49 protein-coding genes (2 of these 49 running past the window's edge) are annotated in these 57,671 nt (G+C 60.6%); 42 read left to right on the top strand and 7 right to left on the bottom strand.

Annotation, left to right across the window (positions count from 1 at the left end):
• The 11 genes from I6E51_RS13710 to I6E51_RS13660 all read left to right on the top strand — a co-directional run.
• Positions 1-46: the end of a hypothetical protein gene (locus I6E51_RS13710; RefSeq protein ID WP_197110665.1), read on the top strand. 404 nt of this gene lie to the left of the window's left edge; the window shows 46 of its 450 coding nt (coding positions 405-450); its start codon lies beyond the left edge, outside the window; the stop codon is at positions 44-46.
• A 119-nt stretch (positions 47-165) separates the two neighbouring features.
• Positions 166-990 carry a F0F1 ATP synthase subunit A gene (gene atpB, locus I6E51_RS13705; RefSeq protein ID WP_231600205.1) on the top strand — a complete coding sequence of 275 codons (825 nt, stop codon included), beginning with the start codon at positions 166-168 and terminating at the stop codon, positions 988-990.
• Positions 991-1,039: 49 nt separating this feature from the next.
• Complete coding sequence (gene atpE, locus I6E51_RS13700) at positions 1,040-1,273, top strand: ATP synthase F0 subunit C (protein ID WP_197110664.1); 234 nt, start codon at positions 1,040-1,042, stop codon at positions 1,271-1,273.
• A gap of 28 nt (positions 1,274-1,301) precedes the next feature.
• The gene (locus I6E51_RS13695) at positions 1,302-1,865 is read left to right on the top strand and encodes a F0F1 ATP synthase subunit B (protein ID WP_197110663.1); all 564 of its coding nucleotides are present in this window, start codon (positions 1,302-1,304) and stop codon (positions 1,863-1,865) included.
• A complete protein-coding gene (locus tag I6E51_RS13690; RefSeq protein WP_197108944.1) occupies positions 1,865-2,659 on the top strand; it encodes a F0F1 ATP synthase subunit delta in 795 nt (264 codons plus the stop codon). The genes I6E51_RS13695 and I6E51_RS13690 overlap by 1 nt, the downstream gene beginning before the upstream one ends.
• Positions 2,660-2,696: 37 nt before the next feature.
• A complete protein-coding gene (gene atpA, locus I6E51_RS13685; protein WP_197108943.1) occupies positions 2,697-4,334 on the top strand; it encodes a F0F1 ATP synthase subunit alpha in 1,638 nt (545 codons plus the stop codon).
• Between the two features lie 50 nt (positions 4,335-4,384).
• Positions 4,385-5,284 carry a F0F1 ATP synthase subunit gamma gene (locus I6E51_RS13680; protein WP_197108942.1) on the top strand — a complete coding sequence of 300 codons (900 nt, stop codon included), beginning with the start codon at positions 4,385-4,387 and terminating at the stop codon, positions 5,282-5,284.
• Between the two features lie 20 nt (positions 5,285-5,304).
• On the top strand, positions 5,305-6,888 hold the full coding sequence (atpD, locus tag I6E51_RS13675; protein WP_231600166.1) for a F0F1 ATP synthase subunit beta: 1,584 nt from the start codon (positions 5,305-5,307) through the stop codon (positions 6,886-6,888).
• 2 nt (positions 6,889-6,890) lie between these two features.
• On the top strand, positions 6,891-7,151 hold the full coding sequence (locus I6E51_RS13670) for a F0F1 ATP synthase subunit epsilon (RefSeq protein ID WP_197108941.1): 261 nt from the start codon (positions 6,891-6,893) through the stop codon (positions 7,149-7,151).
• Positions 7,152-7,160: 9 nt separating this feature from the next.
• Entirely contained in the window at positions 7,161-7,682 is a 522-nt protein-coding gene (locus tag I6E51_RS13665) for an ATP-binding protein (protein WP_197108940.1), read from the top strand.
• Positions 7,679-8,428, top strand: coding sequence for a YaaA family protein (locus I6E51_RS13660; RefSeq protein ID WP_197110662.1), 750 nt, complete (start codon positions 7,679-7,681; stop codon positions 8,426-8,428). The genes I6E51_RS13665 and I6E51_RS13660 overlap by 4 nt, the downstream gene beginning before the upstream one ends.
• Positions 8,429-8,445: 17 nt before the next feature.
• On the opposite strand, the gene I6E51_RS13655 is transcribed toward I6E51_RS13660, so the two are convergent.
• The 5 genes from I6E51_RS13655 to I6E51_RS13635 all read right to left on the bottom strand — a co-directional run bounded on the left by I6E51_RS13655 (position 8,446) and on the right by I6E51_RS13635 (position 12,643).
• On the bottom strand, positions 8,446-9,036 hold the full coding sequence (locus I6E51_RS13655) for a DNA-3-methyladenine glycosylase I (RefSeq protein WP_197110661.1): 591 nt from the start codon (positions 9,034-9,036) through the stop codon (positions 8,446-8,448).
• Positions 9,033-9,545, bottom strand: coding sequence for a methylated-DNA--[protein]-cysteine S-methyltransferase (locus I6E51_RS13650; RefSeq protein WP_197108938.1), 513 nt, complete (start codon positions 9,543-9,545; stop codon positions 9,033-9,035). The genes I6E51_RS13655 and I6E51_RS13650 overlap by 4 nt, the downstream gene beginning before the upstream one ends.
• Before the next feature lie 92 nt (positions 9,546-9,637).
• A complete protein-coding gene (locus I6E51_RS13645) occupies positions 9,638-10,690 on the bottom strand; it encodes a hypothetical protein (RefSeq protein WP_231600165.1) in 1,053 nt (350 codons plus the stop codon).
• Positions 10,691-10,744: 54 nt separating this feature from the next.
• Positions 10,745-12,127 (bottom strand): aspartate aminotransferase family protein, encoded by a 1,383-nt coding sequence (locus I6E51_RS13640; RefSeq protein ID WP_197109012.1) that lies wholly within the window; start codon positions 12,125-12,127, stop codon positions 10,745-10,747.
• A gap of 33 nt (positions 12,128-12,160) precedes the next feature.
• The gene (locus tag I6E51_RS13635) at positions 12,161-12,643 is read right to left on the bottom strand and encodes an Lrp/AsnC family transcriptional regulator (RefSeq protein WP_197110660.1); all 483 of its coding nucleotides are present in this window, start codon (positions 12,641-12,643) and stop codon (positions 12,161-12,163) included.
• A gap of 122 nt (positions 12,644-12,765) precedes the next feature.
• On the opposite strand from I6E51_RS13635, the gene I6E51_RS13630 reads away from it, so the two are divergent.
• From I6E51_RS13630 to I6E51_RS13580, 11 genes are all read left to right on the top strand, one after another.
• Positions 12,766-14,202 (top strand): aminobutyraldehyde dehydrogenase, encoded by a 1,437-nt coding sequence (locus tag I6E51_RS13630; RefSeq protein WP_197110659.1) that lies wholly within the window; start codon positions 12,766-12,768, stop codon positions 14,200-14,202.
• Positions 14,203-14,245: 43 nt separating this feature from the next.
• Positions 14,246-14,863 (top strand): FHA domain-containing protein, encoded by a 618-nt coding sequence (locus I6E51_RS14605; RefSeq protein ID WP_197110658.1) that lies wholly within the window; start codon positions 14,246-14,248, stop codon positions 14,861-14,863.
• Positions 14,864-14,882: 19 nt separating this feature from the next.
• Positions 14,883-15,677, top strand: coding sequence for a PP2C family serine/threonine-protein phosphatase (locus I6E51_RS13620; RefSeq protein WP_197110657.1), 795 nt, complete (start codon positions 14,883-14,885; stop codon positions 15,675-15,677).
• Between the two features lie 120 nt (positions 15,678-15,797).
• Positions 15,798-17,225: a serine/threonine-protein kinase gene (locus I6E51_RS13615; protein WP_197110656.1), complete on the top strand. Its 1,428-nt coding sequence runs from the start codon at positions 15,798-15,800 to the stop codon at positions 17,223-17,225.
• A gap of 57 nt (positions 17,226-17,282) precedes the next feature.
• Positions 17,283-23,147, top strand: coding sequence for an Ig-like domain-containing protein (locus I6E51_RS13610; RefSeq protein ID WP_197153692.1), 5,865 nt, complete (start codon positions 17,283-17,285; stop codon positions 23,145-23,147).
• Between the two features lie 9 nt (positions 23,148-23,156).
• Positions 23,157-24,128 carry a MoxR family ATPase gene (locus I6E51_RS13605; RefSeq protein WP_197108931.1) on the top strand — a complete coding sequence of 324 codons (972 nt, stop codon included), beginning with the start codon at positions 23,157-23,159 and terminating at the stop codon, positions 24,126-24,128.
• Positions 24,125-25,555 carry a DUF58 domain-containing protein gene (locus tag I6E51_RS13600; protein ID WP_307784009.1) on the top strand — a complete coding sequence of 477 codons (1,431 nt, stop codon included), beginning with the start codon at positions 24,125-24,127 and terminating at the stop codon, positions 25,553-25,555. The genes I6E51_RS13605 and I6E51_RS13600 overlap by 4 nt, the downstream gene beginning before the upstream one ends.
• A complete protein-coding gene (locus I6E51_RS13595; protein WP_197110654.1) occupies positions 25,552-27,843 on the top strand; it encodes a transglutaminase domain-containing protein in 2,292 nt (763 codons plus the stop codon). The genes I6E51_RS13600 and I6E51_RS13595 overlap by 4 nt, the downstream gene beginning before the upstream one ends.
• Positions 27,844-27,925: 82 nt before the next feature.
• On the top strand, positions 27,926-30,898 hold the full coding sequence (locus I6E51_RS13590; RefSeq protein ID WP_197110653.1) for an FHA domain-containing protein: 2,973 nt from the start codon (positions 27,926-27,928) through the stop codon (positions 30,896-30,898).
• A gap of 214 nt (positions 30,899-31,112) precedes the next feature.
• Positions 31,113-34,004, top strand: coding sequence for an FtsK/SpoIIIE domain-containing protein (locus I6E51_RS13585; protein WP_307784007.1), 2,892 nt, complete (start codon positions 31,113-31,115; stop codon positions 34,002-34,004).
• A gap of 219 nt (positions 34,005-34,223) precedes the next feature.
• Positions 34,224-35,429, top strand: a complete 1,206-nt coding sequence (locus I6E51_RS13580; protein ID WP_197108927.1) for a PotD/PotF family extracellular solute-binding protein — start codon at positions 34,224-34,226, stop codon at positions 35,427-35,429.
• Between the two features lie 21 nt (positions 35,430-35,450).
• Here the strand turns inward: I6E51_RS13580 and I6E51_RS13575 are convergent, their stop codons facing one another.
• On the bottom strand, positions 35,451-36,434 hold the full coding sequence (locus I6E51_RS13575; RefSeq protein WP_197110651.1) for an asparaginase: 984 nt from the start codon (positions 36,432-36,434) through the stop codon (positions 35,451-35,453).
• Between the two features lie 170 nt (positions 36,435-36,604).
• Between I6E51_RS13575 and I6E51_RS13570 the strand changes: the two genes are divergently transcribed.
• The 4 genes from I6E51_RS13570 (at position 36,605) to I6E51_RS13555 (ending at position 40,772) form a co-directional block, all read left to right on the top strand.
• Positions 36,605-37,087, top strand: coding sequence for an OsmC family protein (locus I6E51_RS13570; RefSeq protein ID WP_197108925.1), 483 nt, complete (start codon positions 36,605-36,607; stop codon positions 37,085-37,087).
• Positions 37,088-37,237: 150 nt separating this feature from the next.
• Positions 37,238-38,221 carry an FKBP-type peptidyl-prolyl cis-trans isomerase gene (locus I6E51_RS13565; protein WP_197110650.1) on the top strand — a complete coding sequence of 328 codons (984 nt, stop codon included), beginning with the start codon at positions 37,238-37,240 and terminating at the stop codon, positions 38,219-38,221.
• Positions 38,222-38,271: 50 nt separating this feature from the next.
• Positions 38,272-39,354: a 1-deoxy-D-xylulose-5-phosphate reductoisomerase gene (locus I6E51_RS13560; RefSeq protein WP_197110649.1), complete on the top strand. Its 1,083-nt coding sequence runs from the start codon at positions 38,272-38,274 to the stop codon at positions 39,352-39,354.
• A gap of 89 nt (positions 39,355-39,443) precedes the next feature.
• A complete protein-coding gene (locus I6E51_RS13555) occupies positions 39,444-40,772 on the top strand; it encodes an RIP metalloprotease (RefSeq protein ID WP_197110648.1) in 1,329 nt (442 codons plus the stop codon).
• A gap of 128 nt (positions 40,773-40,900) precedes the next feature.
• Here I6E51_RS13555 and I6E51_RS13550 read toward each other — a convergent pair whose 3' ends face one another.
• A complete protein-coding gene (locus I6E51_RS13550; protein ID WP_197108893.1) occupies positions 40,901-42,097 on the bottom strand; it encodes an acetyl-CoA C-acetyltransferase in 1,197 nt (398 codons plus the stop codon).
• 127 nt (positions 42,098-42,224) lie between these two features.
• On the opposite strand from I6E51_RS13550, the gene I6E51_RS13545 reads away from it, so the two are divergent.
• The 16 genes from I6E51_RS13545 to I6E51_RS13470 form a co-directional block, all read left to right on the top strand.
• On the top strand, positions 42,225-43,415 hold the full coding sequence (locus I6E51_RS13545) for a substrate-binding domain-containing protein (protein ID WP_197108892.1): 1,191 nt from the start codon (positions 42,225-42,227) through the stop codon (positions 43,413-43,415).
• Between the two features lie 14 nt (positions 43,416-43,429).
• Positions 43,430-44,185, top strand: coding sequence for an ABC transporter ATP-binding protein (locus I6E51_RS13540; RefSeq protein WP_197108891.1), 756 nt, complete (start codon positions 43,430-43,432; stop codon positions 44,183-44,185).
• On the top strand, positions 44,182-44,877 hold the full coding sequence (locus I6E51_RS13535; RefSeq protein WP_197110647.1) for an ABC transporter ATP-binding protein: 696 nt from the start codon (positions 44,182-44,184) through the stop codon (positions 44,875-44,877). The genes I6E51_RS13540 and I6E51_RS13535 overlap by 4 nt, the downstream gene beginning before the upstream one ends.
• A complete protein-coding gene (locus I6E51_RS13530) occupies positions 44,874-45,749 on the top strand; it encodes a branched-chain amino acid ABC transporter permease (protein ID WP_197108889.1) in 876 nt (291 codons plus the stop codon). The genes I6E51_RS13535 and I6E51_RS13530 overlap by 4 nt, the downstream gene beginning before the upstream one ends.
• The gene (locus I6E51_RS13525) at positions 45,746-46,825 is read left to right on the top strand and encodes a branched-chain amino acid ABC transporter permease (RefSeq protein ID WP_197108887.1); all 1,080 of its coding nucleotides are present in this window, start codon (positions 45,746-45,748) and stop codon (positions 46,823-46,825) included. Before I6E51_RS13530 ends, I6E51_RS13525 begins: the two co-directional genes overlap by 4 nt.
• Complete coding sequence (locus tag I6E51_RS13520; protein ID WP_197110646.1) at positions 46,822-48,384, top strand: class I adenylate-forming enzyme family protein; 1,563 nt, start codon at positions 46,822-46,824, stop codon at positions 48,382-48,384. The genes I6E51_RS13525 and I6E51_RS13520 overlap by 4 nt, the downstream gene beginning before the upstream one ends.
• On the top strand, positions 48,381-49,037 hold the full coding sequence (locus I6E51_RS13515; protein WP_197108884.1) for a TetR/AcrR family transcriptional regulator: 657 nt from the start codon (positions 48,381-48,383) through the stop codon (positions 49,035-49,037). The genes I6E51_RS13520 and I6E51_RS13515 overlap by 4 nt, the downstream gene beginning before the upstream one ends.
• Positions 49,034-49,780: a 3-hydroxybutyrate dehydrogenase gene (locus I6E51_RS13510; protein WP_197108882.1), complete on the top strand. Its 747-nt coding sequence runs from the start codon at positions 49,034-49,036 to the stop codon at positions 49,778-49,780. The genes I6E51_RS13515 and I6E51_RS13510 overlap by 4 nt, the downstream gene beginning before the upstream one ends.
• Complete coding sequence (locus tag I6E51_RS13505) at positions 49,777-50,685, top strand: alpha/beta fold hydrolase (RefSeq protein ID WP_197110645.1); 909 nt, start codon at positions 49,777-49,779, stop codon at positions 50,683-50,685. Before I6E51_RS13510 ends, I6E51_RS13505 begins: the two co-directional genes overlap by 4 nt.
• Positions 50,682-51,458 carry a CoA transferase subunit A gene (locus tag I6E51_RS13500; protein ID WP_197110644.1) on the top strand — a complete coding sequence of 259 codons (777 nt, stop codon included), beginning with the start codon at positions 50,682-50,684 and terminating at the stop codon, positions 51,456-51,458. Before I6E51_RS13505 ends, I6E51_RS13500 begins: the two co-directional genes overlap by 4 nt.
• The gene (locus tag I6E51_RS13495; RefSeq protein ID WP_197108877.1) at positions 51,458-52,099 is read left to right on the top strand and encodes a CoA transferase subunit B; all 642 of its coding nucleotides are present in this window, start codon (positions 51,458-51,460) and stop codon (positions 52,097-52,099) included. The genes I6E51_RS13500 and I6E51_RS13495 overlap by 1 nt, the downstream gene beginning before the upstream one ends.
• Before the next feature lie 45 nt (positions 52,100-52,144).
• On the top strand, positions 52,145-53,203 hold the full coding sequence (locus tag I6E51_RS13490; protein WP_197110643.1) for an alpha/beta fold hydrolase: 1,059 nt from the start codon (positions 52,145-52,147) through the stop codon (positions 53,201-53,203).
• A 40-nt stretch (positions 53,204-53,243) separates the two neighbouring features.
• Positions 53,244-54,392 (top strand): flavodoxin-dependent (E)-4-hydroxy-3-methylbut-2-enyl-diphosphate synthase, encoded by a 1,149-nt coding sequence (gene ispG, locus I6E51_RS13485; protein ID WP_197110642.1) that lies wholly within the window; start codon positions 53,244-53,246, stop codon positions 54,390-54,392.
• A gap of 18 nt (positions 54,393-54,410) precedes the next feature.
• The gene (locus tag I6E51_RS13480; protein ID WP_197110641.1) at positions 54,411-56,192 is read left to right on the top strand and encodes a proline--tRNA ligase; all 1,782 of its coding nucleotides are present in this window, start codon (positions 54,411-54,413) and stop codon (positions 56,190-56,192) included.
• Between the two features lie 75 nt (positions 56,193-56,267).
• Entirely contained in the window at positions 56,268-57,266 is a 999-nt protein-coding gene (gene nusA, locus I6E51_RS13475) for a transcription termination factor NusA (protein WP_197108871.1), read from the top strand.
• Positions 57,267-57,387: 121 nt separating this feature from the next.
• On the top strand, positions 57,388-57,671 hold the 5' portion of the coding sequence (locus tag I6E51_RS13470) for a YlxR family protein (RefSeq protein ID WP_197108869.1). The gene runs 7 nt beyond the window's last position; 284 of the gene's 291 nt are visible here — the first part of the coding sequence; the start codon lies at positions 57,388-57,390; the stop codon falls past the right edge of the window.

Here is a 57,671-nt window from a genome sequence, read left to right as displayed (position 1 = left end):
GCCCGGAGTGCAGTTGCCAGGTGAAGATACCTCGACGTCAAACTAATCTGGCGGATTCGCCCGCAGATTCGTCGTGAGCGTAATTCTCTTGATAGAGTTAGTTCTTGTTACAACCCCCCAATTTTCATCGCCGCGTAGTTACACGCCCCGATTCTGGAGACAGCGCTGTTATATAACGCTCTCGCGCTCTTAGCGCCCTTTGCCACCGATGACGGATCAGGCGATGGGGGCTTTCATGGCCCGTCGCTCATTGAATTTGTCCCGCCCGGGTTTCTATTCGTAGACACCCCCTTCGAAATCAACAGACTCATGTTGGTCCGCTTCATCGCGGTCGCCGTGCTGATTCTGTTGTTCTGGGTCGGCACCCGTCGCATGCGGATGATTCCGGGTCGCGGCCAAAGCATGCTCGAGATGGCTGTTGGTTTCGTTCAGTCCAACATCGCGGATGGCGCGCTGGGCAAGGAAGACGGCAAGCGGTTCATGCCGTTGCTCGCCACGATGTTCTTCATGGTGCTAGCGATGAACCTCACGGGTATTGTCCCTGGGCTCAACGTCGCCGGCACAGCCGTAATCGGTGTCCCACTCGTTCTCGCTCTTGTTGCCTACGTCGTTTTCATTTACGCCGGCATCAAGAAGCAGGGCATCACCTTCTTCAAGGCGTCGCTCTTCCCCGCCGGTGTGCCGTGGCCGCTCTACTTCATCGTTACTCCGATTGAGTTCGTTTCTACGTTCATCCTTCGTCCGGTAACTCTCGCACTGCGACTCCTGATGAACATGATCGCGGGTCACATGCTTCTCGTGCTGTGCTTCTCGGCAACGCACTTCTTCTTGTTCACTGCTGGTGGCCTCTTCGGCCTCTTCAGCATTGGAACCCTCGCCTTTGGCTTCATCTTCACAATCTTCGAACTCCTTGTTGCGGTACTTCAGGCTTATGTCTTTACATTCCTGACCGCCGTTTACATCCAGCTCGCGCTGGTCGAAGAGCACTAGACCGATCCTGGCACTCGCCTGGATTAGAAAATCACGGAAGGAAACACAAATGAACGTCGCAGAGCTGACTGGAAACATTGCACCCCTCGCATTCGGTGTTGCAACCATCGGACCCGCAATCGGTGTAGGCATCGTTGTGGGCAAGACCGTTGAGTCCGTTGCACGCCAACCAGAACTTCAGGGTCGCCTCACGGGCCTTATGTTCCTCGGTATTGCATTCACCGAGGCGCTCGCGTTCATCGCGATCGCAGTTGCATTCATCCCTTTCCCCGGTTCACTTTAATTTCTAACAACTGATTGAGGAGGCTGGGATGCTTAGCGCACTACTGGCTGCTGCAGAAGAAACTGAGGGTGATGTAATCAACCCGCTTCTTCCTGCGGACTACGACATTATTTGGTCAGCGGTTTGCTTCGCTATCATCTTGTTCTTCTTCTGGAAGAAGTTCCTTCCTGCACTGACGAAGACGCTTGATGCTCGCGCTGAGGCCATCGAAGGTGGCATCAAGAAGGCTGAGATCGCTCAGGCTGAAGCCGCTGAAGCACTTGAGCAGTACAAGACGCAACTCGCCGAGGGGCGTGCCGAGGCCGCGAAGATTCGCGAACAGGCACGACTTGAGGGCACCGAGATCGTCAACGAGCTCAAAGAGCAGGCAACGGTTGAGGCTGCTCGCATCACTGCGAACGCCCAAGCCACGATCGAAGCAGAGCGCCAAGCAGCTCTCGTCTCGCTCCGCAGCGAAGTTGGCTCAATGGCCATCGACCTCGCATCGGGCGTTATCGGGCAGAGCTTGACGGACGACAAGAAGTCCTCCGCACTCGTCGACCAGTTCCTGGCTGACCTTGAGGCTTCAGAGAAGGCGAAGGCGAAGAAGTAATGGGATCAGCTACGAGAGAAGCGCTTGTAGCAGCGAAGGATGCTCTGTCATCCGTCACTGTCAAGAACTCTCTGGCCACTGGCGCAGAGCTGTTTGAAGCAGGGCGTGTCGTGGGCGATTCCGCTCAACTGCGCTCCGCTTTGGCCGATCCTGCCGCCGCTGCGAAAGACAAGGCCGCCATTGTCGGTTCGGTTTTCTCGTCGCTGAGCGCGTCAGCGCGCACCGTACTTTCAGCCATCGTGAGTGTTCGTTGGTCGGATGCCGATGACCTGCTCGCAGGAATTGAAGAGATCGGCATTCGCGCAATTGCGAAGTCCGCTCCGGCGAAGCTCTCCATTGATGACGAACTGTTCGCCTTCGGCGACACCGTGTCATCTGATGCTGAGCTAGAACTCGCTGTCGGAAGCAAACTTGGTTCCGCTGCATCGAAGTCGTCATTGGTTCGCGAACTGCTCGCAGGCAAAGCCTCCGATCAGTCAATCGCCATCATCGACCAGCTCGTGCAGCAGCCGCGTGGCCGCCGTATCGGTGAACTCGTCGCCACGGCCGCCGACATCGTGGCCGACCAAGCGGGCGAGTCAGTCGCAACAATTACGACTGCCGCCCCGTTGAAGGCCGCACAGCTCGAACGTCTGCGCGCCGGCCTCACCAAGAACTACGGACGCGAGCTCAAACTCAACGTTCGTATCGACCCCTCGCTCATCGGTGGGGTACGCGTTCAGATCGGTGACGAAGTCATCGACGGCAGCGTTTCCACCAAGCTCAATGACCTCAGGATCCAACTCGCGGGCTAGCGAGTTAGCAGACCTTTCCACGGAATAGGAAAACACAATGGCAGAACTCAGCATTAGTCCGGACGACATCCGCGACGCGCTCAAGGACTTCGTCAAGGCTTACGAGCCTGGCAAGGCTGCGACGACCGAGACGGGCACCGTCGTAGACGCTGCCGACGGTATCGCACACGTTGACGGCCTCCCCGGCGTCATGGCCAACGAACTCATTCGCTTTGCCGATGGCACCCTGGGCCTCGCTCAGAACCTCGACGAAGACGAGATCGGTGTCGTCATCCTCGGTGAGTTCACCGGCATCGTCGAAGGCATGGAAGTTACTCGCACCGGCGAAGTACTTTCCGCTCCCGTCGGCGACGCGTTCCTCGGTCGTGTGGTTGACCCCCTGGGCGCCCCGATCGATGGTCTCGGCGAGATCAAGGCTGAGGGCCGTCGTGCACTCGAGCTTCAGGCTCCCGGCGTCATGGACCGCAAGAGCGTCCACGAGCCCATGCAGACCGGAATCAAGGCAATTGACGCCATGATCCCGATCGGCCGTGGCCAGCGCCAGCTCATCATTGGTGACCGCCAGACCGGTAAGACGGCCATTGCGATCGACACCATCATCAACCAGAAGCAAAACTGGGAGTCCGGCGACGAGAACAAGCAGGTTCGCTGCATCTACGTTGCTATCGGTCAAAAGGGTTCGACGATTGCTGCCGTCAAGGGCGCACTCGAAGAAGCCGGCGCCATGGAGTACACCACCATCGTGGCCGCTCCCGCATCCGACCCCGCAGGATTCAAGTACCTCGCTCCTTACACCGGTTCGGCCATCGGCCAGCACTGGATGTACGGCGGCAAGCACGTACTGATCATCTTCGATGACCTCTCCAAGCAGGCTGAGGCTTACCGTGCAGTATCGCTGCTCCTGCGTCGTCCGCCAGGGCGTGAGGCTTACCCCGGTGACGTGTTCTACCTGCACTCCCGTCTGCTCGAGCGTTGTGCCAAGCTCTCCGACGAGCTCGGTGCCGGATCGATGACGGGTCTGCCCATCATCGAGACCAAGGCAAACGACGTCGCGGCCTACATCCCGACCAACGTGATCTCGATCACCGACGGCCAGATCTTCCTCCAGTCCGACCTGTTCAACGCCAACCAGCGTCCAGCAGTCGACGTAGGAATCTCGGTTTCGCGTGTGGGTGGAGACGCTCAGGTCAAGTCGATCAAGAAGGTTTCGGGAACGCTGAAGCTCGAGCTCGCTCAGTACCGCTCGCTCGAAGCATTCGCGATGTTCGCATCCGACCTCGACCCCACCAGCCGTCGCCAGCTCGCTCGAGGCGCTCGCCTCACCGAGCTGCTTCGCCAGCCGCAGTACTCGCCGTTCCCCGTCGAGAAGCAGGTTGTATCGATCTGGGCCGGCACCAACGGCAAGCTCGATGAGGTTCCTGTCGAAGACATCCTGCGTTTTGAGAGCGAGCTGCACGATTACCTCGCCCGCAACACCAAGGTTCTCGACACCCTTCGCGAGAAGAACGCACTCGATGACCAGCTGATCGCTGACATGGATGCCGGAGTTGAAGCCTTCAAGCTTGGCTTCCAGACGGGTGAGGGCAAGTCCCTCAACTCCGTTGGTTCTGAGCAGTTCGAAGAGATCGCTGAAGAAGACATCGCTCAAGAGAAGATCGTCAAGCAGAAGCGCTGAGCTTCGCACCAGTGATCATCGACCAACACGACATAGAAAGTTAGAAAGCCATGGGAGCGCAACTTCGGGTCTACCGGCAGAAAATTAGTTCTGCCAAGACGACCAAGAAGATCACACGCGCGATGGAGCTGATCTCCGCGTCGCGCATTCAAAAGGCGAAGCAGAGAGTAGCTGCATCGGGTCCGTACTCACGTGCGGTCACGCGTGCCGTCTCGGCGGTGGCGACTTTCTCGAACGTCGATCACGTGCTGACAACTGAGCCCGAGACGATTGACCGCGCTGCGGTTGTTATCTTCTCGAGCGACCGCGGACTTGCGGGAGCGTTCAACACGAACGTTCTCCGCGAAGCTGGCGAACTCGCAGCTCGACTCGAAGCCGAGGGCAAAGAGGTCGTTTATTACCTGGTTGGACGTAAGTCCGCCGCGTACTTTGCCTTCCGCAAGCGCGATGCAGAGCAGATTTGGACTGGCGGCACGGACTCACCAGAGTTCGAGGTCGCCAAAGAAATCGGTGACGCCGTCGTCAGCAAATTCTTGCAGCCGGCAAGCGAAGGCGGAGTGGACGAAATCCACATCGTGTACAACCGCCTAGTGAGCATGCTTCTGCAGGTTCCTGAGGTTGTTCGTCTTCTCCCACTGGAGATCGTTGAAGGTGTTGAGGCACCCGAAGAGTCGGAGATCCTTCCGCTTTATGAGTTCGAACCAGAGGTAGACAAGGTGCTCGACGCCTTGCTTCCTGTGTATATCGAGAGCCGTATCTTCAACGCCATGCTCCAGTCTGCCGCTGCAAAGCATGCAGCAACGCAGAAGGCAATGAAGTCTGCAAGCGACAACGCAGACAAGCTCATCAACGACTACACGCGCTTGGCCAACAACGCGCGTCAGTCGGAGATCACCCAGCAGATTTCCGAGATCGTGGGCGGCGCGGACGCCCTCAGCTCGGCTAAGTAAGAACCATAGATAGGGAAGCCATGACTGAAAAAGCCCCGGCCAAGAAGGCCCCCGCTGCAAAGGCAGCAACCACAAAAGCAGCAGCGACGAAGGCGGCAGCCGTAAAGGCCCCCGCCAAGAAGACGCCTGCAAAGAAGGCAGCTGCCAAGACGGTTCCTGCTGCGAATGTTGCCGGTATCGGTCGCATCTCGCGCGTAATCGGCCCAGTTGTAGACGTCGAGTTCCCGCATGATTCGATCCCCGGAATCTACAACGCGCTCAAGACCAACGTCACCATCGGCGGCGAGACAACCGAGATCACTCTCGAAGTAGCTCAGCACCTCGGTGACGACGTAGTTCGCGCCATCGCGCTCAAGCCCACTGACGGACTTGTCCGTGGACAAGAGGTTCGTGACTCTGGCGAGCAGATCACTGTTCCTGTTGGTGATGTCACCAAGGGCAAGGTCTTCAACGTCACGGGTGACATCCTCAACGCAGATGAAGACGGCAAGGTCAACGGCGAGACCGTTGAAATTACCGAGCGCTGGCCCATCCACCGCAAGCCCCCGGCATTCGACCAGCTTGAGTCGAAGACGGAACTCTTCGAAACCGGTATCAAGGTCATCGACCTTCTCACGCCCTACGTGCTCGGTGGAAAGATTGGTCTCTTCGGTGGTGCCGGTGTCGGTAAGACCGTTCTGATCCAGGAAATGATCCAGCGCGTTGCCTCCGACCACGGTGGTGTTTCGGTATTCGCCGGTGTTGGTGAGCGTACCCGTGAAGGTAACGACCTCATCGTCGAGATGGAAGAAGCGGGAGTCTTCGACAAGACTGCTCTAGTCTTCGGCCAGATGGACGAGCCGCCAGGAACGCGTCTTCGCGTTGCGCTCTCGGCTCTCACTATGGCTGAGTACTTCCGTGACGTTCAGAAGCAAGACGTGTTGCTCTTCATCGACAACATCTTCCGCTTCACGCAGGCCGGTGGTGAAGTTTCGACGCTTCTCGGCCGCATGCCTTCTGCCGTTGGTTACCAGCCGAACCTCGCCGACGAGATGGGTATCCTTCAGGAGCGCATCACCTCGACGCGTGGTCACTCGATTACGTCGCTGCAGGCAATTTACGTGCCTGCCGATGACTACACCGACCCGGCTCCGGCAACCACCTTCGCCCACCTCGACGCCACGACTGAGCTCAGCCGTGAAATCGCATCGAAGGGTCTGTACCCCGCCGTTGACCCGCTCACCTCGACGAGTCGTATCCTCGACCCCCGTTACCTAGGTGCCGACCACTACCGTGTCGCGACCAACGTGAAGCAGATTCTGCAGAAGAACAAGGAACTCCAGGAGATCATCGCGATCCTCGGTGTTGACGAGCTCTCTGAAGAAGACAAGATCACCGTATCGCGCGCACGTCGCATCCAGCAGTTCCTCTCGCAGAACACCTACATGGCGAAGAAGTTCACCGGTGTTGAGGGATCGACTGTTCCGCTCAAGGAGACCATCGAGTCGTTCGACGCGATCGTCAAGGGCGAGTTCGACCACGTTGCTGAGCAGGCGTTCTTCAACGTCGGTGGCATCAACGATGTCGAAGAGCAGTGGGCCAAGATTCAGAAAGAGAACTCCTAACAATGGCAGTTCTGACAGTGAGCGTCGTCTCCGCCGACCAGGAAATCTGGTCGGGGGAGGCGAGCCAGCTCATCGCTCGCACCACTGAAGGTGAGATCGGTATTCTTCCCGGCCACGAACCGCTACTCGCGATTCTGGCTCAGGGAGAGGTTCGTGTGACCACCACAGACGGCAAGAACGTGACCGCTACCGCGGATAACGGCTTCCTCTCGGTTGAGCACAACACCGTAACAGTGGTGGCAAGCACCGCTGAACTCGTCTAGTTTTCTAACATGCTTATAGCGATGGCCGGGTTGCCGGGTGCAGGAAAAACCACGATCGCAGAGGTCGTGGGCGCCCGGCGCAAGACCACCGTGCTCTCCGTCGACCAGATCGAGACAGCAATTCTGAAGGCCGGCATCAGTGCCGGACAACCCATCGGACTTGCTGCCTATCTGGTGGCTGAGGCGCTAGCAGAATCAGTCTTGCTGAACGACGACGACATCATCATCGATGCTGTCAACGCGGTGGATCCGGCCCGTGAACAATGGGTCAGTCTCGCGGAGCGCACTGGCTCCGGCATCCGCTTCATTGAAGTGGTGTGCTCAGACGAAGCCGTGCATGAACAACGACTCGTGGAACGCGCTGCGAAGCGTGCGCTTGCAGGCGCGCCCGACCGTGACGCCGTAGAGCAGAGTGTTGAAGAGTATTCCCCGTGGGGCGGAGTGAGCGGCGCTGTCGCGCGCATCACTCTCGACTCGGCGGGCCCCATCGGCGTGAACGTCGAACGGGCATCCGCATTTCTTGACGCGTGATCATTCTTCTTCCACCCTCGGAAACAAAACGTGACGGGGGAGACGACAACGCTGCCCTCGACTATGGGCAGCTTTCGTTCCCAGAACTGACTGAGGAACGACAAGCTGTCTCGAACGCGCTCATCGAGCTTTCCGGCGATCCCGACGCTGCACAGAGCGCTCTTGGCATCAGCACGAAACAACTTTTTGAGGTTGAACGCAACCGCACACTCGCTGTCGCTCCGGTAATGCCGGCGCTCAAGCGCTACACGGGAGTGCTGTTTGACGGACTCGATGCCGCCTCGTTGACGCCGGAAGAATGGGCCTTCGCCGAGAAGTGTGTAGTCGTGCACTCAGCGCTATTCGGCCCCATCGGTGCGGGAGATCCCATTCCCGCATACCGACTCTCGCATAACTCAAAGGTGCCCGGCGTTCCCTTGAAGCGTCACTGGAGAGCATCCGTCACGGCTGCCTTGGCTGCGGTAGAGGGGCTCCAACTAGATTTTCGGTCGGAGGCGTACGCCCAACTTGGAGCGACCTCTCTCCGTAGCGTCTACCTCCGGGTGGTGACTGAAGGCGCGGACGGCAAACGGGTTGCGCTCAGCCATTTCAACAAAAAGTCAAAGGGTCTCTTTGCGCGCGCTCTCATCAGAGCGGGGATCGACCATGAATCGATCGATTCGCTACTGACCTGGGCAAACGGCGCGGGCTTCCGTCTTGAACCTGGCGCCCCTGGCGAACTGGACCTCGTCGTAGAGAACGCGTAGCTCACGCCGCGTTACGATTACGCCACGCGCCAGCAGCCCTCGAGGTGGTCGTCAACCATGCCGGCGGATTGCATGAGGGCGTACATTGTCGTCGGTCCGACAAAGCGAAACCCGTGTGCCTTGAGCGCTTTGCTCATCGCGGTGGACTCTGGGGTGATGGCCGGTACTTCGTCAAAAGTGCGCAGCCGTTCAGGGCGAGCGGGAGGAGCGAAGCTCCACAGAAGAGTGTCGAGCGCACCCGGGGCGTTCTCCGTTAGCGCCAGAGTTGCCTTCGCGTTGGTGATGGCAGCGGAGACTTTCAGCCGATTACGAATGATACGCGGATCGTCGAGGAGGCGGGCCACGTCGTCGTCGCCGTAGTGCGCGATCGTTGCCGCATCGAACTGATCGAACGCCTCGCGGATGCCCTCGCGCCGGCGCAGGATCGTGATCCACGACAACCCGGCTTGGAATGCTTCGAGCATGATCTTCTCGAACAGACGGTGGTCGCCGCGGAGCGAATTGCCCCACTCCTCGTCGTGGTAGTTGCGATAGAGCTCGTCGTCCCCAACCCAGCTGCACCGAGAGCGCCCGTCGGGGCCAACAATCAGTGCTTCACGTTCGCTCACTTGTGAGCGATCCCTTCATGCTTGAGCAGCCACTGCTTGGTCGGAACGCCTTCGCCACCGCTATAGCCGGTGATGCGCTGGTTGGAAGCGAGTACCCGGTGGCAGGGGACGATGATCGGGATGGGATTGGCGCCGACAGCGCCGCCAACGGCCCTGCCCGCACTTGGTCGCCCGGTGGCGCGGCCGATGTCGGCATACGACACAGCGGCACCGAAAGGGAGCTGGCCGAGTTGGAGCCAGACCGATCGCTGAAACTCAGTGCCCGTGGTGGAAAGTGGGAGATCAAAGGAGCGACGCTTGCCTTCGAAATATTCGCTGAGCTGCTGAGCGGCGTGCGTGAGTACGTCGCACGAGGCCTCAGCCTGGTGATCGTGGGGGAGCGCGCCAGCGTTCTCGATGGCGAGACCCGTGACGTGTTCGCCGTCGCTCGTGAGCTCAATGCGGCCGATGGGTGACGGCACTCTAAGCAGGTACGCGACCTCGGTGGAGGGGGATGTGATCGTGTGCATGTGTCGAGCGTACGCTGCGCAGTTCGCGACCTGCTGGCTATTTTCGGACATTGCAATTCCGAGAGGATTCGCTGCGCTGGTGAGGAGAGGTGCTAGATGCCGTCTTCGTTGCGAGGTTCAATGTTGATGCTCTGGTTGAGCTCGCTGATTGTGGTGTTGAGCGCCTCGAGCTGCTTCACGAGGTCGTCGTAGGTGTCGACATCCGCTTCGATGGAGTCGTAGAGAGTGTTGAGGTAATCCTGACGACTAATCAGATCGTTGCGTTCACTGTTGAACTGATCGAGGGTGTTGAAATCGCCCTCATCGGCGCGTGAATTGAAACTGTCGATGTCGTTGTTGAGCTCGTCATAGCCGGAGTTGTAGGTCGCGTAGTCGTCGTCGATACTCGCGCGAAGCGCATCGAGTTGGTCGACGAGTTTTGCACTGGCCTCGAGCTGCTCGGTAAACACCGCGTTCGACTTCTCGTGGAGCGCCACCACCGTGGCGCGGTCAGTGAAGTACTCCGCGTAGTGAGCCTCAAGCTCAGGGCCGACATCAGCGAATTCGGTGCCGATGATTGAGTGCAGCTCGTTCGACCGTTCCCCCGGCTCAGTCTTCGCATAGAACTCAAGGGTGGTCGCGAATTCGGGATCGTCTTTCATGCTCTCGGCTGCTGCTTCGAGCAGAGTCGTCAAGCGATCCTGCTCGGCAGTTGAGAGGCGGTCCCACGCGGCGTGCAACATCTCGTGGGCAGCGACGACTTCTTCGATGCCGTCGAGACGCTCATCCGTGACGTCGTAAAGGAAGATTGACTTGCTGCTCGGAAAGTAGCATCCGAGCACGCCAAAGTTCTCCTCGACGTTGGAGCACGTGGTGTTGAAAATCGGGTTCGTCTGAATCTCGGGGTGACTGGCATAGAAAAGGAACTGGCCCTCGTCAGACATCGCCGCCGTGGTCACATAGGCCTGAACAGTCGCTGACGGTTCAAAATCCCACACCGCAAACTGATCCGAAATGCGCTGCTGATTAGTGAGCGCCCAGACGCCAGTCGCGATAACCGCAAGATTGAGCGCGACAGCGAGCACGATCGCGATAACGCGCGCAACAGTAATGCGCGTATCGCTCTCGTGGGGACGCTGCGTTAGCGATTTATCCTCAATGCTCACGAAAAGAACTCTATCTGAGCCGTGGGGTCAGAGGGAGGGCGAACGTGGTGAGTTCTAGAGACGGCTCCATGCTTCGGTCAAGACCGAGCGCAGCATCGATTCTATCTCGTCAAATTCAGCAGGACCGATCGTGAGGGGCGGTGCCAGCTGAATCACAGGATCTCCACGGTCATCCGCGCGGCAGTACAGCCCGGCGTCGAAGAGTGCCTTCGACAGGAAGCCGCGCAACAGGCGCTCCGATTCGTCGTCGTTGAAGGTTTCCTTCGTCGCTTTGTCTTTCACGAGTTCGATGCCAAAGAAGTAGCCGTCGCCGCGCACATCGCCGACGATGGGCAGATCGAGCAGGCGCTCAAGAGCAGCGCGGAACTTCGGTGAGTTCTCGCGAACGTGCTCGTTGATCTTCTCTTCCTCGAAAATGTCGAGGTTTGCAAGGGCAACCGCGGCAGACACCGGATGTCCACCGAAGGTGTACCCGTGGTAGAACGTCGTCGCGCCGTGCTTGAAGGGCTCGTAGACGCGGTCAGACACGATCGTGGCGCCGATGGGCGAATATCCACTCGTCATGCCCTTGGCGCACGTGATCATGTCGGGAATGTAGTCGTAGGCGTCGCACGCGAACATGTGGCCAAGGCGACCGAAGGCACAAATGACTTCGTCGCTGACCAGCAGTACGTCGTATTCGTCACAGATCTCGCGAACACGTTGGAAGTAGCCGGGGGGAGGCGGGAAGCATCCACCCGAATTCTGCACGGGCTCAAGGAACACGGCTGCGACAGTCTCGGGGCCTTCGAAGAGGATCATTTCTTCGATGCGGTTAGCCGCCCACAGGCCGAATTCTTCTTCGGTGCCGTGGAAGCCCATTTCTTCTGCGCGGTAATAGTTGGTGTTCGGCACGCGGAATCCACCAGGAACGAGAGGCTCAAACATCTCCTTCATTCCGGGGATGCCGGTGATGGCCAGTGCGCCCTGCGGGGTGCCGTGGTAAGCAACCGCGCGGGAAATCACCTTGTGCTTGGTGTGACGGCCCTGCAGCTTCCAGTACTGCTTGGCTAGCTTGAATGCAGTCTCAACGGCTTCGCCGCCGCCGGTGGAGAAGAACACACGGTTGAGGTCGCCGGGCGCGTAGCCAGCCAGGCGATCAGCCAGCTCGATGGCGCTGGGATGCGCGTAGGACCAAAGCGGGAAGAACGCGAGCTCTTCGGCCTGCTTGGCAGCAACCTCAGCGAGGCGCTTGCGGCCGTGGCCAGCATTGACCACAAAAAGTCCGCTCAAGCCGTCGAAGTACTTGTTGCCTTTGCTGTCATAAATGTGGTGGCCTTCGCCGCGCACAATGATGGGAACCCCGGCACCGTCTTCCATCACCGATTGGCGAGAGAAGTGCATCCACAGGTGGTCTTTGGCTTTTTGTTGAAGATCGGCTTCGTCGTACTCTGACATGGCTGACACTTTCTTGAGGGTTGTGAGGAACGCTTAGCGCGTTCCCCAGTTGTAGAACTGCTTGTGGAGGCGCAAGTAGACGAAGGTTTCCGTCGAACGCACGCCGTCGATCCCGCGAATGTCGCGGTTGAGAAGGTCGATCAAGTCGTCGTCGTTTTCACAGACCACTTCGGCGAGGATGTCGAAGCTGCCGGCAGTAAGAACGACGTAGTCGACAGCGGGCAGTTTTCCAATCGTTTCGGCAACGACTGTGGTGTCACCCGAGACTTGGATGCCGATCATGGCTTGGCGAAAAAAGCCAAGCTGCATGGGGTCGGTAACCGCGACGACCTGCATGACGCCGGAGTCTGTCAGCTTCTGCACGCGCTGACGAACGGCGGCTTCACTGAGGCCAACTGCCTTACCGATCTCGGCGTAGGAGCGTCGGCCATCGTTCTGAAGTTGCTCAATGATGGCTTTCGAAACATCGTCGAGATGCACAGGCTTGCTTGCGGAACTACGCGACGGGGTGGTCATGCCTCGATTTTGTCAGTTGAAACCCGCTTCTGCAAGCGATTCCGAATCAAAATAGTGATTTTGCTGCGGAAACCGTCAGTCTGAGGGTAGATTCCGGATGACACCCTCGCTATCGTTGACGCATGAGCGCTTCAGAAATCAAGAACTTCATCAACGGCGAGTACGTAGCCGCGCGCACCGAGTCAAGTTTCGACGTGATCGACCCCGCGACCGAGCACAGCTACGCCGAGTCGCCTGTCTCGTCAGCCGCTGACGTGGATGCCGCCTACGCCGCAGCGTCGACCGCCTTCGAAACCTGGGGCGAGACGACTCCCTCGGAACGTCAGCTCGCCCTCTTCCGCATTGCCGACGCGATGGAAGCGCGCGCCGACGAGTTCGCTGACCTTGAATCGAAAGACACCGGAAAGCCCCGCGCCAGCCTCGTCGCTGACGAGATCATGCTCTCGGTTGACCAAATCCGATTCTTCGCGGGAGAAGCCAGACACCTCTCCGGAATGGCTTCCGCTGAATATATGAAGGACCACACGTCATCGATTCGCCGTGAGCCCATCGGCGTTATCGGTCAAGTGGCGCCGTGGAACTATCCGCTCAACATGGCCGTCTGGAAAGTCGCCCCCGCCATCGCGGCCGGCAACACGACGGTGCTGAAGCCCAGCGACACGACACCGTCGGCCACCCTGCTGTTCGCAGAGGTCGCATCCGAGTTTCTGCCAGCGGGCGTCTTCAACGTTCTCACCGGAGACCGCACCACCGGCGGTCTCATGATCGACCACAAGACGCCGCAAATGGTGTCGATTACGGGCTCAGTGCGGGCCGGAATGGAAGTTGCTAAGGCGGCATCCGTTGATCTCAAGCGTGTGCACTTGGAGCTAGGCGGCAAGGCTCCGGTCATTGTTTTTGACGATGCCGACATCGAGTCTGCTGTTGCAGGCATCGGAGCCGCCGGCTACTTCAACGCGGGACAGGACTGCACTGCAGCGACGCGGGTGATCGTACACGAGCGGGTTCATGACGAATTCGTGGCAGCCCTCGTGGCCTGGACGCGCGATAACGCGACAACGGGTGCACCCCATGAAGACGTTTACTTCGGGGCCGTGAACAACGCAAACCAGCTCGCTCAAGTCTCACGCGTGATTGAAGAGCTGCCGTCGCACGCTCACGTCGAACTCGGGGGAGCGCGCCAAGGAAGCCAGGGCTACTTCTACGAAGCCACGATTGTCTCCGGGTTGCTGCAACACGATTCTGCCGTACAGAACGAGATCTTTGGCCCGGTCATCACCGTTCAAAAATTCACGGATGAGAACCAAGCCCTTGAGTGGGCCAACGACGTCAACTACGGTTTGGCTTCGAGTGTGTGGACTCGCGATCACGGTCGTGCAATGCGATTCGCGAAACACCTCGACTTCGGTTGCGTGTGGATCAACACCCACATTCCGATTGTCGCCGAGATGCCCCACGGTGGTTTCAAGCACTCCGGATACGGCAAAGACCTGTCGAGCTATGGCTTCGAGGACTACACCCGCATCAAGCACGTGATGAGTTTTATCGGACAAGCGTGACCGGCTCCCACGAGAAATCGTCAAGCGTGTCTAAGATTGCGGCGTGAGGCATGACTTTGACGACACGATAACGGCGGGCCAGCGGCCCACGGTGTGGTCGAACGTTCCCGACCTCGAGGACACGATCATCCTCAGTTCTCGGCGTCGACCCCCCACCGTGCAGCCGTACGAACGCCCGGTAGATGCTCAGGCGAAGCAAGCGTCAGCCACGACCGCTCAAGAGGCGGCACGATTGCGAGCGCGCGCTGCAGCGCAAGTGAAGCCTCCTCAGCAGTCGTCGGCACCGCCAGCATCTGCGTCGTCTGCGTTGTACTACCGAGTGCAACTCGACGGATCGGGGCAGGCTCACTCGCTTGAGCATGCGTGCGTATTCGGTCGTGATCCGCGACCACCGCGCATCGTTAAAGGTGTTGGACCACGTTTGGTTGCGGTGCAATCGCCGCTGCGGGAAGTCTCTGAGACGCACGTCGAAGTGCGACAATTGGGAGCTTCGGTGATCGTGACTGATCTTCGATCGACGAACGGGTCCATCGTTCAAGTGCCAGGCAATGCTGCACGAAAACTCCGTCAGGGTGAGTCGGTGGTCGTTTCGACCGGCACGCTAGTGGATATTGGTGACGGAAACATCATTCGGATTCTGCCTCGGCGGCGTCTGGAGTAAAACGGGCAGGAAGGTAGCCGTGACCGAAATCGGCGGCAACAACCCGAAGCACACCATCGCTCTACCAGGGCGAGAACAGCAAACGTTTACGTTTGCGTGGGCTGCGGGAACTCATACGGGCCATCGGCGCGCCGCAAACGAGGACAGCTACGTCGCGCGTTCTCCGATGTTTGCTGTCGCAGATGGCATGGGCGGCCACTCTGCCGGCGATTTGGCGAGCGCTGCCGTTGTCGAGCGACTGGATGACGCGATCACGGGAGACTTCTTGCCAGCCCGGGCCGTTGAACGAGCTCTCGAACGAGCAACGGACTACATCGGACTTATCGCTCAAGATAGCGAGTTGGGGGTCGGTACGACGGTAACGGGTGTCGTCGTCACGGAGCACCACGAATCGGCAAGCTTCGCTGTCTTTAATGTCGGTGACAGCCGCGTTTACGACTACGAGAACGATCGATTGGTACAGGTCACGCGAGACCACTCGGTTGTTCAAGATCTTGTGGACGCCGGGGTGATTTCGCGTGAAGAAGCGGAGGATCATCCTGATGCCAACATCATCACTCGCGCGGTGGGCTTCAACGCGACCCCATCGCCCGACTTCTGGATGCTTCCGATTCAGCGCGGTCAACGGCTCTTGATTTGCTCGGATGGCCTTACCCGCGAGGTCTCCGACGTCGAGATTTCGCAGATTTTCGCGAAGCATAATTCGGCAGAGGAAACAGTCTCGGAACTCATTGATTCTGCACTCGACAGCGGCGGCCGCGACAACATCACGGCAATTGTCATTGACGTGTTAGAAGTGCCTACAGCGACATAGTCGTCTAGTCCTCCATACTGGGGACAGACCATCTGACCCCAAACAAGGGGCAGAATCCGATTTGTGAGTGCTTTCCTCACTTAGAATGATCGAACTCGACGACATGTTAGGGGTGTTTCTGTGGCTCGAAGACTGCCCTCAGATCCGCCTGCCCTGCCCGGGTTCTCACATGTGCACGTTTTGGGCTCCGGTGGATTCGCCGACGTGTTCTTGTATGAGCAGAATATGCCGCGTCGCCAAGTCGCCGTCAAGGTGATGCTCAGCGAGGTCGTCAACGACCAGGTTCGCCTCATGTTTCAGGCTGAAGCGAACCTTATGGCGCAGCTCAGTTCGCATCCTTCAATCCTCACCGTGTACCAGGCGAGCGTCTCGTCTGACGGTCGCCCCTACTTGGTGATGGAATTGTGTTCCTCCACGCTCAGCCACCGCTACCGCCTGGAGCGACTTCCCGTGCCCGAGGTGCTGCGGATCGCCATCAAGATCGGTAGCGCGATCGAGACTGCCCACCGCGCCGGTGTCTTGCACCGCGACATCAAGCCTTCCAATATTCTGACGACCGCATACGGCCATCCTGTGCTCTCAGACTTCGGTATCGCGGCAACGCTGAGTGAGTCCGAGAATCTTGAAGCCGTGGGAATGTCGATCCCGTGGTCTGCTCCAGAAGTGTTGATGGATGAGACGGCCGGCACTATTGAATCCGAGCTGTGGTCCTATGCCGCGACGGTGTACTCGCTCCTAGCGGGGCGTTCCCCCTTCGAGGTGCCGGGGGAGTCGAACAAGTCGACAGACCTTATTTCTCGAATCAACCGCGCGAAGCCCCGTACGACTGGTCGCAGCGATGTGCCCGAGAGTCTTGAACGTGCGCTCAACCGGGCGATGTCACGCAAACCTGAAGCGCGCCAGGGCAGCGTGCTAGAACTCGTGCACGAGCTGCAGGCCGTGGAATCTGAGCTCGGCCTCTCCCAGACCGCCATAGAAGTTGCTATGGATGACTGGGCGCTCGCAACCGTGGCTGAGCTTGAAGACCGCACTCGGGTTCGTCCGGGTCAAGCTGCACCGATGACGTCGTCACAGCGTCGCAAACGCCGGCGCCCTGCCGCGGTCGACGACAGCTTTGGTTCATTCGAGAGTGAAGCGGCAGAGGGCAAGATGTCTCGCCGCAAGACAGGAATGAGTCCGATTCCGCGTACTCGCGGCATGCAAACTATTGCGTGGATTGGTGTTGCGGTCGCCGCGCTCGTGGTTGTGCTCGGCGCCACTGTCACGCTCGTGCAATTGCAGACTGGTTCCACCGACATCCCGACTGTAAGCGACATTAGCGCTACGGTCTCGACCGATGTCGTTGAGTTCTCGTGGTTCGATCCTGGACTCGAACCAGGTGACTCATACCAAATCACAACAACAGACAACCAACCACCGCTGCAACAGCGAGAACCCAGCTTTGTGGTTGACGCTGAGTCTGGCGAAAACGTCTGCATCTCTGTGACAGTGACCCGCGACGGCAAATCGGGCGCAGCGAGCGCGCAGAAATGCGCGGTGTTGCCGTGATGATGGGTGGCTGTGATTAAGCGCTGGGGTAAAGCGCGTCGCTCAACAGTGATCGGCGTGGTGAGTGTCTCTGCGATCGTGGCGTTGGTAGCCACGGTCGCAATTGTGTCGACCGGTTACACCGCACAGCAGGTCGACTTGGCAGACGGTGCTGTCTGGGTGGCGAACAATCAAGAGCAAGCGATCGGGCGCGCGAGCACGGAAGTTCTTGAGATCAACTCTGTCGTGAATGCGCGGAGTGCTGACCTCGAAGTTATTCAGCACGGCGAGAGTGTTTTGCTATTCGACCGATCGGAAAGTGCGATCGATGTTGTCGATCCCGCCGTGTCAGAGATCGAGGAGAGCGTCGCTCTTCCGCCCAATCAGCCCGAGGTCTATTTCGCGGGAGACAACGTTGTTGTTCTCGAACATGGCACGGGCGACCTCTGGATTAGGTCCTACGAGGACTTCCTCAATTTCGATGCGGAATCACCGGCATCCTTGAGCCTGGGCGCTGATGCGATCGTCAGCGTTGACGACGACGGCTTACTCTTCGCGTTCTCTCCGTCGACAAGCCAACTCTTCCGCGTAAACGCGGCGATTTCTGACACCGCTGAATCAAGCGTGAGTCTAGAACTCGACCCCAATGCGGAACTCAGCATTACTTCGGTTGCTGGTCAATGGGCCGTTCTCGATTCGGATGCCGAACTGCTGTACATGGACGGTCGCACTGTCGACCTCACCGGCCTCGTGGACGGCGGCAACGGCACGGTTGTGCAGATTCCCTCGATAAACGGTGAGCGCGTGCTTATCGGATACAGCCAGGGAGTCATTAGCGTTCCGCTCAGCGGCGCCGCAGCGGTAGGGCTCGCTACGGGTCAATCCGGGGTCGCGGCACCTCCGCTCCGCTTGGGCGATTGCGAGTTCGCCGCCTGGACGAGTGGCGAGAACTGGCGCCGCTGCCCCAGCGATGCCGGTGAGGGTGTCATGCTGCAACTGAGCGGAATGGAAGCTAACGCTCAGCTCTCCTATTCGGTCAATGGTTCGCGCGCCGTGCTCAACGACCGTCTCTCCGGCCGGACGTGGGCGGTACAAAGCTCCGGTGAGTTGATCGACAACTGGAACCAACTCATCACGGCTGAAGATGAAGAGCCTGAAGTTGAACAGAACCTTCTCGACGTCGAACCAGAGGTTGACACTGTTCAGCAACCCCCGGTCGCGGTAGACGACAACTTTGGAGCTCGCCCCGGGCGTGCCACCGTCTTGCCCGTTTTGCTCAACGACTACGACGCCAATGGCGATGTGCTGGTGGTGGAGAGTCTTCCGACGATCAACCCCAGCATCGGACGAATCGACCGCATCAACGAGCGCCAGCAGATTCAGATCACGCTCGAACCCGGTGCGAGTGGTCAAGTCAGTTTCGACTACACCGTCAGCGATGGTCGCGGGGGTACCGCCAGCGCGACCGCAACGATTGAAATCCGAGCCGACTCCGAGAACTCACCGCCAGAACAGGTGCGAGCGACGAAATTTACGGTGCAGTCTGGCGGCCGTGTATCCAACCAAATCTTGGGCGACTGGGTCGACCCTGATGGCGACCCTTTTTACTTGACGAGCGCCTCCGTTTCGGCACCTGATGCTGTCAGCTACAAGCCGGGGGGAGACCTCGTCTTCTCGGACTCTGGTGCTGGTGGAGAACTCAAGGTCGTCACCCTCGTCGTATCGGATGGCACGAGCGAAAGCTCGGGCGGTGTATCCGTTTCGGTCAAACCCGCGGGCGAAGTGCCCATCGAGGCAGACCCGTTCGTTGTGCTCGCCTATGCGGGCAAGGAAGTCACCGTCTCGCCGCTGAGCCACGTGCGCGGAGGCAACGGCAACATCCGCCTCAATAGCGTTCCCGCGAAGACGGGCGCTCAAGTCTTGCCGAGCTACGAGACCGGTACCTTCCGATTCCAGAGCGACGAAATTCGAAGCCACAACCTCGAATATGTCGTCACCGATGGCAACCTCACGTTCACCGCAATTGTGCGAATCGATGTGGTTGCTCCGCCAGACGCCAACACCTCGCCCATTACCGTTCCGAAAACTGTCTTCGTGCAAACTCTTCAGAACGAGCGAATCGATGTCGCTGGTACCGACGTAGACCCGGCCGGTGGAGTGCTGCTCGTCACCGAGATCATGAACCTTCCCGTGAGCTCGGGCGTTCGTGCGGAAATCTTGGAACAACGACTCGTTCGTGTGAGCTTGGAGGCCCCACTCGATGACGGGCCGGTCAGCTTCAACTACCGCATCAGCAACGGGTTAGCGGATGCCGTTGGTGTCATCACGGTTGTCGAAATTGCGGCACCGTCCCGGCTTCAAGCGCCGATCGCGAACGACGACTCCGTCACCGTTCGCGTGGGACAAGCCGTCGACATCCGGGTGCTCGACAATGACGAACACCCCGATGGGCTCGAACTGACTCTGGTGCCGAAGCTTGCGCAAGACCTCCCTGAAGACTCGGGACTGCTCTTTGCCTCTGGCGAAGTGCTGCGCTACCTTGCCCCTGATCGCACGGGAAACTTCACGGCCGCGTACCAAGTTGCTGGCCCCGATGGACAGTCGGCAACCGCGATCGTGCGAATCGCGGTGCGCGAGCTCGACGCCTCAAGCAATAACCCTCCTGTGCCCCCAACAGTGACAGCCCGCGTGCTGGCAGGCGACACCGTGCGCGTGCAGATTCCGCTGACATCGGCAGACCCCGACGGCGACTCGGTGCAGTTGCTTGGCCAAGCGACGAACCCGAGCAAGGGTGCCGTCATCGATGTTGAGTCCAATACCTTCGTTTATCAGGCTGGTGAGTACTCGGCCGGAACCGACACCTTTAGCTACACCCTCATTGACTCCCTCGGCGCGCGCGCAAACGGCGAAATCAACATCGGGATTAGTCCGCGCCTTGATGGTGCCCGCAACCCGGTAGCGATCATCGATGAAGTGACGGTCAAGCCGGGCATCACTGTGTCGGTGCAGGTGCTCGCGAATGACTCCGACCCCGACGGCAGCCAGCTGTCGGTGGTGTCGGTAGAGCCCAACGATTCCACCACCGTCGCAGAGATCGATGGGGATGTGGTGAAGGTCACGCCGCCCGAAGAACCTGGCGACTACGGCATCATTTACGTCATCGAAAACGAGACGGGCGGCTCGAGCCAAAACTTCATCCGCGTTACGGTCGACCCCGAGGCCAAACCGGCGTATCCCATCGCCACCGATAGCGTCTTGACCCTCTCAGATGTGCTGGATCGCAACCGCGTCACTGTCGATGTTCTCTCGGGAGTGTTCTTCGCCGACGGCGACCCCGGAACCCTCACGCTTGGGATCTACCCGGGCTACGGCGATGCAGCCCGCGTGACATCAGACAAGCAGATCGAAGTCTCTGTGGGCGATGTCGGGCAAATCATTCCCTTCCGTGTGACGAACCCCGCCGACCCCACCGTCTTCAGCTACGCGTTCATTAAGGTGCCGGGATATAACGACGCTTTGCCGCAAATTGATCGCCGAGCTCAGAAACTCAGCATCAATAGCGAGAGCACGCTCGTAATCGACCTCAACGACTACATCATCGCGGTCGGCGACAAGCCCGTGCGCCTCACCGACTCCAGCACAGTGCTCGCCACCCACAGCGATGGCGCTGACCTCGTGCGCGACGAGGACACTCTCGTCTTCACTTCGGCGGAAAAGTACTTTGGGCCGGCATCCATTTCGTTCGAAGTGACCGATGGCACTTCCGCGACAGATCCTGAGGGGCGTACAGCCATTTTGGTGCTGCCCATCGACGTGCTTCCCCGCGACAATCAAGCCCCCGTTTTCGGCGGCGCTGTCATCGACTTTGAACCGGGTCAGGAAAAGGAGATCGATCTCCTCAAGCTGACGAACTACCCGTACCCTGACGACCTCGACGAGCTCGCTTATTCGGTCCTGAGCCCGCTGCCGGAAGGCTTCAGCTACGCGCTCGAGGGCACGATGTTGACGCTTCGGGCGAATAACAGCGCGTTCAAGGGAACGCGCACCTCGATTTCGCTCGGTGTTCGCGATGATCTCTCCGAGGGCAAATCTGGTCGCATCGAGTTGAACGTGGTGCCGTCAACGCGCCCCCTCGCGAGCCCAGCCGCCGACCTCGCTATTGCGAAACGCGGCGAGACAACTGTCGTTGATGTGCTTGCCAATGATGCCTCCACCAACCCCTTCCCCGGAGCGCCACTGCGAGTGGTCGATATCCGTGGACTCGGTGGCGGATCTATTCCCGCGGGACTCTCGATCGTCCCGAGCAGTGACAACAGCACACTGACCGTCACAGTCTCTAGCGAAGCGGTTCCCGGTGACGTAAACCTGCAATATCGCGTCGCGGATGCCACCAATGACGTGACGCGGTATGTCTGGGGCACGGTTGTCGTGTCGGTCCAAGACAAACCAGACCCGGTTTCGAACCTCGGACCGAGCGGTTTTGGCGACAAGACGATCATGATGCGCTGGAACGCTGGGCCGGCCAACAACTCGGCAATCACTTCGTACCGGGTGACGACGAAAGCCGCTGGTGTACTCGTCAACACGGTCGAGTGTGCTGGAACGACGTGCGCGATTCCGACCACCGGAAACGGACCAACCAACTCCGTCAAGGTCACTGTCGTAGCGATCAACGCCATTGGAGAATCGGACCCCGTTACGCTTGCCGACTCTGTGTGGTCAGACATCATCCCCGTAGCGCCGACGACGCTCAGCGCATCACCCCTTGATCATGGACTTCGCCTGACGTGGAATGCGGTGCCGACACCGGCAGGCGGTTCCGCTGTTGACCGCTACCGTGTTGTCGTCGGTGGCTTCGAAACGACGCTCGGCCTTGCTCAGTGTGATGGCACTACCTGCACGTGGGAGACTCCGTCAACGTGGGTACTCGACAACGGCGTAGCCGTGACATACACCGTGAGCCCACGAAATGCTGCCTACACCGCGCTCTCCGTCTGGAACACGAGTGAACCGCGCAGTGCGATCCCAGCCGGTCCGCCCATCGCTCTCACTGCGCCGGTGGCTACCGTCGTCAACGACACCACCGCTGAATTGACCTGGCCCGCTGCGTTCAACGAAAACGGTCGCCCGGTAACCGCCTACACAGCAGCGGCCTATACCGGCGCCGAGCCAACCTGTTCGGCGAACGGCTCGATCACCGCCAGGGGCGCGAAGCTAGCATCGGTTAGCTCGGGCACATCAGCGACCTTCAGCGGACTCTCACCTAACCGCACCTACACGATGGTGGTATTCGCCTACAACGGCCAAGGCTGCACGGCGTCGCCGACGGTTGTCGCCCATACCCCGCCAGCCGTTGTGACGGCGCTCACGACCGCAGGCCCGGTGGCGAACGGAAACCGCTTTGACTTCACCGTGAACGGGGGAGCGATGGGCTCTGACACGCTCAACAGCGACTACACCCTGTACTACAGGCTCAGCGGTGGCAGCGTTCCGGGAACCATCTACGGGCCAGTAGCTCTCGGCTCCTTCCTCACCGCTGATGGCGGCCAGCAGTACGGTCAAAACATCTCCGTGGAAGTTCGTGCCTGCCGCAGCTACGGATCAGGACCAATCTGTCAGCCCGAATGGTCAGCACCCTTTGCGCTCGGCATTCCCGTGAATCCTTCCGTAGCGGGGCTGACGTTCACTTCGGATAATGATGTGCTGAACGAAAGTGGCACCTTCGAATGGCTCGATTGGCCAAGCGGAACGTACGAGAGTGTGCGCTACCGTTGCGGCGGACTCACCTTAGGTCCGTGGCAGACGGCAGACACCACCGTGCCTGGCGGAAGTTGTCACGCCGATGTGGCGCTCCTCGTGGCGAACCCCACGCTCGTTATTCGCGTGATCGCCAATGGCGGTCAGATCTACGACAGAACTTATAACGGATATGACTATGACTAGAGGTGCGCTATGACCATGACTCCCGACGAAGCCGCATGGTTCGCGGAAAGCTTTAATCGACTCGTGACAAACGTCGAGCAAGTTCTGCTCGGAAAAACGTTCGTCGTGCGCCTTGGCTTCACGGCACTACTGAGCGAAGGGCACCTACTTCTCGAGGACTACCCCGGAACGGGAAAGACCTCGTTTGCTCGCGCCATTGCGCAGAGCGTCTCGGGAACGACCAACCGCATCCAGTTCACTCCCGACCTTTTGCCGGGTGACATCACCGGTGTCAGCATCTTTGATCAGCGCGATAACAAGTTCGAATTTCACGCCGGACCGATTTTCTCCAACATCGTTCTCGCCGACGAAATCAACCGCGCAAGCCCCAAGACCCAGGCCGCTCTTCTTGAAGTGATGGAAGAGGGGCAAGTGACTGTCGACGGAGTCACGCACCCCGTTGGCTCGCCGTTCATGGTCATCGCAACCCAAAACCCTATCGAGCAAGCCGGAACGTATCGCCTGCCCGAAGCACAACTTGACCGCTTCTTGATGAAGGCCTCCATCGGATACCCCGACCGTGCGTCCACGCTGCGCATCCTCGACGGTGCCGGCGTCGCCGCACACTCGACCGCCATCGAGCCTGTCGTGAGCGCAGAACTCGTCGTCGAAATGGCGCAGCTCGCACGCACAGTGCACGTCGATCCCACAATCAACGACTACGTGAGTCGCCTAGTCGAAGCGACGCGAAGCGCTGCCGAAGTGCGTCTCGGTGTGAGTGTTCGCGGTGCGCTGGCATTGATCCGAGCAGCAAAGACTCTCGCAGCATCTAATGGCCGTCACTACGTTGTGCCGGATGACGTCAAGGCTCTTGCCGAATCGGTTTTGGCTCATCGTCTCGTCATTGATGCTGAAGCCGAGTTCGAGGGCGTTACTGCCTCAAGCGTGATCGCTCAGATTCTGATCGAGAACCCACCGCCCACAGAGCGGCAAGCCGTGTGAGTTCACTCCTCAACCGCTCGGCGAAAGGGCAGCCCCAGTACACCGCGCCGGAACAATCAGGTCCGAGCGGCGATAAGTCACGCTCGGATGCAGACTTTCCCACCGCTATTCGTGGCCTCGACAATGCGCGAACGCGGCTCGTCGGTTACCGCACGGGGTTTCTTGCTGACCTGATTGTCGCGCTTGTCCGTTTCGCGGTGCTGGCACGCGCGACCTTTTCCCGGTACGCCAAACGCATTACGGCAGTCGTCACCCCTGTCGGCTGGGTCGTGCTTGTGCTCGTGCCGGTCACGCTCATCGTGGGGTACACGATCGCCTGGCAAGAACTTGTCGTCGCAGGGTTTGCGCTCGCTGCAATCGCGCTCATGGCCGCGATTTATCTCTTTGGGCGCAGTCAATTAACGATCAGCCTTCACGTGGGACACCATCGTGTCGTCGTCGGTGAGCTCGCGAGCGGCGAGGTACGGGGAGAAAACGAAGGCAAGCGTCGCAGCCTCGGCGTTATCGCGGAGATCCCCGTTGCGGCCACCTATGCCGAAGCCGTGTTACCGAGTTTGCGCCCGGGCAGTTCGGCGACTCACGAGTTTCCGATCCCTACTCATCGACGCGGTGTCATTACGGTCGGCCCCGTGCGCACGGTGCGTGCCGACCCGGTGGGACTCGTGCGCCGCGAGCTGGTCTGGACCGAGTCCGCAGAAGTTTTTGTGCACCCCCGCACCATCAGCATCCCGAGTGTGAGCACGGGACTAATCCGCGACTTGGAAGGTAACCCCACCAAGGACCTCGCCAACAACGACATCTCGTTTCACGCGCTGCGGGAGTACGTGCGCGGTGACGAGCGACGCAACATCCACTGGAAAACAACAGCTCGTACAGGCCGCTACATGGTGCGCCAGTTTGAGGAAACCCGACGCAGCCACCTGGTCATCGCCTTGAGCTTGGCGACGACCGACTACTCGAACGACTACGAGTTCGAAATGGCAGTGAGCGTCGCTGGTTCGCTTGGCGCTCAGGCGATCCGGGATGCCCGCACGGTGACAGTCGTCGCGAGTGAGCAAACGCCGCAGTTTGCCAAGAGAAAGATCTTCGCGGTAAGGGCGCTTTCTACCCTCACTGGTACCCGCCTTCTGGATGACCTCACCCGCGTTCAACGTGCCGATACAGCGCTGCGCCTCATCGACGTCGCGCGCGTAACGTCAGAGCAGACCAGTGGAGTTTCTGTTGCGTTCTTGATCTGTGGATCGACGGTGACTTCGCAGCAGTTGCGTGCAGCGTCGACCAAATTCGCGACGAATGTCGAAGTGGTAGCGATTGTGTGTGACCCGGAAGCGGTTCCGGGGCTACGACGAGTTTCAGGACTCAGTGTGCTCACCATCGGGTATCTCGAAGAACTCAAGAGAGCCCTCGCACGATCGGCGGGTGCATGACCGCACCAGTCTCTCGATCCTTCGTTGTTGTCTCCGGAGCTCTGCTCTGGGTCACTGTCGCGCTCGCATCTGCAGCGCTGTGGCCGATTTATCGCACGACAGATCTCACTGTATTGATCGCTGTCGGCGTGCTTGCGGGCTCTGCGGTGGCCATTGTCTCGCTCTGGCGTCGCTGGTCATTCCTGACGACGTCGGTGGTCGCCGTGATCGTGTTCGTAGTCATCGGTGTTCCCGTGGCGGTCCCGTCAGAGACGCAATGGGGAGTCGTGCCGACACCCGAGGGCCTGAGCGACCTTGTGTTGGGTGTGGCGCTCGGGTGGAAACAGTTGCTGACCATTTCGCTGCCGGTCGGAAACTATCAAGCTCTTCTCGTGCCCGCCCTTGTTCTGGTCTTTTTCGGCACCGTTATTTCTTTGAGCGTCGCATATCGCACGGCTCTCGCGGAATTGTCTGTCGTGCCATCAATCGTCATTTTTGTCATGGCAATCGCACTGGGCCCGACCTACCCCGACCAGCCTGTACCTCTCGCGCTGGCGCTCCTGATTGTGATTGCGCTCGCGATGGTGTGGTTCCGCTGGCGTCGTCGTCGCGACACCGTCAATGCCCTTGAAGCAGCGATGGATGCGCCCGGAGTCGCTCGACGCAAACGCGAGTTCGGATTCGCCGGTGTACGCACCATGGTCAGCGCTGTCGTCATCTTGGCTATTGCCTCGGGAGTGGCGTTGGTGGCGGCGAATGTGGCACCGCCTACAAACAATCGTGCCGTGCTCAGGACGGCGATTGTGGAGCCATTCGATCCTCGCGATTATGTGAGCCCGCTTTCGGGCTTCCGTCGCTATTGGCAGCCCAGCACCGCGAACTCTGTGTTGTTTGAGGTGTCGGGAGTTCCGCTGGGTACCCGCGTGAGACTAGCGACACTCGATAGCTACAACGGTGTCGTGTATGCGGTGGGTAGCGGACGAGTCTCGAGTGAGTCGGGTTCGTTCTCGCGAGTACCGTCTCGTTTCGATCAATCCGACGTTGACGGTGATCAGGTCGATTTGACGATCACGATCGCAGGCTATGAGGGCGTCTGGCTGCCCACTGTCGGCCTATTCGAGCAGGTCGATTTCTCCGGTGAGCGCGCACCGGACCTTCGTGATTCCTTCTACTACAACAAAGTTTCCGGAACGGCCGCGGTTGTTGGCGGTGTGGAGAGCGGAGATACCTACACGTTTGAGGGCGTTGTCCCGGTGCAACCGAGCGCCGAAGAACTCAGCACGGTAACGCCTGGGCTGGCAGAAGTGCCCCCGGTCCAAGATTCGCCGGAGGAACTCACCGAGCGGCTGGACCAATACGTTCGCGCGGTAACGACGCCGGGGGAGCGCCTCACCGCCATGCTCGACGGCCTCGCGGCCGATGGCTACATCAGCCACGGGGTCGGTATTGATGAACCCGCCAGCAGGTCGGGGCATTCTGTCGATCGTATTGCGGAGCTGTTTACTGCCCCACGCATGATTGGTGATGGCGAACAATATGCGGTGGCCGCATCCGTGATGGCGAATGAACTGGGATTCCCCACCCGCGTTGTTCTCGGGTTTATTACCTCAGACCCTCAAATTCGAGGCGACGACGTTTCTGCGTGGATCGAAGTGAACACAGCCGAGTACGGCTGGGTCACGATCGATCCCAACCCGCCGCTGCGCGAGATTCCGGAAGAGAATCCTGACGACATTGCGCAGGTTGCGCGGCCCCAAACTGTGGTTCAGCCGCCCGAAATCGAATCGGACACGACCAACCGCCAGTCGAATCCTGACAGCGAACAGGCGCTGCAACCTGACCTCGACCCTGTGCTCCAAGCCGTGCTCGCCGTATTGCGAGTTGCGGGCTGGACGCTGTTGGTGATCTTGGTCATTGCGGCACCTTTCCTGCTGATTATTGCCGCGAAGGTGCGACGCCGTCAGCTTCGTAAGCGTGCCGATTCGACGGTCGAACAGATCAGCGGTGGATGGCAAGAATTCGAGGATTCCCTCATCGACCACGGCTATTCGCCCCCCATATCGGGAACACGAACGGAAGTCGCTGCTGTGATGGCCACTCCGGATGCTCGCGGACTCGCCGAGCACGCTGACCGTGCGATTTTCTCCGGAGCTGAACCGGAAACTGTTGAAGCCGACGCGTTCTGGACGAACGTGACGGAACTGGAAACTCAACTCAATACTGGACTGTCGCGCTGGGCGCGGTTCAGGACCAAAATATCACTGCGATCGCTCGGTGGTTATAGTGTCACAAGTCTGTTTAAGCGATAGAGGACCACCCGTGAATTGCTCTTTCTGCGCGACGCAACTACCCGCCGATGCCGTCTATTGTGCGGAGTGTGGGCGGCCTGCGATGTCTCGTCGCGCCCGCCGGGGTGCTGTCGGAGGCGACGTGACCCCGCCTGCTGCTGTCGCTCCTGCGCGTTCTGAGCGCGCGGAAGTCGCCGCCGGTGAAACACCAACGAACCTGCGTCGCCGTCGGAATCGTGGGTCCGCTGCGGCTGATTCCGCTGCGGCTGCGGCTGCGACGAGCGACGCTCCCGAACACGCTGAAGAGGCACCGGCTGGGCACAATCCGGCTACGGCATCCGATGGTGTGGATGCTTCTGCCCCCGTGCTCGCCGAGCTGGCGCCTGTCAGCGTAGAGAAGCCGGTGGACGTTGCCGAGAACGCGTCAGCCGACGCTGTGGCCATAGACGATGTCGACTCGGACAACGGCACAGAGCTGCCTGCAGCACTTCGCGATGCCTTGGTGTCAGCGCCTGACGTGCTGGCGGATGGCGCCCGCACGCTGCGGCTGGGTGACCCGCTTGTGCTCTCGGCTGCCGCTGACGTAGTTCGTTCCGAGGCTGATGCTTCGCGTGCAGCGCAATCAGCGGAGGCGGTCGTGTCTGACTCCGCCGACGTTGAGATCCCGAGCGATGCAGCGCCAGCTGCTGCGGACGAGTCGGAACACCCTATTCCGTTCGATGAAGATGGCCCCTATGACGAGGTGCTTCCGTTCGATGAGGACGGCCCCTACGACGAGGTCGCAAACCCTGCGCTTCTCACCTTCGACCAGAACCTCCCCGTCGCATCGTCTGCCGCGCCGGATGCTGAACCGTACTTCACGACAGTTGCTGAAGCGGCTGCTGCGCTTGCAGCCGAACCTTCCTCTGGCGGCGTAGTCGACGATGTCTTTGTGCGCGAACAGCCACAATCTGACACGAACGAAAGCTGGCGAGGTATGCCGGCGCCGATCCTCGAGGAATCGACTCCGCTCGCGGTAGATGCGGATTATGTCGCGGTCGCTGACGAAAAACAGGACACTGACGCTGCGCCCGAACCGGCGACCGACGAGGCTCCCGAGCGTGCGGTAGTTGAGCCCGTGGCTACTGTCGAGCCCGAGCCCGAGCCCGAGCCCGAGCCCGAGCCCGAGGCTGATGCCGAGCCCCAGGCTGATGCCGAGCCCGTCGCCGAAATTGAACGGGAGCCCGAGCCCGCGGCCGCTGAATCGGAGGTTTCCGAGTTCGTGCGTGCCGAAGAAGTCGCAGCCGAATCTGCGGAAGAGCCCGAAACTCACTCGGAATCTCAGGCTGACACGGAAGCCGATGGGACGACGGCAGAGATCGACGTCGAAGCACACGAACCTAATGAACCGGAGCCTGTCGCAGAGTTCGTAGCGAACGATGCTGATGCTGCGGTTGGTGAGCCCGAGGCGCGCCTTGAAGCGCTTGTTGAGCCTGAACTGGCCGGATCGCCCGAGTCCGAGGCGTCGCTCGACACGAAGCTTGAGTCCGGCGCCGACGCTGAAGTAGTGCTCGAACCGGAACTCGATTCCGCGCCAGAGCCAGAGCCTGAGCCCGAGCCAGAACCCGAACCCGAACCCGAACCAGAACCAGAACCGCTAGTGGAACCTGAGCCGCTTGTAGAGCCAGCACCGCTTTCTCGGTCCGCTTTCGAGCCCGACTTGAGTAAGTTGGGTCGTCCTGAGGCTGTCGAAGAAGAGCCAGTGCGCCTTCACGTGAAGCCAGTACGTCCGTTGGGTGAGGAACCGCTCTTCACGACTGCAGACCGCTTGCGTGCATCCGCCTTCGCGCCCGTCGCCTCTGAACGTGTCGATAGCCAGCCAGCTCCCTCTGCGGTAGCGGGGCCCGAAGAGTCGGCCGCTGTTGCAACCGGACCGGCACCCCACGGAGCAGGAGAGCACGGGACCCAACCGCGCGGTGAAGTCGCGGCGGCGGTAGCAGCTGTCCAAGCAGAGCCCGCAGTCGAGGAAGCGGCCGCACTGATTGGCTCATCCGTTGAGACGTGTCAGCAGTGTGGCACCGTTCTGGCTGAATCCGACATCTTCTGTGGCTCCTGCGGTTTCGTGCGTCACGGCGTTGGCCCTGGTGCTCGCGCCGCAGCATCCACGCCACACACCATCGTGCAGGAAGCAGCTTCTTTCGACGAAAGTGCACATGACCAGGTAGAGACGATCGACCACAGCGAGGTCACGGCTGATGAAACTCCCGTCCCCGTGGCCGAAGACTCGCACGCTCCGCTTGCGAACGACATGCAGCCGGATGCAGAGATGCCGGTGGCTACAGACTCGGCCGCAGCGCCAGATGCTGAGGCAGCAGCCCCAGAAGCGCTGCAGCCAGTCGAAGCCGCAGCTCCCATTGCCGAGAAGTCAGTAGTGAGTGATGAGTTCGCCTCCGTGGATGAACCTGAACCCGATCCCGAACCCGCAGCGGCCGTGACTGAACCGGAGCCATTGCTTGAGCCGGAGCCATATTCCTCGGCGGCACCGGATCTGACAGTTGCACCCGATCTTGAGCCCGAAGGCGAGCCTGATGATGCTCTGGATGCCGCTGATGCGCTCTCTACGGGCTCGAAACCATTCTCGGTACTCGCTCCGCCTCCGAAGTCTCACCAGCGCGTAGAACTCCCCATCTCGCCGCCGGTGCCACTCGCATCCGTCGGCGCTGATGATGAGGATATTGAAGACACCCGGATCGTTGTTCGCAGCGTCACTGGTACTCGTTTCGTGCTCCAATTCAGCACGGGGGATAGCGTGATCGTGACAGGAACCGGCCTTGTCGGTCGTAATCCGATCCCAGAGCCTTCCGAAAAGTTCGACATCGTCGTGCCGATTACTGACCCCAGCAAGTCGGTGTCTAAGACTCACTTGGAGTTCGGGCAGATGAGTGGAGTGTTCTGGATCAGCGACCGGTATTCCGGAAACGGAACGATCGTTCGCGAGCCAGGCGGAGAGCCGAAGCGATGTGAGCCAGGCAAGCGCTACCGCGTCGTCCGCGGAACGCGAGTTGAAATCGGGGAACAGTTCTTCATCGTCAGCTAACGGGCTGCCGGCATTGAACGCAATGAGCGTATCGATCGCTGCAACCACCCCTGCACAGCGTGCATTAAGCGGGGCTCTCCACTGACGAGGGCGCGCTCTGTTGTGCGCTAGCCAGCCCCGGTGAAGTAGGGACGTGACCGAATCTCGAACCCCTGACACCCGTGTTTTCTTGCCTGCTCCGCCGCAGGCGCCTGCCCCCTTTCGATTCCCGCTAGTGGCCGCCACGGTACCGGTGGTGGCGTCGGTCGCGATCTGGCTGATCACTGGCTCGACCTTTGCCCTCATTTTCGCCGCTTTGGGGCCATTGGCAGCGACCGGTAGCTACATCGATTCACGAGTGACGGCGCGCAGAACGAGGCGCGTCGAACGGGCACGCTTCTGTGCCGACACAGCCACAACGACGAAAGAAATTCGCGCCTACCATCGCCGCGAACTCGTCGAACTGGCTGAAAAAACCCCTGCGGCGATCATGTTGGTCAATGACGTACTCACTGATGCGTCGAAGTGGATGCGTGAGCCCCACGATGTCCTTCCCGTCCACCTCGGCTACGGCAGTGTACGCAGCAGCATCGCCATTGATCGCACTGCGGCGCATGACGCTGTGTCTCCAGACATCGAAGACACGTATCGGAGTCTGACGGAGCAGGCAGAGCATCTGAGTCGAGCACCGATTGCTGTAAACGCGCGCCTAGGTATCGCACTCTGTGGCAACAGCCCGATGGCGTTGTCACTGGCACGATCACTCGCGATCCAACTCGCTCGCACCCTCGCACCCACCTCAAGCTGGGTGCGACTCACAGGAGTGTTTGCAACAGAATCCTGGGGAGAACGACTCCCGCACCGACTGTTGCGTTCGAGTGGAGCAACAGAGCGGGGTGCGGATGCTGCTGGAACGGGCGGAGAGATCGCGAGCGTGCAGTGGGGAACGCTTGGCGATTCCCAGCCGCGCGTTTCCATCACGATAGTGGGGGAAGAAAACCAAGTGCCGAGCGGGCATCGCATTGTGATCCGCACGAACGCCGCGAGCGTGGCTGTGGTTAGACATCCTGACCGTCATCAACGCCGCGACTTCGAGCCGTCGTTTCTCGGCAGAGAGCAAGCGTTAGTTTGGGTACGAGCGGCACACGATATCGCTGCCCGCGATGGTCTTGCTTCGGGTCAGGATGTTCTTCCCGATTCACTTGCCTTCGATGAACTCGAGAAACGCCCCGTCTCGCTCCTCACCTCTCGAGTGGAATCTCGACGATCGCTAGCCGCGCGCCCCGCCGTCGCGGTGTCAGGAGAGCTCAGTATTGATCTTGTTGTCAACGGGCCCCACGCCATCGTGGGCGGCACTACTGGTAGTGGCAAGAGCGAACTCCTCATTGCGTGGGTGCTCGCGATGGCGGCCGAAGTGTCGCCAGACGACGTGACCTTTTTGCTCGTCGATTTCAAAGGGGGCTCCGCGTTTGCGGCCCTCACCCAACTGCCGCACACCGTGGGCATCATTACCGATCTTGATGAGACAGCTGCGGCGCGGGCCTTCGCGAGTCTTCGTGCCGAGCTCCGATACCGCGAGCGTGCGCTGGCTCAGGCCGGCGTGCGAGATATCTCAGAGCTCGCGAGTGTGCCGCGTCTCGTGATCGTGGTTGATGAGTTCGCGGCGATGATGGCGGACTACCCACAGCTGCATGCTCTATTCAGCGATATCGCGGCGCGAGGCCGCTCGTTGGGCGTGCACCTGATCCTCTGTACGCAACGACCTTCCGGAGTTGTGCGCGACGCGCTTCTTGCTAACGCGGACCTGCGGATCTCCCTTCGCGTCAACAACGGTGCCGATAGTTCGGCCGTCATCGGCAGCGATCGCGCCGCCGAGCTACCGGCGGACGCCAAAGGTCGTGCGTGGGTTGCCCATGGCTCGTCCTCGGCCGAGCTCGTGCAGTTCGCGCTCGTCTCGCCTCACGATATTCGTCACGTTGCTGAGCGTTGGCCCGTCTCTGCTCCGCCGAGACGGCCGTGGTGCGAACCGCTCAGCGAGCACGTCGCGCTCGCCGCGGTGCTGGCGGCGGAGGACAACGACAGCGCACCCTCGGATGCAGTGAACTCAGACACTCTCTATTTTGGGTTGACAGATCTGCCTGAACTTCAACGCCACGGGCGTGCTGGCTGGTCCTCAGCCGCAGACGGGCACCTGTTGATCGTGGGGTCATCTGGCAGTGGAAAAACAACGGCTCTCACCACGCTTGCCCACATCAGCACGGCAACGGTGATCGTCATGAGTGCCGAGCCCGCCGCCTTCTGGGACACGCTCGCAGGCGTCTACGGTCGACTCGACTACAGCGATGACGCAGCGATACCGCGGCCACCAAGCCACATTGTGATTGACGACATCGATGCCGTGCTCGCTCGTTTCGACGATGAATACCGGGCTGTCGTTGTCGAACGGCTCACTCGCGTGCTGAGGGAAGGCCCCGCTAATAACCTGTGGGTTATTGCGAGCGCCCAACGAATCACCTCACCGCTGCAGTCACTCTCACAGCTGATGCCGAGCGTTCTTCGCCTGCGTTTCAGCAGTAGGCAAGAATTCATTCTTTCCGGCGGGACCACGGATGAGTACATCCCCGCGGTGCCAGCAGGAGGAGGCCTCTGGCAGGGCAAGAGAGTGCAAATCGCGCAGAGTGATCACTACCTGCCGGTGGCAGAACGAAGTGCGACAACGACGCTGTCGGGCACCGAGCACATTGTTGTCGTCAGCAGTCGCCCCTCGGTCACCGCCGCAGCGTGTGCTGCTGCTGGCTGGGAAACAAGGCACGTCGAAGGGACACCGGGAGCCGAACGGGAGCTCTTGGTTAGCCCGAATGAGTCGAGTTCTCCCATCGCGATCATCGGATCAGTCGATGAATGGCAATCACGGTGGGGTGCCCTGGCGGCGTTACGTCCCCACGCCACCATCGTGCTCGATGGCTGCACCCTCAGCGACTACCGCCAACTTGCCCGCACTCGCGAGCTGCCGCCGCCGCTGACGGCAGGCTCACGCGAGTACTGGGGCCTTAGCGAAACTGAACCAGTTCGCCGGGTGCGGCTGCCTCACACCAGCCACAGCGAGGTGCTGGCCCCACACCGCTAGCTGGTGAGCACGGTGTTTGTGGCCCCAGTGGGAACAGCGATCTCCGCAGCCACGACCAAAATCATGCGGTACCCGAATTGGGCACAATTATTGGGCGAATTTAGTTCGGAAACATGGAATTATTGCAACGAACCCGCAAGGCCCCTCCTAACTGGGGCTATAACAAAGCAGACCGCGCTCACTACCATCGGGGTAACTGGTGGGGGCGAAGGAGAAACAGTGACGAGACCACTTCCGCAGGATCCTGCGATCCAGCAGCTAATGCTGCAGGCGAAGCAATCTCAACTCAGCCGCAGGCGACTGCTGCAAGGAGCGGGGCTTGGTGCGTCCGCGCTCGCTCTCGCAGCATGTGCTGCGCCGGATGGGTCAGATGCGAATGATATTTCCGACAGCGACAACAAGCTCGTCTGGGCAAGCTGGCCGTCGTACATCGATGAAGACCTCAGCGGACGCTCTCCCACGCTTAAAGCTTTCTATGAGGAGACCGGCGTCGAGGTCGAATACAAGGCTGTCGTTGAAGACAACGTTGGTTTCTACCTGACGATGAAAGATCAACTCTCGTTGGGCGAGCCGACAGGCACAGACATCATCTGCGTCAGCGACTGGATGGCAGCACGGCTCATCCGGTTCGGGTACGCCCAAGAGATGGACGCCGCGAACATCCCCAACAAAGTCAATCTCACAGAGTCGCTTGCGAGTCCCGACTTTGACCCTGATCGCAGCTACTCGCTTCCCTGGCAAAGTGGTTTTATCGGACTCGCGTGGAACGCTGAAGAGTACCCCCGTGGAGTGCTCTCGGTCGATCAACTCTGGAACGATGACCTCAAGGGCAAAGTTGTCGTCCTCGCCGAAATGCGCCACACCATGGGCATGCTGCTGCTTGCTCAGGGGATCGATATTGCCGAGGAAAACTGGGGTATCGAGGAATACAAGAAGGCAAGCGCCGTGCTCGAAGAGCACTTGACGTCGAAGCACATTCTTGGTGTTTACGGTAGTGAATACCTAGAGAAGCTCAAGTCGGGCGAAGCTATCGCCGGGTTCGCTCGCGCTGGAGACGTTGCCGTTCTCAATGCGCAAGCGGGTTACGAGAAATTTAAGTTCTTGCTTCCCGGTTCAGGCGGAACATTCTTCACTGACTCTCTCGTGATCCCTGCAGGTGCGGTCCACAAGGCGAGTGCAGAAAAGCTCATGAACTTCTACTACGAGCCTTCCGTCGCCACTGAAGTCGTGGAGTGGATTCACTGTGTGAGCCCCGTCGACGGAACGCTTGAGTACGCCATCGAGAACTTCCCGGCGCTGGCGTCGAATCAATTCACCTTCCCGAATGCGACGGCAATGTCGCGAGCGCGCACTTTCCGCACGCTCAGCACTACCGACGATCAGTCATTCAACGCTGAATTCCGCCGCATAACAGGCAAGGGTTAGCGCGCGAGTTCGCGGAGAGTTCTAGGCGAGCTCGAAACGGAGTTCGCCAACGGGTAGTCCACGGCCGAGCACCTGCTCGGTCGTGGCTGCCAGCACACCAGCCACAGCATCCGCATCGAGCGCGCCAGCTTCGGCCAACAGCGAAAGCCCGACGGGAAGCAGCGGTCGGATCGATCCGTCAAGAATCTTGAGAGTCACCGTGGTGCCGTCGGGGGCAGCGGCAATGAGCACGCCCTCGGCCCCGCGTTTCGCGATAATCCCGAGGGTGTCCATTGCCTCGGCAACCTGGGGCATGTCGAGTCCCCACGCGTTGGCCCGAATGGCGCTCACGAGGGCGGCGGCGTTCGGATCGGTATCTGACGTGGCGGCAACCACGCGCTGAATGGCGGTGGCCAGTGAGACGAGGCTCATGGCAAAGACGGGAGCCCCGCATCCATCCGTTCCCTCATGGGCAAGCGGCTGACCCGTGAACTCAATCACCGTCTGCCGAATGCGCTCCTGCAGCGGATGCTCGTGCTCGAGGTAACTTTCCAGCGGCCACTGATTCACGACGCACGCCGCCAGGAAGCTCGCGTGCTTGCCTGAACAGTTCATCGCGAGGCGACGGGGAGCGTCGGAGGCGCGTCGGGTTTCGGAGTCGGCTGGCCAGTCGGGTGGGCAGCGCAGGTCGTCTTCGGTAAGACCGTATGCGGCCAGAGTCGAAGCCACGACATCTTGGTGACGTTGGCTGCCGGTGTGGCTGGCGCTCGCTAGCACGAGCTGTTCGTCGGTGAGAGTGACTCCCGCACGAAGCACAGTGATCGCCTGCATGGGCTTGAGAGTCGAACGCGGGTAGATGAGAGCGTCGGGGTTGCCGAGGCGTCGTAGCTCAGTGCCGTCGGGGGAGAGCACTACAGCGGCACCCAAGTGGCGTGACTCGATCATGCCCGAGCGTTCGAGTACGGCGAGTTGAACGGTGTCGTTAACGGTGAGAGCGGCAGCGGCAGTTGTCGAGGGGGAGTTCACTCTCCTACGTTATCGCCGCGAGAGCGCGGGTGGGCACGGCAGCCTTCGTGATGGGGAATGGTTTCGCTCACTCCCAGCGTTGACCGCTAGCGTGATGGCGAGAGAAGTTTTGCCCGATCGCCCAACGCGTTCGCCGATGCTGGCTGCTGAAGCTGGCCAAGGAGGTTCTGATGAACATCGACCACAATTTTGAAGTGCGCTTGGAATGGTCGGGAAACTTGGGTGAGGGCACCACGAGCTACCGTGGTTACTCTCGCCACAACGAGATCACAGCAGTGGGCAAGCATCCGATTGATGGCTCGAGCGCTCGCGTCTTTCACGGATCGGCCGATCGCTGGAATCCCGAGGAGTTGCTCATTGCGGCGCTCAGCCAGTGCCACATGCTGAGCTACCTGCACGTTGCCGTGAGTCGCGGCATCGTCGTCACGGCCTATCACGACGAGGTTTCAGGCACGATGAAGCAGACGGATAACGGTGGCGGGCATTTCACGTCGGTCACCCTGCGACCCGTTGTCACGATTGCGGCCGGCAGTGTGGAAGATGCCATGGATGCTCACGCTGAAGCAAGCCAGAAGTGCTTCATTGCCTCATCCGTCAACTTCCCCGTGCTGCACCAGCCCCGCATCATTGTGGAGGCCCCAGCGGGGGAGTAGCGGCGGTGCGCGCCGGTTTCAGGAGCGCCGCAGCGTCTGTCATAGCGACTACAGGGCGAACTGTCGAGGTTTCGGCGGCGATTCCACACGCTTTGTACAGCCGCAGTGGGGCAGGATTGGTGCTCCGTGTTCGTGTTGTGAAGGGTTCTTGTGCGTAAAGCGATTCCATTTCTGTTGACCATCGGCGTTGTGGCGTCGCTTGCGGCGTGTTCTCCCGCAGATTCCACGACGGCAGAGGGATCTGGTGATTGCGTTCCGACGTCATCCGGCTCCGCTTCGGATGCTGTTGAGGTCAGCGGCGACTTTGGCGCAAAGCCTGAGGTCACGATCGACTTCCCGACCGACGTCTCAGAGACTGAGCGCACGGTTGCTATTGCCGGTGACGGCGATCTGCTCGCGGTTGAAGCATCGACAGCGAACGTTCAGTTCTCGCTGTACAGCGGCACGACCGGGGAAGAACTCTCCGCCACAACGTACGACGAGGCAGGTCTCACCCCCTTCCCCGTGGACGCCGAGCAGTTCTTGGTCGGAATCGTCAAGACCATTGAGTGTTCCACCGCTGGCTCACGCCTCGTCGGTGTTATTCCTCCCGAGGAGTCCTTTGCCGATGACGCCAGCCGCGAATCGCTCGGAGTCGGCGCAGATGACGACATCGTTTTCGTTGTTGATGTCATTTCCGTCGACGAGCCCGCTGAGCCTGCTCTTCCGCGTGCCGATGGCGAAGACCAGCCGGCCGTAGACGGATTCCCGGCTGTCGAGCTCGATGACGACGGTCGCCCGACGATCACCATCCCCGACACTGACCCGCCCGCCGAGCTCGAGGTTGCTGTGCTCAAGCAGGGCGCTGGCGAGACCGTCGAAGAGAACTCGGATGTCGTTGTCCACTATGTGGGCATGAACTGGACTACGGGCGAAATCTTTGATGAGAGCTGGGCTCGCGGTGAACCTTCCACGTTCAACACTGGCCAGGTTGTCAGTGGGTTCAAGACTGCACTCGAAGGTCAGCAAGTCGGATCGCAGATCATCGCTGTTCTTCCGCCAAGCGAAGGCTACGGCGAAGCAGGCAATGAGAGCGCAGGTATTGCGGGCACCGACACGATCGTGTTTGTCGTTGACATCCTCGGTCTCGGCTAATTCCGCTTCAGTATTGGCGCACATTTGTGCGAGCAAACTAAAGTAGCGGGATGCGCAAGATAATTCTGCTCGGATCGACGGGCTCGATCGGCACGCAAACCCTCGAAGTTATTGAGGCAAACCGTGATCGATTTGAGGTCGTCGGTCTGGCGGCAGGCACTAACCGCACGCTCGTCGAAGAGCAGGCGGCACGTTTCGGAGTAAAGCACATCGCGTTCGGCGCTGAGCAGGCGGCGCAGTTGGTGCGGGATGTCCCTGCCGATGTCGTCGTGAACGGCATCACCGGTTCTGTGGGCCTCGGGCCAACGCTCGCGGCGCTCGAATCCGGTGCCACGCTGGCCCTCGCCAACAAAGAGAGCCTCATCGTCGGCGGTGAGCTCGTCATGTCCCGGGCGAAACCCGGCCAAATTGTTCCTGTCGACTCGGAGCACTCGGCGATCGCTCAAGCGTTGCGCTCGGGCGAACACTCAGAGGTGCGGCGCCTGATGCTCACGGCATCCGGCGGTCCCTTCCGTGGTCGTACCCGGGAGTCGCTCCAGAACGTGACTCCGCGCGAAGCGCTCGCCCACCCCACGTGGGATATGGGTCTGGTGGTGACGACGAACTCGTCGACGCTCGTCAACAAGGGTCTCGAAGTGATCGAGGCGCACTTGTTGTTCGGCGTGCCCTATGACCGCATCGCGGTCACCGTGCATCCGCAGTCCATTGTGCATTCGATGGTTGAGTTTGTTGATGGCTCGACGATCGCTCAGGCGAGTCCTCCCGATATGCGGTTGCCGATTTCTCTTGGTTTGGCGTGGCCGGAACGAGTTGCCGGTGTTGGAGCGCCACTCGACTGGACGACGACGAGCACGTGGAACTTCGAACCACTCGACAACGAGGTGTTCCCGGCTGTTGAAATGGCAAAGGCCGTTGGCGCCGCAGGCCTCACGTTCCCGGCTGTGTTCAACGCCGCGAACGAGCAAGCGGTGCTCGCGTTCCACGCCGGCGCAATCAGCTACCTCGATATTTTGGATGTCGTTGAGCAGGTTGTGCAGAGCCACGATGCAACCGAGCTCACTCTCGAGGCGCTCGCGGCTGCCGAGTCGTGGGCACGACAGGCAGCGGACGCGGTCGTAGCGACCCGCTCCTAGCGCGGTATTCGCCCCCCAAGCGGGGTTGTTCTGGGGCTTCCACAGCACGAGTACAGGCGGGCGTCGGTGCTCGTGACTATTCTTAGCGAGTGGAAAACGTGCTCTTGTACATTCTTGGTGTCCTGATTCTTGTTGTCGGGCTTGCTGTGTCTATTGGCCTGCATGAAATTGGTCATTTGGTGCCGGCGAAGCTCTTCGGCGTGCGCGTGAGTCAGTACATGATCGGGTTCGGCCCGACTCTTTTCTCCCGCAAGCGCGGTGAGACTGAGTACGGACTCAAGGCCATTCCGCTCGGCGGATATATCTCGATGGCGGGCATGTTCCCACCCGGCAAATCACACGACAATTCACGCAGTTCCACGACGAGTGTCTTCCAAACTCTCGTGCAGGATGCCCGGGAGTCCAGCGCCGATACGCTCACCGATGTCGATGAGTCGCGGGCGTTCTACAAACTCCCGGTGTTCAAGCGCATCATCATCATGCTCGGTGGTCCGTTCATGAACCTCCTCATCGCGATCGTCATGTTTGCGATTCTGTTGATGGGTTTTGGAACAGCTCAGGCCTCGACGACCATCAGTAGCGTCTCGGAGTGTGTGATCCCGGCCTCAGCCGACCGCGACGCCTGTACCGATAGCGACCCAGCTGCCCCTGCTCTTGCTGCCGGCATCCAACCTGACGATCGCATTGTGTTGATGGATGGCGAGCCCATCGAGACCTGGGAGCAGATTACCGAGCACATTCGCGCCGCAGCGGGGGATCAACTCACGATCGTGGTCGAGCGTGCGGGAGAAGAAGTCACTCTCACCGCTGAGCCTCTGCTCGCGGAACGTTACGTGTATGACGACAGCGGGCAGAACGTAGAGAACGATGAGGGCGAAGCGCAGACCGAGGAGTACGGCTTCTTAGGAATTGGCCCGGCCGCAGAGACGGTTCAGCAGCCGGTGACCGCTGTGTTGCCCGCAGTGGGAGACAACGTGGTTGCCGTGGCCAAGGTTGTGCTGACACTCCCGCAGCGCATGATTGACGTGGTCAATGCAGCGTTCGGCCCCGAGGAGCGCGACCCGAATGGCCCCATCGGTCTTGTTGGCGTCGGTCGCATCGCGGGTGAAGCAACGAGTTTGGAAGCGGCGACGGTCACCGACCGTGCTGCTTACCTCATCAGCTTGGTGGGCTCGCTCAACGTTGCACTCTTCGTGTTCAACCTGGTGCCGTTGCTGCCTCTTGACGGCGGACACGTTGCGGGCGCACTCTTCGAAGGCATTCGTCGCTTCTTCGCGAAACTGTTCGGCAAGCCTGATCCTGGTCCGCTCGACACCGCCAAGTTTGTGCCGCTGACTCTCGTGGTTGTCGTGCTGCTGGGCATCATGACGTTGCTGCTGGTGTACGCCGACATTGTGAAGCCGATTTCGCCGTTCTAACAGAGCGGGCCGTTCTAGCTGAGCTGGCCGTCTGGCAGCACGGGCCGTTCTAGCAGAGCGCGTAGCTCTGGTGGGCGCTGCGGTCTCGTTCACGTGAACGAGACCGCAGCGACCGCACCGACGCTGTATTAGCGCGTGAGCAGCAGGGCGTCGCCCTGACCGCCGCCACCACAGAGGGCAACGGCAGCGCGGCCTGAGCCGCGGCGTGCCAGCTCGTGCGCGGCATGTACGACGAGGCGAGCACCGGATGCTCCGACCGGGTGGCCGATCGCGATTGCGCCGCCGTGGATGTTCACGATGTCGTGGCTCAACCCGAGCTCGGCGGTTGAGCGCAGGCTTACCGCGGCAAAGGCTTCGTTGATTTCGGCGAAGTCGAGGTCGTCGGCCGTCCAACCCGCGTTATCGAGCGCTGCCGCGATCGCGCGAGCGGGCTGCGAGTGCAATGAGTTATCGGGGCCAGCTACGTGACCCGAGCGGTCGAGCACCGCAAGCCACGGCAGATTGTGTTCTTCGGCCCACGCGCGGCTGGCCAGAATCACGGCAGAAGCGCCATCGCTCAGCGGCGACGAGTTGCCCGCGGTGATGGTGCCCTCGGGATCGAAGGCGGGGCGCAACCCCGCCAAAGTGTCGACAGTGGTGTTGGCGCGTACGCCCTCATCCGTGTCCAGAACGAGGTCGTCGCCCTTGCGTTGGGGGATAGTGACGGGCACGATTTCGTCGGCAAATACTCCGGCCTCAATCGCGGCGGCTGCTCGCTGGTGCGAGGCGGCAGCGATCTCGTCCTGTTCGGTGCGGCCGATCTCGAGGCGTCCGTTGTGGCGTTCGGTGCTTGCGCCCATCGATTCAGCATCGAACGCATCGGTGAGGGCGTCGTGAGCGGCAGTGTCGAGTGCTGACACGGTTCCGTACGCCCAACCCATGCGTGACCCGGGGAGCACGTGAGGGGCATTGGTCATTGACTCTTGGCCACCAGCGGCCACTACGTTGGCTTCTCCGAGACGGATGAGGCGCGCAGCATCCACAATGGCGGCAAGTCCGGAGAGGCAGACCTTGTTGACGGTGACGGCCGGGGTCTTCCAGGCGAGGCCTGCCGCGATGGAGGTCTGGCGGGCGGGGTTTTGGCCAGCGCCGGCCTGGATCACTTGACCGAAGATCACTTGATCGATGGAGTCGACATCCACGCCGGAGCGTTCAACGGCGGCCCGAAGTGCGATGGCGCCTAGCTCGACGGCGGTGAGCGAAGCGAGCTGTCCGCGCAGTTTCCCTTGTGGGGTGCGTGTGGCGGAAAGGATCACTACGTCGTTGGGTGCGGGGGTGTTGGCCACTGTGCAAACTCCTTTGTTTGGGCGCCGTTGTTGACAGCGCGGTTGCGCAACCATAGGCTACATGAAACCTGAACCGGGTCTCAGGTTCAGATCACAATCCTCCTAAGGCAGCAGGAAAGGTCCCATCATGCGGGTCAGTAAAAAGTACCTCGCTCCGGCGTTAATTGCGACGGTTGCACTCACACTGGCGGGCTGTGCCCCCAGTGTTGACGGCGGAAGTGGCGGAGACGAGCTCGCCCCCGTCGACATTTCAATCATCACTTCCCAGACCGGCCCCCTCGCGGCCTACGGTGAGGCCTACCTCGCTGGCTTCGACGCTGGGCTCGATTACGCCACCGACGGCACAGGCGCCGTTGATGGTCGTGAGCTGAACATCGAAATCACGGATGACGCTGGCGACGCCGACAAGGCGGTCACGGCAGCGAAAGATGTGATTGGCCAAGGCCAGAAGATCATCATCGGCACGGTTTCCTCCGGAATCGCGCTCGCGCTTGCTGAGCAGGCCGAGCAAAACAAGGTTCTCTACATCTCAGGACCGGCAGCAGCTGACGGCATCACCGGCGTGAACGAGTACACGTTCCGCTCGGGTCGTCAGAGCTACCAAGACGTCGCAACCGCCGGTACCTTCATCGGTGACCCGGCAGGCCAGTCTGTTCTGGTCTTCGGTCAAGACACTGCATTCGGTCAGGGAAACGTTGCCGCAGCAACCGCCGTTCTTGGCGGCCAGGGTGCTGACGTGACGAGCCTGCTCGTTCCCGAAGATGCTACTGAGTTCACCCCGTTTGCCCAGCAGATCGTTGATGCGCAGCCTGACCTCGTGTTCGTGGCGTGGGCCGGTGCAACCTCGGGTGCGATGTGGGAGGCCCTCAGCCAGCAGGGTGTGTTTGACAGCGTTCCTGTAGCAACCGGTCTTGGTGACATCTCGACCTATGGCGCTTACGGTGCCGCAAGCGACAAGATCAGCTTCCTCAACCACTACTTTGCGGGAGCAACTGACAATGATGCCAACAGCGCCATGGTCAGCTACCTCGAAGCAGAGGGTAAGCAAGCCGACCTGTTCTCGCCAGACGGCTTCGTTGCCGCTCAGATGGTTGTTCAGGCAGTGCGCGAAGGTGGCGACGACGTCGACGCCATGATCGCCGCGCTCGAAGGCTGGACCTTCGATTCCGTCAAGGGATCGATCACGGTTCGCGCTGAAGACCACGCGATGATCCAGCCGATGTTCCAGGTTTCGCTTGTTGCTGATGGCGACTCGTGGATCCCTGAGCTCGTCACGGCCGTTGATGCTGACGCCGTAACCCCGCCCATCGCAGAGTAAGTACTTAGCGAACTATGTCGAACCAGCCCGTGCTCACGGTCGAGCACCTTGCCCTCACGATCGGGGGAGCCGTCATCATCGATGACGTGTCTCTCTCGATCGCCCAGGGTGAGATGCTCGGCGTGATCGGCCCGAATGGGGCCGGAAAAACCACGCTCTTCAACCTCATCTCGGGAGTGATGACTCCGACAACGGGAACAGTCACCCTCGAGGGGCGCGATGTCACGAATCAGACCATTGATGCGCGGGCCCGGGCTGGGCTCGGCAGAACCTTTCAAACATCCAGCCTCTTCCCGGCGCTCAGTGCGCTGGAGAACGTGCGTCTCGCCGCTCAAGTGAAACTGGGCGGTGCCACCTCGGTGCTTCGCTTCCCGCGGTCTCACGACAAAGCGACCACAATTGCTCGAGCTCGCCTCGACGAGGTCGGGCTCAGCCACCACGCCGCTACGGAGGCGGGGGTGCTGTCGCACGGTGACAAACGCAAGCTCGAAATCGCCATGTTGCTGGCCACCGATCCCAGCGTCATCCTGCTCGACGAGCCGATGGCCGGTGTTGCTTCTGGCGACGTTGCCGGGCTCACCGAAGTTATTCGCCAGGTTCACCAGTCGGGTCGCACCGTGCTGATGGTCGAACATCACATGGATGTCGTCCTTGGCCTGGTCGACCGGGTGGCAGTGATGCACCATGGCAGTTTGCTCGCGTGTGACACCCCGGATGCCGTCATGGCAGACGAAGCGGTGCAGAAGGCCTATTTGGGGGCTCCACTATGACCGAATCGATTCTGACGGTTGCTGGTTTGAACGCCAACATCGAGGGTCAGCAAGTTGTCGAGGATGTGAGCTTTGAGATGCTCCCCGTTGGTGTTACGGCGCTTCTCGGCCGCAATGGCGTCGGTAAGACGAGCACTCTGCGAGCGATCATGGGCCTCATCGAGCGCTCGGGTGAAGTGACAATTGCGGGGGAGCGCGTTGATCGCGAACCGACTCACCGCATCGTGCAGCGGGGCGTTGGTTATGTTCCCGAAGACCGCGAAGTTTTTGCCTCGCTCACCGTGAACGAAAACCTTCGGCTGGCAGAGCGTGATTCCACGCCGAACCGCCAGCTCATTGAAGAACTTTTTCCGGACCTCATTGCGCGGGCCGGTCAGCTTGCCGGCACCCTCTCGGGTGGTCAACAGCAGATGGTGTCACTGGCACGAGCGCTCGTGAACGACAACCGAGTGCTGCTCGTCGACGAACCGACCAAGGGCCTCGCCCCGCTCATCGTGATGGATGTCGCGAAAGCACTCGAGCGCGCCGCTCAAACCGTGCCGGTGCTCCTGGTCGAACAAAACTTGCAGGTCGTGCGGATGCTCGCCGAGAAGGCCATCGTGCTCGAAGGCGGTCGCGTGGTTTACGACGGCAGCGCCGAAGAACTCTTGGGCAACGAAGCCCTCACGAAAGAATTGTTGGGGGTCGCGTGAGCACCATAATTCTCCTGCTCATCACAGGACTCGGCCTCGGTGCGCTCTACTTCTTGGTCGCATCCGGTCTCTCGCTGATTTACGGCCTCATGGGCGTGCTGAACTTTGCGCACGGCTCGTTCCTGACTCTCGGTGCTTTCGCCGGCTGGGAGCTATCGAGACGGATGGGCGGCGAAAGCTGGGGCACCCTCATCGCCTCGATGCTGCTCGGAATGGTCGTCGGCGCTGCTGTTGCTGCCGCGACGGAGTTTCTGCTCATCCGGCGCCTCTACAACCGGCATATCGAGCAAGTGCTCGTGACGGTCGGATTGGCGCTCGCGACGGTTGCTCTGTTCGAGGGCATCTGGGGCACCGACCCGATCTACGTGACAGCACCCCCGTGGCTGTCGCAGACCACCGAAATTTTAGGGGCACGCGTTCCCAACGATCGCTTCTTGATGATCGGTGCGGCAGTCCTGGTGCTGCTCGGAATCGTTGCGTTCCTGCGCTACACCCGCTTCGGCCTCATCATTCGGGCCGGTGTTGAGAATCGGTCCATGGTGACTGCACTCGGTATCGATGTGCGCAAGGCCTTCACGGTCGTGTTCGCGATCGGTGGCGCTGCCGCCGGTTTGGGCGGCGTCCTCGCCTCGCACTACTTCGGCTACGTTTCGCCCCAGCTCGGCGGATCGCTCCTGATCTTTGCGTTCATCGTCACCGTGATCGGTGGTCTGGGCTCACTCGCTGGCGCCGCTATCGCGTCGGTGGTGGTCGCCGTCCTGCAGCAGTTTGCGAACTATTTCTGGGGTGGAACAGGTGACCTCATGGTCGTTCTCCTGCTCGCCGTCGTCTTGTTGGTGCGCCCAACCGGAATCTTGGGGAAGAAAGCATGAAGTCGCTCGCACACCTGAGTCAGCGCACCTGGTGGATCGTTGGTGGCGTTCTCGTCGTCGTAGCCGCCCTGCTGCCACTGCTCAACCTCTCGATCCCCGGCGTGCTGCCGGGCGCCACCTACACACCCGGCACGCTGCAACTGCTCGCGCTCGCTTTGCTCTTTGCATCGCTGGCGCTCAGTTACCACTTGCTGTTTGGTACTGCCGGGATGCTGTCCTTCGGCCACGCGCTGTACTTCGCTCTCGGGGCCTATGGTCTCGGCATCGTGCTGCAGCAGACTGAGTTGACGCTGATTCCCGCTCTCGGTCTCACTCTCGCGGTTGTCATTGCCGCCGCGTATCTTCTGGGCTCGCTGAGCCTTCGAGTCACGGGGATTTCCTTTGCAATGGTCACGCTCGCTTTCGCTCAAGCCGGCAACGTGCTTGTGCGACGCAACCCCGGCATCACGGGCGGTGAAGAAGGTCTGCGGCTCGACACCGAGCACATCCCTGATTTCTTCATCGGAGTGATCAACACCCGCAACCTGTATTGGCTCTCACTCGCACTGCTCGTCGTCGTGTTCGTGATTGTCGCGTGGTTCGAAAACTCTCGTGCCGGTCATGCAGTGACGGCAACTCGCGAAAACGAGCTGCGCGTGCGAGTGCTTGGCCTTCGCCCCTTCGGCGTGAAGCTCATGGCGTTTGTCATCGCCTCCGTGCTGGCCTCGCTCGTGGGAATGGTGCACTTGCTGCTGCAGAGCGGCACAACACCGCGGGCAACCTCGGCCGACTTCACGCTCACGATCCTCGTGATTGTGGTGCTCGGAGGTGTCGGCTCGCGCTGGGGTGCGATCGTTGGTGGCATCATCTACACGCTGCTTGACCAGCGGCTCACAGCGCTCGCAAGTTCGGATGCCATCGATGGGCTTCCCGCGATTTTGCGCATTCCTCTCTCCGAACCGCTCTTTATCCTCGGCACCCTGTTTATCCTTGTGGTGTTGTTCCTTCCCGGAGGAATCGCCGGTGCGGTGCAGCGCCTCTCCACAGGCACCTCTGCCACGCCGTCAGAGCGCAAGCTGCTTGAGGAGGCGGAATGACCCAGTCTGAAGGGCTCCACACGCTAGGGCGGTGGACCGCTGACCGCGCGCTCGCCACCCCAGACCGTGTTGCTGTCGATGACCGCGGCGTCGTACTGACCTACCGCCAATTGGATGACCGTGCTACGGCGCTCGCCGAAGCCTTCCTCGATGGCGGCTACGGTGTCGGCGATCGCATCGCCACCATCACGGGCAATAGCTCGGACCACGTTGTCGTGTTCTTCGCCTGCGCCAAAGCAGGACTCGTGCTCGTGCCGCTCTCGTGGCGACTGTCGCCGCGAGAGATCGCCCAGCAACTGGAACAGGCAGACCCCGCACTGCTGCTCGTTGAGGACGAATTTGCAACCCTGGCCACTCTCGCCACTGATCGTCTTATCGTGCCGATTGCTCGCGGCATCCTCGGCACTCACGGTATTGAACGCGACATGGTCGCCCCGCTCCAGCACGCGAGCGGCGAGCCCGTGCGTCGCCCCGTGCGCGACGACGATGCGCTGCTCATCATCTTCACCTCGGGAACGCTCGATCAGGCCAAGGGCGCGATCCTTACTCACGCCAATTGCTTCTGGACCAACCTCTCGCTCTCGCGCACCGCCGAGATCACGAGCGCCGACACCGTGCTCGCGGTCATGCCGCAGTACCACGTCGGTGGTTGGAACATTCAGCCGCTGCTGGCCTGGTGGATGGGCGCGACCGTCGTGCTCGAGCGCACCTTTGATCCGGCCCGCGTGCTGCAGCTCATCGCCGACCGTCGCATCACCACGATGATGGGCGTGCCTGCGAACTACTTGATCTTGTCGCAGCATCCGCGCTTCGCCTCCAGCGACCTCTCGAGCCTCGAACACGCCATTGTCGGGGGAGCGCCGATGCCCGAACCGCTGTTGCGCGTCTGGCACAGCCGCGGCGTCGCTCTCACACAGGGCTACGGCCTCACCGAAGCGGCACCCAACGTGTTGTGCCTGCCCGATGAAGAAGCACGCACCCGCATCGGCTCAGCGGGCAAGCCCTACCCTCACGTGGATGTCGACATTGCCGACCCCGTCACGGGGGAACGCATTGAGGGCGCAGGCCAGGGCGAGTTGCTCGTGCACGGGCCCGGAGTCTTCAGCGGCTACTTTCGTGCTCCCGAAGCCACCGCACTTGCTCTGCGTGATGGTTGGCTGGCAACCGGCGATCTCGTCAGTCGTGACGCGGAAGGCTACTATCGCGTTCTCGACCGCCTCAAAGACATCTTCATCACCGGGGGAGAGTCCGTAGCGCCCGCCGAGATCGAAGGGGTGCTCTTCGGGCATCCGGCAATCGCCGACGTCGCTGTCGTTGGGGTTCCCGACGAGACGTGGGGCGAAGTCGCTATCGCCTGGGTTGTCGTGCGATCAGGAGCATCGACCGACGAGACCGACGTTCTTGAGTTTGCGCGGGCAAGTCTCGCCAAGTTCAAAGTTCCCAAACGGGTCATCTTCGTTGACCGTATTCCGCGGTCATCCAGCGACAAAGTTCGCCGCCGGGTGCTGCTGGAGCAATGGACAGAACAGCCCTTACAACACGGACGGATCAGTTCATGAGCACACCCCTTACCGCTCGCGGCACTCGCACTAAGACGAAACTGATCGAGGCTGCCGAAACAATCTTTGCCCGCTATGGCTACACGGATGCCTCTGTCGTGCGCATTACGGAAGAGGCCGGCGTAGGCCAGGGCACTTTCTATCTCTACTTCGCGAGCAAGCTCGAAATCTTCGAAGAGCTCGTTGAGGATCTCAACCGCCGCGTTCGTCGTGCCATGAGCGAAGCGTCGGGGGCGGCATCCAACCGCATCGAATCAGAACGTGCTGGATTCAGGGCCTTCTTTGAATTCACCGCCGAACACCCCGCCCTTTACCGTGTCGTGCGCGAGGCCGAATTTGTGTCGCCCAAGTCGCTGCGCCTGCACTATTCCCGCATCGTCGACGGCTACATCGAGGGCCTCAAAGAAGCTCAACTGCTCGGCGAAATCGGTGACATCGACCCGACTGTCGCCGCGTGGGCCCTCATGGGAATCGGCGAAATGATCGGGATGCGCTGGGTGCTGTGGGGCGATTCGCCCGACGCCGGCCACGATGCTGACCCGACCGCGAGCGGCACCTCGCGCGTGCCCGATGAAGTTCTCGATCAAATGATTACGTTTATCCGCCGCGCTTTGGCTGTGCCAGAGCCGCGCACCGAAGGAGTCGAGAAATGACCGATCTCACGGGCCGTCGAGCCCTCGTCACCGGCGGAGCGAGCGGAATCGGTGCCGCGTGCACCGAATCGCTTGCTCGCGCGGGAGCCCACGTCATTGTGGCGGACCTCAATGGTGATGCCGCGAAAGCTCAAGCCGACCGCATTGGCGGTGAAGTCTGGGAAGTCGATCTCACAGACACTGCGGCGCTCGCCGATCTCACTCTCGATGTGGATGTCATCGTCAACAACGCAGGAATCCAACACGTCAGTCCCATCGAGAGCTTCGATCCGGTGATGTTTAGCCGCATCCTTGACCTCATGGTCAAGGCACCGTTCTTGCTCGTTCGGGCTGCTCTGCCGAAGATGTACGAGCGTGAATTCGGCCGCATCATCAACATCAGTTCGGTGCACGGCCTCCGTGCCTCGCCGTACAAGTCGGCGTATGTCACCGCGAAGCACGGGCTTGAGGGCTTCTCCAAGGTCACAGCGCTCGAAGGTGGCGCCCACGGTGTCACGAGTAATTGCGTCAACCCCGGCTACGTGCGAACCCCGCTGGTCGAAAAGCAGATTGCCGATCAGGCGAAAGTGCACGGCATCCCCGAGTCTGAAGTTGTCGAGAAAGTCATGCTCACTGAGAGCGCGATCAAGCGACTCCTCGAACCGAGTGAGGTTGCCGATCTCGTGCTCTGGCTCGCGGGGGACACGGCCGGAATGGTCACAGGTGCCTCGTACACGATGGATGGCGGCTGGAGCGCACGATGACCGAGCAACACACCACCATCACGTGCACGGTCGACGGCGGCGAGCTCACCGCAGCAGTGTGGGAGCCCGAGTCGGAACCGCGCGGCACCATCCTGCTCATCCACGGCATTACGGCCTCCCACATGTCGTGGCCGCTCGTGGCCGCAGCTTTTCCCGACTACCGGGTGATCGCTCCTGACCTGCGGGGGCGTGGCGCCAGCCGTGATCTTCCCGCCCCGTTCGGGATGCCGCAGCACGCCAAGGACATGAACGCGCTGTTGGCTGCAACCGGCACTGATTCCGCGCGCGTCGTCGGGCATTCGATGGGTGCTTTCGTCGCGGCAACCTTGGCGGCGCAGTACCCGGAGCGTGTCTCCAGCCTCCTCTTGATTGATGGCGGTTTGCCGATTCCGGCACCGGAGGGTGTGTCGATGGAAGACCTGCCGCAGGTGATTCTGGGGCCGGCTGTTGATCGGCTGTCGATGACATTCGCCGATCGCGAGAGTTACCAAGACTTCTGGCGAGTGCATCCGGCGTTTGCCGATAATTTCACTGAGGCCATCCGCGACTATGTCGACTATGACTTGGTGGGAACCGCCCCCGAGTTGCACCCGGCGAGCAACCTGGCGGCAGTGAGTTTCGATGCCCTGCAGCTGAGCGGCGACACCGACTATCTCGCAGGGCTTCAGGGGCTCACGATGCCGGTGCACTTCATCCGGGCACCGCGGGGTCTTCTCAATCAGGTTCCGGCGTTGTATTCTCCGGAACAGTGCGACCACTGGCGGTCGGAGCTTCCTCACGTGACATTTCATGAGGCGCCAGGGGTCAATCACTACACGATTACTTTGACGCCGCGCGGTGCAGACCGTGTTGCGGGCGTCATGACTGAAATATTGGCGAATCAACCGCGGGAGGTCCGAGCGTGAGCATCGATAAGACAGTGGGGTCGGCGGCCGAAGCAATCGCTGATATTCCCAGCGGGGCATCTCTGGCCGTTGGCGGCTTTGGCCTGTGCGGAAATCCGATGGTGCTCATTCAGGCGTTGCTTGAGCTGGGGTCAGATGACCTCAGCATCGTCAGCAATAACTGTGGTGTGGATGATTGGGGGCTCGGCGTTCTGCTGGCTGCCCGCCGCATCCGCAAGATGACATCGTCGTATGTCGGGGAAAACAAGGAGTTCGAGCGCCAGTTTTTAACGGGCGAGCTTGAAGTCGAGCTGACTCCCCAGGGCACTCTTGCCGAAAAGCTGCGTGCTGGCGGGTCGGGTATTGGTGCGTTCTTCACTCAGACGGGTGTGGGCACGCAGGTTGCCGAGGGCGGCCTGCCTCGCCGCTACGACGGTTCGGGTGGCATCGCGATCGCCTCGCCACAAAAAGAGGTGCGCTCGTTCGACGTGAACGGCATCGCCAAAGATTTTGTGCTCGAAGAAGCGATCACGACCGACTTCTCACTCGTGCACGCGCTCAAGGGCGACCGTCACGGCAACCTCGTCTTCGCGAAGTCGGCCCGCAATTTCTCGCCGCTTGCCGCAATGGCTGGCCGCGTGTGCATCGCCCAGGTCGAAGAACTCGTCGAGCCAGGCGAGATAGAACCGGATGCCGTTCACCTGCCCGGCGTGTATGTCACGCGGATCATCGAGGTTGGCTCCGATGTTGAGAAACGGATCGAACGTCGCACAGTGCAGAAGGTGGTCGCATAATGGCTTTGACTCGCGAAGAAATGGCGGCGCGTGCCGCGCTGGAACTGGCCGACGGCTCCTATGTGAACCTCGGTATCGGCCTTCCGACCCTCGTGCCCAACTACGTTCCTGAGGGCCGCACGGTTGTGCTGCAGTCGGAGAACGGCATTTTGGGCGTTGGGCCATACCCGACCGAAGAGAACGTCGACCCCGACCTCATCAACGCGGGAAAAGAGACGGTCACGACCCTCCCGGGCACCGCCTTCTTTGACTCCGCTATGAGCTTCGGCATGATCCGCGGCGGGAAAATCGATGCGGCCATCCTCGGCGCCATGCAGGTGTCCGTTGCCGGCGATCTCGCCAATTGGATGATTCCCGGCAAGATGATCAAGGGTCCCGGCGGCGCCATGGACCTCGTGCACGGTGCTGCGCGCGTCATCGTGCTCATGGAGCATGTCGCCAAAGATGGCAGCCCCAAGATCGTGAACGAATGCTCCCTGCCGCTCACGGGCCGGAGTGTCGTGCACCGCATCATCACCGATCTAGCGGTGATCGATGTGACCGACCGTGGTCTCGTTCTTCGCGAACTCGCTCCCGGCGTTGACGAAGCAACCGTCCGCGCCGCTACCGAACCCGAGCTCATCGTCGAGCTCGCCTCCTAAATAATTTCGCCACCACCCGCAGTTCCACTCACCAAAGGACACACCATGGCTACCCTTCTCGACGGCATCGTTCAGCACAGCGTCACCACACCGCGCATTGTCGCGTCGGTTCTTGAGCGCCCATCCGACACCGCAACGTCGACGGTGGTGTTCGTGCACGGAAACGTCTCGTCGTCGCTGTTCTGGCAGCCGACGATGCTCGCGCTCGATAGCAGTGTTCGCGCGGTGGCGATTGACCTGCGCGGCTTCGGTGACAGCGAAACTCTTCCCGTGGATGCCACCCGCGGCGTTCGCGACTTTTCCGACGACATCGCAGCCGTGCTCGACGCGCTCAGCATCGAGCGTGCGAGCTTTGTCGGCTGGAGCATGGGCGGCGGAGTCGTCATGCAGTTCATGCTCGACCACGCTGACCGTGTCGACACCGTCTCGTTCGTTTCACCGGTCTCGCCCTATGGCTTTGGCGGAACGAAGGGGGCGAATGGCGAGCTCCTCAATCCGGAGTGCTCTGGCACGGGCGGCGGGGGAGCGAACCCCGACTTCGTCGCTCAATTGAACGCGGGCGATGCGGCCGACGATTCGCCGACATCCGCTCGCATGGTGTTCCGTACGGCCTATGTGGCGGATGCCGCAGCCCACACCGAGCACGAAGATCTGTGGGTCGAGTCGATGCTCACGACCGCCACCGGCGACGACAACTACCCTGGCGACTCGGTTGCTGTTGAGCCGTGGCCCGGCTTTGCTCCCGGCGGTCGCGGAGTGCTCAACACCATGACGCCCGACCACTTCAACGTCAGCGGCATTACCGAACTTGCCACCAAGCCGCGCATTTTGTGGGTGCGCGGCCTGCAAGACGCGATTGTGTCGGATGCCTCGGGGTTCGACCTGAACTTTTTGGGGCAGCTTGGCGTGATTCCCGGCTGGCCCGGCGCCGAGGTTGCTCCGCCGCAGCCGATGATCGAGCAGACCCGTGCCGTGTTCGACCAGTACCAGGCCAACGGTGGGCAATACACCGAGTTGGCGTGGGAGAACTGCGGCCACTCAGCACACCTGGAGCGCCCGCAGGAGTTCGTCGATGCACTGACTGCTCACCTCGGCGCGCGCTAGCGTTCCGCTGATGTTCAGGAGTCGGCTTTAGGATGGGTTAGTGCCAGCAATTAATCTCGGAATGCCGAAAGTCCCTGAAGTCCTCGCTCCCCGTCGCAAGACCCGGCAGATCAAGGTCGGTTCAGTAGGCGTCGGCAGCGAGTCACAAGTGAGCGTCCAGTCCATGACGACGACGCAGACCACCAACATTGACGCGACGCTGCAGCAGATTGCCGAACTCACGGCATCCGGTTGTGACATCGTGCGTGTTGCTGTGCCTCATCAGGATGACGCGGATGTTCTGCACATCATTGCGAAGAAAAGCCAGATTCCGGTTATTGCCGACATCCACTTCCAGCCGCGCTACGTGTTCTCGGCGATCGATGCCGGAGTAGGCGCCGTGCGCGTCAACCCGGGCAACATTCGCAAGTTCGACGACAAGGTTGGCGAGATCGCTAAGGCTGCCAAGGATGCGGGCACAAGCCTGCGCATTGGTATCAACGCCGGCTCTCTTGAGCCGAGCCTGCTCCAGAAGTACGGCAAGGCCACCGCAGAAGCGCTCGTAGAGAGCGCTGTCTGGGAGGCAAGCCTCTTCGAAGAGCACGACTTTCACGACTTCAAAATTTCGGTCAAGCACAATGACCCCATCGTCATGGTCAAGGCGTACCGCATGCTCGCAGAGCGCGGCGACTGGCCGCTGCACCTCGGTGTGACCGAGGCGGGCCCGGAGTTCCAGGGCACGATCAAGAGCGCTACGGCGTTCGGCATCCTGCTCTCGGAGGGCATCGGAGACACGATTCGTGTCTCGCTGTCGGCTCCTCCTGTGCAAGAGATCAAGGTAGGCCTGCAAATTCTGCAGTCGCTCAACCTGCGTGAGCGCAAGCTTGAAATCGTCTCGTGCCCCTCGTGTGGTCGTGCGCAGGTCGATGTCTACAAGCTCGCGAACGATGTCACTGAGGGCCTCGAGGGCATGACGGTTCCTCTGCGCGTCGCCGTCATGGGTTGCGTAGTCAACGGACCGGGTGAAGCTCGCGAAGCTGACCTCGGTGTTGCCAGTGGTAACGGCAAGGGCCAGATCTTTGTGAAGGGTGAAGTCATCAAGACTGTTCCCGAAGCAGACATCGTGGCGACCTTGATCGAAGAGGCCAACCGCATCGCAGCAGAGATGCCTGCCGGTGCCACGGGAAGTCCGCAAGTTCTCACCCCGTAGGCGCACTACCATTGAGGCGTGTCTACACGTCTCTCTCAACTCTTTGTCCGCACGCTTCGCGAAGATCCCGTCGATGCTGAAGTAGCAAGCCACCGCCTTTTGGTGCGCGCCGGCTACATCCGTCGTCAGGCTCCCGGTGTTTTTGCGTGGTTGCCACTCGGGCTTAAGGTTCGCCGCAAGATCGAAGCGGTCATCCGTGAAGAACTCGAGTCGTTTGGTGCCCAAGAGGTGTTGTTCCCGGCTCTGCTGCCGCGCGAACCGTATGAGCTCACGGGCCGCTGGACTGAGTACGGTGACGGCATCTTCCGTCTTAAAGACCGCAAAGACGCCGACTACCTGTTGGCACCCACGCACGAAGAGGTCTTCACGCTGCTCGTGAAAGACCTGTACTCGAGCTACAAAGACTTGCCGCTCTCGCTGTACCAAATCCAGGACAAGTACCGCGATGAGGCCCGCCCCCGTGCCGGTCTGCTGCGTGGTCGCGAGTTCTCGATGAAAGACAGCTACTCCTTCGACTACACGGATGCCGGACTCGACGTCTCGTACCAGCAGCACCGTGACGCCTACGAGCGCATCTTCAACCGCTTGGGCCTCGAGTACGTTGTCGTGTCGGCGGATGCCGGTGCGATGGGTGGCTCCAAGAGCGAAGAGTTCCTGCACCCCACCCCCGTCGGCGAAGACACCTTCGTGCGCTCGGCTGGTGGCTACGCCGCCAACGTTGAGGCGTACCGCACGACTGTTCCCGAGGCATTGCCGATTGACGGCCTGCCCGCCCCGCTGATTTTCGATTCGCCGAACACTCCCACGATCGACACTCTTGTTGCTCTCGCTAACGAAGAGCAGCCCCGCGACGATCGTCCTTGGACTGCAGCAGACACGCTCAAGAACATCGTTCTGGCTCTTACCTCGATCGATGGCACGCGCGAGCTCGTCGTCGTCGGTTTGCCCGGTGACCGCGACGTCGATATGAAGCGCGCCGAGGTTGCCTTCGCGCCCGCTGAGGTCGAACCTGCCACGGAAAAAGACTTCGCCGAACTGGCCAAGCTCGAGGGAAACCCCGGCTTCGTCAAGGGCTACATCGGTCCGTGGTCGCCCGAGGGCGCTGTCATCGGCGAGAAGTCGACGACGGGCGTGCGCTTCGTGCTCGACCCCCGCGTCGTTGATGGCACGCAGTGGATCACGGGTGCCAATCTCCACGAAAAGCACGTTCTCGGTCTCGTGGCCGGTCGTGACTTCATCTCTGATGGCACCGTTGAGGTGGCGGATGTCCGTGCCGGCGATCCTGCCCCTGACGGCAGCGGTCCCATTGAGACCGCTCGCGGCATGGAAATCGGTCACGTCTTCCAGCTCGGCCGCAAGTATGCCGAGGTGCTCGGACTAAAGGTTCTCGATGAGAACGGCAAGCTTGTCACCGTCACGATGGGGTCCTACGGAATCGGTGTCACCCGTTTGATGGCGGCCATCGCTGAGACCACGAATGACGGCAAGGGCCTGTTGTGGCCCAAGCAGATCAGCCCCTTCGACGTGCACATCGTTGCGGCAGGCAAGGATGCTGTCGTCTACGAGACCGCTGAAGGGCTTGTCAGCTCGCTCGAGCAGGCCGGCCTTGACGTGCTCTTCGATGATCGCCCGAAGGTCTCGCCCGGGGTGAAGTTCGGCGATGCTGAGCTCCTCGGTGTACCCATGATTGTGATTGTCGGTCGCGATGCCGCCAATGGAATGGTCGAAGTCTGGGATCGCGCGACGAACGAGCGAACGAGCACCCCTGTCGCCGACGTCGTCGCCGCACTCACCACATAAGCCAGCTAAACTAGCAAGTTCGGAGCCGCAGACGGTTCTGAGTCACAACCCCTAAATGAATATCGGAGGTCCTCAATGGATATCGACTTGAGCGTGCTGCGCATGATGGAGCGCGAGCGAGAGATACCGTTCGAAGAACTGGTGCAGATCATTGAGCAGGCGATTTTGAGCGCCTATCTCAAGCACGTTGAGGCTCCCGAAGGTAAGGCTGTCGAAGTACAGCCGACCGCTCGCGTTGTGCTCGACCGCAAAACCGGACACGTCAGTGTCTGGGTCCCTGAGTATGACGAAGAGGGTGCGGTTATTGGCGAGGCTGAAGACAGCCCCAGTGATTTCGGACGTATTGCAGCGTTCGCGGCAAAACAGGTCATCAACCAGCGCTTGCGCGACATTGGTGACGACAAGGTTCTTGGCGAGTTCAAGGGTCGCGAGGGAGACATCGTTGCCGGAGTGATCCAGCAGGGTCCCAACCCGCGCATGATCCACATCGACCTCGGCTCGGTGGAGGCAATCATGCCTCCCGAAGAGCAGGTCCCCAGCGAGGAATACACGCACGGATCACGCATCCGGGTGTACGTCACCGCAGTGAACAAGGGCGACAAGGGGCCGCAGATTACGGTCAGCCGTACCCACCCGTCGCTCGTTCGCAAGCTCTTCGCGCTTGAGGTTCCAGAAATTGCCAGCGGACTGGTAGAAATCACTTCTGTAGCCCGCGAGGCGGGCCACCGCACCAAGATGGCGGTTCGGGCAACCGAGACCGGCATCAACGCGAAGGGTTCGTGCATTGGCGAGCTCGGCCAGCGTGTGCGGGCAGTAACGGCGGAGCTCAACAACGAGAAAATCGACATCGTCGACTACTCCGAGAACCTGGCCACGTTTGTTGCTAATGCTCTCTCGCCCGCCAAGGTATCGAGCTCCTTCGTGATCGATGAGGCCACCAAGGCAGTGCGTGCCCTCGTGCCCGACTACCAACTGTCATTGGCGATTGGCAAGGAAGGGCAAAACGCCCGACTGGCTGCCAAGCTCACCGGCGCGCGCATCGACATCCAGCCCGACTCGATTCTCGACGACTAATAGTCGTTCGCCTGGCTCTCCCCTCAGCGCAGTGTGCTGAGGGGAGAGCCAGTAGCGTTCCATCGCCGCGTGCGCTCAGTGTCGGGCGCGGGGGAGTGCGGGATTGCAGAGTAGGGGTATCATGGAAGCAGTAAGAACGTGTATTGGCTGTCGCGCGAGCGCCAGCAGATCCTCGTTACTGAGGGTTATCGCATCTCACGGTGCGGTTGTGGCCGACCATTCGGCCACACTTCCGGGTCGCGGTGCGTGGCTTCATCCCACAACCACGTGTTTTGAGTCTGCAATCAAACGCAGAGCTTTTGCACGTGCGTTGAAGGTGGAACCACCGCTAGATACCGGAGCACTTCTTTCAGTGTTAGCTGAATATGAGGCGGGACATCAACCGATGTCCCCTAACGAACAGGC

It is taken from the genome of Salinibacterium sp. NSLL17, from assembly GCF_015864935.1.
GTDB lineage: Bacteria > Actinomycetota > Actinomycetes > Actinomycetales > Microbacteriaceae > Rhodoglobus.
Note: the sequence above shows the minus strand (reverse complement) of the source record. Positions and strands in the feature narration are given on the sequence as shown.

Coding starts and splice junctions, on each gene's coding strand:
- atpE (WP_197110664.1), top strand. CDS start 1,040: ATGAACGTCGCAGAGCTGACTGGAAACATTGCACCCCTCGCATTCGGT.
- I6E51_RS13630 (WP_197110659.1), top strand. CDS start 12,766: ATGAGCGCTTCAGAAATCAAGAACTTCATCAACGGCGAGTACGTAGCC.
- I6E51_RS13680 (WP_197108942.1), top strand. CDS start 4,385: ATGGGAGCGCAACTTCGGGTCTACCGGCAGAAAATTAGTTCTGCCAAG.
- I6E51_RS13640 (WP_197109012.1), bottom strand. CDS start 12,127: ATGTCAGAGTACGACGAAGCCGATCTTCAACAAAAAGCCAAAGACCAC.
- I6E51_RS13525 (WP_197108887.1), top strand. CDS start 45,746: ATGAAGTCGCTCGCACACCTGAGTCAGCGCACCTGGTGGATCGTTGGT.
- I6E51_RS13590 (WP_197110653.1), top strand. CDS start 27,926: ATGTCTCGTCGCGCCCGCCGGGGTGCTGTCGGAGGCGACGTGACCCCG.
- I6E51_RS13665 (WP_197108940.1), top strand. CDS start 7,161: ATGCTTATAGCGATGGCCGGGTTGCCGGGTGCAGGAAAAACCACGATC.
- I6E51_RS13635 (WP_197110660.1), bottom strand. CDS start 12,643: ATGACCACCCCGTCGCGTAGTTCCGCAAGCAAGCCTGTGCATCTCGAC.
- atpA (WP_197108943.1), top strand. CDS start 2,697: ATGGCAGAACTCAGCATTAGTCCGGACGACATCCGCGACGCGCTCAAG.
- I6E51_RS13605 (WP_197108931.1), top strand. CDS start 23,157: ATGACCATGACTCCCGACGAAGCCGCATGGTTCGCGGAAAGCTTTAAT.
- I6E51_RS13490 (WP_197110643.1), top strand. CDS start 52,145: ATGGCTACCCTTCTCGACGGCATCGTTCAGCACAGCGTCACCACACCG.
- I6E51_RS13520 (WP_197110646.1), top strand. CDS start 46,822: ATGACCCAGTCTGAAGGGCTCCACACGCTAGGGCGGTGGACCGCTGAC.
- I6E51_RS13535 (WP_197110647.1), top strand. CDS start 44,182: ATGACCGAATCGATTCTGACGGTTGCTGGTTTGAACGCCAACATCGAG.
- nusA (WP_197108871.1), top strand. CDS start 56,268: ATGGATATCGACTTGAGCGTGCTGCGCATGATGGAGCGCGAGCGAGAG.
- I6E51_RS13515 (WP_197108884.1), top strand. CDS start 48,381: ATGAGCACACCCCTTACCGCTCGCGGCACTCGCACTAAGACGAAACTG.
- I6E51_RS13650 (WP_197108938.1), bottom strand. CDS start 9,545: ATGCACACGATCACATCCCCCTCCACCGAGGTCGCGTACCTGCTTAGA.
- I6E51_RS13670 (WP_197108941.1), top strand. CDS start 6,891: ATGGCAGTTCTGACAGTGAGCGTCGTCTCCGCCGACCAGGAAATCTGG.
- I6E51_RS13560 (WP_197110649.1), top strand. CDS start 38,272: ATGCGCAAGATAATTCTGCTCGGATCGACGGGCTCGATCGGCACGCAA.
- I6E51_RS13570 (WP_197108925.1), top strand. CDS start 36,605: ATGAACATCGACCACAATTTTGAAGTGCGCTTGGAATGGTCGGGAAAC.
- I6E51_RS13540 (WP_197108891.1), top strand. CDS start 43,430: ATGTCGAACCAGCCCGTGCTCACGGTCGAGCACCTTGCCCTCACGATC.
- I6E51_RS13505 (WP_197110645.1), top strand. CDS start 49,777: ATGACCGAGCAACACACCACCATCACGTGCACGGTCGACGGCGGCGAG.
- I6E51_RS13510 (WP_197108882.1), top strand. CDS start 49,034: ATGACCGATCTCACGGGCCGTCGAGCCCTCGTCACCGGCGGAGCGAGC.
- I6E51_RS13595 (WP_197110654.1), top strand. CDS start 25,552: ATGACCGCACCAGTCTCTCGATCCTTCGTTGTTGTCTCCGGAGCTCTG.
- I6E51_RS13495 (WP_197108877.1), top strand. CDS start 51,458: ATGGCTTTGACTCGCGAAGAAATGGCGGCGCGTGCCGCGCTGGAACTG.
- I6E51_RS13545 (WP_197108892.1), top strand. CDS start 42,225: ATGCGGGTCAGTAAAAAGTACCTCGCTCCGGCGTTAATTGCGACGGTT.
- I6E51_RS13690 (WP_197108944.1), top strand. CDS start 1,865: ATGGGATCAGCTACGAGAGAAGCGCTTGTAGCAGCGAAGGATGCTCTG.
- I6E51_RS13695 (WP_197110663.1), top strand. CDS start 1,302: ATGCTTAGCGCACTACTGGCTGCTGCAGAAGAAACTGAGGGTGATGTA.
- atpD (WP_231600166.1), top strand. CDS start 5,305: ATGACTGAAAAAGCCCCGGCCAAGAAGGCCCCCGCTGCAAAGGCAGCA.